The sequence below is a fragment of the Streptomyces sp. NPDC002513 genome (genome assembly GCF_053595355.1).
Window position 1 is genome coordinate 1 of sequence record NZ_JBSFXK010000031.1, and the last position, 55,718, is coordinate 55,718.

Annotated in this window: 54 protein-coding genes, 1 pseudogene and 1 riboswitch (1 of these 56 running past the window's edge); of the genes and pseudogenes, 33 read left to right on the plus strand and 22 right to left on the minus strand. The window is 71.7% G+C overall.

The window, feature by feature from the left end:
• Positions 1-394, plus strand: a 394-nt coding sequence (locus tag ACWD5Q_RS20660; RefSeq protein WP_451428472.1) for a transposase, incomplete at its 5' end; no start/stop codon positions are given.
• Positions 395-611: 217 nt separating this feature from the next.
• Here the strand turns inward: ACWD5Q_RS20660 and ACWD5Q_RS20665 are convergent.
• From ACWD5Q_RS20665 to ACWD5Q_RS20675, 3 genes are read right to left on the minus strand one after another with little or no spacing between them, the layout of a single operon-like run.
• A complete protein-coding gene (locus ACWD5Q_RS20665) occupies positions 612-1,871 on the minus strand; it encodes a tyrosine-type recombinase/integrase (protein WP_451428473.1) in 1,260 nt (419 codons plus the stop codon).
• Complete coding sequence (locus ACWD5Q_RS20670) at positions 1,871-2,062, minus strand: helix-turn-helix domain-containing protein (RefSeq protein WP_451428474.1); 192 nt, start codon at positions 2,060-2,062, stop codon at positions 1,871-1,873. The genes ACWD5Q_RS20665 and ACWD5Q_RS20670 overlap by 1 nt, the downstream gene beginning before the upstream one ends.
• Positions 2,059-3,768 carry a replication initiator gene (locus tag ACWD5Q_RS20675; protein ID WP_451428475.1) on the minus strand — a complete coding sequence of 570 codons (1,710 nt, stop codon included), beginning with the start codon at positions 3,766-3,768 and terminating at the stop codon, positions 2,059-2,061. The genes ACWD5Q_RS20670 and ACWD5Q_RS20675 overlap by 4 nt, the downstream gene beginning before the upstream one ends.
• A gap of 307 nt (positions 3,769-4,075) precedes the next feature.
• On the opposite strand from ACWD5Q_RS20675, the gene ACWD5Q_RS20680 reads away from it, so the two are divergent.
• Positions 4,076-4,504, plus strand: a complete 429-nt coding sequence (locus tag ACWD5Q_RS20680; protein WP_451428476.1) for a GntR family transcriptional regulator — start codon at positions 4,076-4,078, stop codon at positions 4,502-4,504.
• A 625-nt stretch (positions 4,505-5,129) separates the two neighbouring features.
• Here the strand turns inward: ACWD5Q_RS20680 and ACWD5Q_RS20685 are convergent.
• Positions 5,130-5,708: a hypothetical protein gene (locus tag ACWD5Q_RS20685; RefSeq protein WP_451428477.1), complete on the minus strand. Its 579-nt coding sequence runs from the start codon at positions 5,706-5,708 to the stop codon at positions 5,130-5,132.
• The gene (locus ACWD5Q_RS20690) at positions 5,705-6,184 is read right to left on the minus strand and encodes a hypothetical protein (RefSeq protein ID WP_451428478.1); all 480 of its coding nucleotides are present in this window, start codon (positions 6,182-6,184) and stop codon (positions 5,705-5,707) included. The genes ACWD5Q_RS20685 and ACWD5Q_RS20690 overlap by 4 nt, the downstream gene beginning before the upstream one ends.
• 439 nt (positions 6,185-6,623) lie before the next feature.
• On the opposite strand from ACWD5Q_RS20690, the gene ACWD5Q_RS20695 reads away from it, so the two are divergent.
• Positions 6,624-6,878: a hypothetical protein gene (locus ACWD5Q_RS20695; RefSeq protein ID WP_451428479.1), complete on the plus strand. Its 255-nt coding sequence runs from the start codon at positions 6,624-6,626 to the stop codon at positions 6,876-6,878.
• Between the two features lie 50 nt (positions 6,879-6,928).
• The gene (locus tag ACWD5Q_RS20700; protein WP_451428480.1) at positions 6,929-7,360 is read left to right on the plus strand and encodes a hypothetical protein; all 432 of its coding nucleotides are present in this window, start codon (positions 6,929-6,931) and stop codon (positions 7,358-7,360) included.
• Between the two features lie 175 nt (positions 7,361-7,535).
• Here ACWD5Q_RS20700 and ACWD5Q_RS20705 read toward each other — a convergent pair whose 3' ends face one another.
• The 3 genes and pseudogenes from ACWD5Q_RS20705 to ACWD5Q_RS20715 form a co-directional block, all read right to left on the minus strand.
• A complete protein-coding gene (locus ACWD5Q_RS20705; RefSeq protein ID WP_451428481.1) occupies positions 7,536-8,912 on the minus strand; it encodes an IS1380 family transposase in 1,377 nt (458 codons plus the stop codon).
• A 240-nt stretch (positions 8,913-9,152) separates the two neighbouring features.
• Positions 9,153-9,923, minus strand: a pseudogene (locus tag ACWD5Q_RS20710) (transposase); the annotation flags it as partial.
• A gap of 13 nt (positions 9,924-9,936) precedes the next feature.
• Complete coding sequence (locus ACWD5Q_RS20715; protein ID WP_451428482.1) at positions 9,937-10,110, minus strand: transposase domain-containing protein; 174 nt, start codon at positions 10,108-10,110, stop codon at positions 9,937-9,939.
• 216 nt (positions 10,111-10,326) lie between these two features.
• On the opposite strand from ACWD5Q_RS20715, the gene ACWD5Q_RS20720 reads away from it, so the two are divergent.
• Both ACWD5Q_RS20720 and ACWD5Q_RS20725 read left to right on the plus strand, forming a co-directional pair.
• Positions 10,327-11,601, plus strand: coding sequence for an alginate lyase family protein (locus ACWD5Q_RS20720; RefSeq protein ID WP_451428483.1), 1,275 nt, complete (start codon positions 10,327-10,329; stop codon positions 11,599-11,601).
• 132 nt (positions 11,602-11,733) lie between these two features.
• On the plus strand, positions 11,734-12,207 hold the full coding sequence (locus tag ACWD5Q_RS20725) for an acyl-CoA thioesterase (RefSeq protein ID WP_451428484.1): 474 nt from the start codon (positions 11,734-11,736) through the stop codon (positions 12,205-12,207).
• Here the strand turns inward: ACWD5Q_RS20725 and ACWD5Q_RS20730 are convergent.
• Positions 12,167-13,378 (minus strand): MFS transporter, encoded by a 1,212-nt coding sequence (locus ACWD5Q_RS20730; protein WP_451428485.1) that lies wholly within the window; start codon positions 13,376-13,378, stop codon positions 12,167-12,169. The genes ACWD5Q_RS20725 and ACWD5Q_RS20730 overlap by 41 nt on opposite strands.
• A gap of 134 nt (positions 13,379-13,512) precedes the next feature.
• On the opposite strand from ACWD5Q_RS20730, the gene ACWD5Q_RS20735 reads away from it, so the two are divergent.
• On the plus strand, positions 13,513-14,880 hold the full coding sequence (locus ACWD5Q_RS20735) for an ROK family transcriptional regulator (RefSeq protein ID WP_451428486.1): 1,368 nt from the start codon (positions 13,513-13,515) through the stop codon (positions 14,878-14,880).
• A gap of 32 nt (positions 14,881-14,912) precedes the next feature.
• Here the strand turns inward: ACWD5Q_RS20735 and ACWD5Q_RS20740 are convergent, their stop codons facing one another.
• Both ACWD5Q_RS20740 and ACWD5Q_RS20745 read right to left on the minus strand, forming a co-directional pair.
• Positions 14,913-15,671, minus strand: coding sequence for an SDR family oxidoreductase (locus ACWD5Q_RS20740; RefSeq protein ID WP_451428534.1), 759 nt, complete (start codon positions 15,669-15,671; stop codon positions 14,913-14,915).
• A gap of 88 nt (positions 15,672-15,759) precedes the next feature.
• On the minus strand, positions 15,760-16,644 hold the full coding sequence (locus ACWD5Q_RS20745) for an RNA polymerase sigma-70 factor (RefSeq protein ID WP_451428487.1): 885 nt from the start codon (positions 16,642-16,644) through the stop codon (positions 15,760-15,762).
• A gap of 335 nt (positions 16,645-16,979) precedes the next feature.
• Positions 16,980-17,110, plus strand: a riboswitch (FMN riboswitch).
• A 145-nt stretch (positions 17,111-17,255) separates the two neighbouring features.
• On the opposite strand from ACWD5Q_RS20745, the gene ACWD5Q_RS20750 reads away from it, so the two are divergent.
• The 9 genes from ACWD5Q_RS20750 (at position 17,256) to ACWD5Q_RS20790 (ending at position 24,612) form a co-directional block, all read left to right on the plus strand.
• A complete protein-coding gene (locus ACWD5Q_RS20750) occupies positions 17,256-17,855 on the plus strand; it encodes a riboflavin synthase (protein ID WP_451428488.1) in 600 nt (199 codons plus the stop codon).
• Positions 17,852-18,496: a nicotinamide riboside transporter PnuC gene (gene pnuC / locus ACWD5Q_RS20755; protein WP_451428489.1), complete on the plus strand. Its 645-nt coding sequence runs from the start codon at positions 17,852-17,854 to the stop codon at positions 18,494-18,496. Before ACWD5Q_RS20750 ends, pnuC begins: the two co-directional genes overlap by 4 nt.
• Positions 18,493-19,782, plus strand: coding sequence for a bifunctional 3,4-dihydroxy-2-butanone-4-phosphate synthase/GTP cyclohydrolase II (locus ACWD5Q_RS20760; RefSeq protein ID WP_451428490.1), 1,290 nt, complete (start codon positions 18,493-18,495; stop codon positions 19,780-19,782). Before pnuC ends, ACWD5Q_RS20760 begins: the two co-directional genes overlap by 4 nt.
• Positions 19,783-19,801: 19 nt before the next feature.
• Positions 19,802-20,287: a 6,7-dimethyl-8-ribityllumazine synthase gene (ribH, locus tag ACWD5Q_RS20765; protein WP_451428491.1), complete on the plus strand. Its 486-nt coding sequence runs from the start codon at positions 19,802-19,804 to the stop codon at positions 20,285-20,287.
• A 34-nt stretch (positions 20,288-20,321) separates the two neighbouring features.
• Entirely contained in the window at positions 20,322-20,594 is a 273-nt protein-coding gene (locus ACWD5Q_RS20770) for a phosphoribosyl-ATP diphosphatase (RefSeq protein ID WP_007491392.1), read from the plus strand.
• 51 nt (positions 20,595-20,645) lie between these two features.
• Positions 20,646-21,494, plus strand: coding sequence for an ATP phosphoribosyltransferase (gene hisG / locus ACWD5Q_RS20775; protein ID WP_451428492.1), 849 nt, complete (start codon positions 20,646-20,648; stop codon positions 21,492-21,494).
• 14 nt (positions 21,495-21,508) lie between these two features.
• Positions 21,509-21,973, plus strand: a complete 465-nt coding sequence (locus ACWD5Q_RS20780; protein WP_451428493.1) for a PH domain-containing protein — start codon at positions 21,509-21,511, stop codon at positions 21,971-21,973.
• A 234-nt stretch (positions 21,974-22,207) separates the two neighbouring features.
• On the plus strand, positions 22,208-23,545 hold the full coding sequence (locus ACWD5Q_RS20785) for a hemolysin family protein (RefSeq protein WP_451428494.1): 1,338 nt from the start codon (positions 22,208-22,210) through the stop codon (positions 23,543-23,545).
• Positions 23,542-24,612: a hemolysin family protein gene (locus tag ACWD5Q_RS20790; RefSeq protein WP_451428495.1), complete on the plus strand. Its 1,071-nt coding sequence runs from the start codon at positions 23,542-23,544 to the stop codon at positions 24,610-24,612. Before ACWD5Q_RS20785 ends, ACWD5Q_RS20790 begins: the two co-directional genes overlap by 4 nt.
• Before the next feature lie 85 nt (positions 24,613-24,697).
• Here the strand turns inward: ACWD5Q_RS20790 and ACWD5Q_RS20795 are convergent, their stop codons facing one another.
• Together ACWD5Q_RS20795 and ACWD5Q_RS20800 are read right to left on the minus strand one after the other, a co-directional pair.
• Positions 24,698-26,557 carry an AAA family ATPase gene (locus ACWD5Q_RS20795; RefSeq protein ID WP_451428496.1) on the minus strand — a complete coding sequence of 620 codons (1,860 nt, stop codon included), beginning with the start codon at positions 26,555-26,557 and terminating at the stop codon, positions 24,698-24,700.
• Positions 26,558-26,987: 430 nt separating this feature from the next.
• Entirely contained in the window at positions 26,988-27,608 is a 621-nt protein-coding gene (locus tag ACWD5Q_RS20800; RefSeq protein ID WP_451428535.1) for a uridine kinase family protein, read from the minus strand.
• 241 nt (positions 27,609-27,849) lie between these two features.
• Between ACWD5Q_RS20800 and ACWD5Q_RS20805 the strand changes: the two genes are divergently transcribed.
• The 5 genes from ACWD5Q_RS20805 to ACWD5Q_RS20825 all read left to right on the plus strand — a co-directional run bounded on the left by ACWD5Q_RS20805 (position 27,850) and on the right by ACWD5Q_RS20825 (position 33,203).
• Positions 27,850-28,806 carry a hypothetical protein gene (locus tag ACWD5Q_RS20805; protein WP_451428497.1) on the plus strand — a complete coding sequence of 319 codons (957 nt, stop codon included), beginning with the start codon at positions 27,850-27,852 and terminating at the stop codon, positions 28,804-28,806.
• A 56-nt stretch (positions 28,807-28,862) separates the two neighbouring features.
• The gene (locus ACWD5Q_RS20810) at positions 28,863-30,404 is read left to right on the plus strand and encodes an amino acid permease (protein ID WP_451428498.1); all 1,542 of its coding nucleotides are present in this window, start codon (positions 28,863-28,865) and stop codon (positions 30,402-30,404) included.
• A 289-nt stretch (positions 30,405-30,693) separates the two neighbouring features.
• Entirely contained in the window at positions 30,694-32,064 is a 1,371-nt protein-coding gene (locus ACWD5Q_RS20815; protein ID WP_451428499.1) for a peptidase C39 family protein, read from the plus strand.
• Between the two features lie 193 nt (positions 32,065-32,257).
• Positions 32,258-32,404 (plus strand): SCO1431 family membrane protein, encoded by a 147-nt coding sequence (locus ACWD5Q_RS20820; protein WP_451428500.1) that lies wholly within the window; start codon positions 32,258-32,260, stop codon positions 32,402-32,404.
• Between the two features lie 139 nt (positions 32,405-32,543).
• On the plus strand, positions 32,544-33,203 hold the full coding sequence (locus ACWD5Q_RS20825; protein ID WP_451428501.1) for a TetR/AcrR family transcriptional regulator: 660 nt from the start codon (positions 32,544-32,546) through the stop codon (positions 33,201-33,203).
• A 69-nt stretch (positions 33,204-33,272) separates the two neighbouring features.
• Here ACWD5Q_RS20825 and ACWD5Q_RS20830 read toward each other — a convergent pair whose 3' ends face one another.
• The gene (locus ACWD5Q_RS20830) at positions 33,273-34,538 is read right to left on the minus strand and encodes a glycoside hydrolase family 18 protein (RefSeq protein WP_451428502.1); all 1,266 of its coding nucleotides are present in this window, start codon (positions 34,536-34,538) and stop codon (positions 33,273-33,275) included.
• A 338-nt stretch (positions 34,539-34,876) separates the two neighbouring features.
• Here ACWD5Q_RS20830 and ACWD5Q_RS20835 point away from each other — a divergent pair, with 338 nt between their 5' ends.
• Positions 34,877-36,049 (plus strand): acyl-CoA dehydrogenase family protein, encoded by a 1,173-nt coding sequence (locus ACWD5Q_RS20835; protein WP_451428503.1) that lies wholly within the window; start codon positions 34,877-34,879, stop codon positions 36,047-36,049.
• Here the strand turns inward: ACWD5Q_RS20835 and ACWD5Q_RS20840 are convergent.
• Both ACWD5Q_RS20840 and ACWD5Q_RS20845 read right to left on the minus strand, forming a co-directional pair.
• Positions 36,012-36,278, minus strand: a complete 267-nt coding sequence (locus ACWD5Q_RS20840) for a hypothetical protein (protein WP_451428504.1) — start codon at positions 36,276-36,278, stop codon at positions 36,012-36,014. The genes ACWD5Q_RS20835 and ACWD5Q_RS20840 overlap by 38 nt on opposite strands.
• 267 nt (positions 36,279-36,545) lie before the next feature.
• Positions 36,546-36,974: a hypothetical protein gene (locus ACWD5Q_RS20845; protein WP_451428505.1), complete on the minus strand. Its 429-nt coding sequence runs from the start codon at positions 36,972-36,974 to the stop codon at positions 36,546-36,548.
• Positions 36,975-37,278: 304 nt separating this feature from the next.
• On the opposite strand from ACWD5Q_RS20845, the gene ACWD5Q_RS20850 reads away from it, so the two are divergent.
• The 4 genes from ACWD5Q_RS20850 (at position 37,279) to fxsA (ending at position 41,555) form a co-directional block, all read left to right on the plus strand.
• Complete coding sequence (locus ACWD5Q_RS20850) at positions 37,279-37,719, plus strand: Lrp/AsnC family transcriptional regulator (protein ID WP_037670872.1); 441 nt, start codon at positions 37,279-37,281, stop codon at positions 37,717-37,719.
• Positions 37,720-37,775: 56 nt separating this feature from the next.
• Positions 37,776-39,392, plus strand: coding sequence for an amidohydrolase (locus ACWD5Q_RS20855; protein ID WP_451428506.1), 1,617 nt, complete (start codon positions 37,776-37,778; stop codon positions 39,390-39,392).
• Positions 39,393-40,007: 615 nt separating this feature from the next.
• Positions 40,008-40,811: a polyprenol monophosphomannose synthase gene (locus ACWD5Q_RS20860; protein WP_451428507.1), complete on the plus strand. Its 804-nt coding sequence runs from the start codon at positions 40,008-40,010 to the stop codon at positions 40,809-40,811.
• 186 nt (positions 40,812-40,997) lie between these two features.
• A complete protein-coding gene (gene fxsA, locus ACWD5Q_RS20865) occupies positions 40,998-41,555 on the plus strand; it encodes an FxsA family membrane protein (protein WP_451428508.1) in 558 nt (185 codons plus the stop codon).
• Between the two features lie 240 nt (positions 41,556-41,795).
• Here fxsA and ACWD5Q_RS20870 read toward each other — a convergent pair whose 3' ends face one another.
• The 4 genes from ACWD5Q_RS20870 to yczE form a co-directional block, all read right to left on the minus strand.
• Complete coding sequence (locus ACWD5Q_RS20870; RefSeq protein ID WP_351492306.1) at positions 41,796-42,170, minus strand: RNA polymerase-binding protein RbpA; 375 nt, start codon at positions 42,168-42,170, stop codon at positions 41,796-41,798.
• Between the two features lie 267 nt (positions 42,171-42,437).
• Positions 42,438-43,799 carry an MFS transporter gene (locus ACWD5Q_RS20875; RefSeq protein ID WP_451428536.1) on the minus strand — a complete coding sequence of 454 codons (1,362 nt, stop codon included), beginning with the start codon at positions 43,797-43,799 and terminating at the stop codon, positions 42,438-42,440.
• Positions 43,800-43,866: 67 nt separating this feature from the next.
• Positions 43,867-44,634 carry a glycerophosphodiester phosphodiesterase gene (locus ACWD5Q_RS20880; protein WP_451428509.1) on the minus strand — a complete coding sequence of 256 codons (768 nt, stop codon included), beginning with the start codon at positions 44,632-44,634 and terminating at the stop codon, positions 43,867-43,869.
• Positions 44,631-45,278, minus strand: a complete 648-nt coding sequence (yczE, locus tag ACWD5Q_RS20885) for a membrane protein YczE (protein WP_451428510.1) — start codon at positions 45,276-45,278, stop codon at positions 44,631-44,633. The genes ACWD5Q_RS20880 and yczE overlap by 4 nt, the downstream gene beginning before the upstream one ends.
• 141 nt (positions 45,279-45,419) lie before the next feature.
• Here yczE and ACWD5Q_RS20890 point away from each other — a divergent pair, with 141 nt between their 5' ends.
• Positions 45,420-46,919, plus strand: coding sequence for an SCO1417 family MocR-like transcription factor (locus tag ACWD5Q_RS20890; protein WP_451428511.1), 1,500 nt, complete (start codon positions 45,420-45,422; stop codon positions 46,917-46,919).
• A 22-nt stretch (positions 46,920-46,941) separates the two neighbouring features.
• On the opposite strand, the gene ACWD5Q_RS20895 is transcribed toward ACWD5Q_RS20890, so the two are convergent.
• Together ACWD5Q_RS20895 and ACWD5Q_RS20900 are read right to left on the minus strand one after the other, a co-directional pair.
• Positions 46,942-48,495 carry an ATP-binding protein gene (locus ACWD5Q_RS20895; RefSeq protein ID WP_451428512.1) on the minus strand — a complete coding sequence of 518 codons (1,554 nt, stop codon included), beginning with the start codon at positions 48,493-48,495 and terminating at the stop codon, positions 46,942-46,944.
• Positions 48,496-48,533: 38 nt separating this feature from the next.
• Positions 48,534-48,728 carry a hypothetical protein gene (locus ACWD5Q_RS20900; protein WP_451428513.1) on the minus strand — a complete coding sequence of 65 codons (195 nt, stop codon included), beginning with the start codon at positions 48,726-48,728 and terminating at the stop codon, positions 48,534-48,536.
• A 334-nt stretch (positions 48,729-49,062) separates the two neighbouring features.
• On the opposite strand from ACWD5Q_RS20900, the gene ACWD5Q_RS20905 reads away from it, so the two are divergent.
• The 6 genes from ACWD5Q_RS20905 to ACWD5Q_RS20930 all read left to right on the plus strand — a co-directional run.
• The gene (locus ACWD5Q_RS20905) at positions 49,063-49,455 is read left to right on the plus strand and encodes an ankyrin repeat domain-containing protein (RefSeq protein WP_451428514.1); all 393 of its coding nucleotides are present in this window, start codon (positions 49,063-49,065) and stop codon (positions 49,453-49,455) included.
• A 301-nt stretch (positions 49,456-49,756) separates the two neighbouring features.
• On the plus strand, positions 49,757-51,175 hold the full coding sequence (locus tag ACWD5Q_RS20910; RefSeq protein ID WP_451428515.1) for a HEAT repeat domain-containing protein: 1,419 nt from the start codon (positions 49,757-49,759) through the stop codon (positions 51,173-51,175).
• 160 nt (positions 51,176-51,335) lie between these two features.
• Complete coding sequence (locus ACWD5Q_RS20915) at positions 51,336-52,502, plus strand: glycosyltransferase family 4 protein (RefSeq protein WP_451428516.1); 1,167 nt, start codon at positions 51,336-51,338, stop codon at positions 52,500-52,502.
• Positions 52,499-53,767 (plus strand): glycosyltransferase, encoded by a 1,269-nt coding sequence (locus ACWD5Q_RS20920; protein WP_451428517.1) that lies wholly within the window; start codon positions 52,499-52,501, stop codon positions 53,765-53,767. The genes ACWD5Q_RS20915 and ACWD5Q_RS20920 overlap by 4 nt, the downstream gene beginning before the upstream one ends.
• Complete coding sequence (locus ACWD5Q_RS20925; protein ID WP_451428518.1) at positions 53,764-54,621, plus strand: SGNH/GDSL hydrolase family protein; 858 nt, start codon at positions 53,764-53,766, stop codon at positions 54,619-54,621. Before ACWD5Q_RS20920 ends, ACWD5Q_RS20925 begins: the two co-directional genes overlap by 4 nt.
• A gap of 229 nt (positions 54,622-54,850) precedes the next feature.
• Positions 54,851-55,718, plus strand: the 5' portion of a protein-coding gene (locus ACWD5Q_RS20930; RefSeq protein ID WP_451428519.1) for a hypothetical protein. The gene runs 662 nt beyond the window's last position; the window shows 868 of its 1,530 coding nt (coding positions 1-868); it begins with the start codon at positions 54,851-54,853; its stop codon lies beyond the right edge, outside the window.

Below are 55,718 nucleotides of genomic sequence, written 5' to 3' on the forward strand. Positions count from 1 at the left end.
GCGCTACCAGACCTTCGCGACCAACCATCGCCGGGGGCAGATCGCCCACTTGGACGGCCGGCACCGCAAGCACGCCAGGGTCGAGCCCAAGATCCGCGATCAGAAGGCCTCCGGGATCGGCCTGCTGCCCTCGCGCGAGTTGAACGTCAACGCCGCCTGGCTCACCGCCGCCACCCTCGCCGCCGATCTCCGCTGCTGGTTCCAACTCCTCGCCCTGGACGGCGAGATGACAAGGGCCACTCCGAAGACGTTGCGCTACCGCGTCCTCCACGTGCCCGCCCGCCTCGTCCGCGGCCAACGGAAACGACGCCTGAAACTTCCCGACACCTGGCCCTGGGCCGACATCATCATCCGCGCCTTCCGGCGCATCCTCGCTCTGCCACACCCCACCTGACCAGTACGAACGATCACATCGAGCGCCGAGAGGAGGGCCACCAGCAGGCCCCGGGCCCGTGGAACCCGGCGTCATCCGGCACGTCAGCCGACGCGCACCCCTGACCGGCACCGTCCCCGGACAGGAATCAACGCGACATCACGGACGCAAGATCAACCGGCTACCGCCGTGAAACAACGAGGCGGGGTCGAGTTCTTCCGGATCGAGAAGGTGGCGGTCACCCGCTACACCTATCGGGGCAACAAGATCCCAACCCCCTGGCCCGCCACTGCCTGACGACAGACACCGTGGAGAGCCCGTTACCGAGAGATCGGTACGGCGGGTTCGGCGAGCGGCCCGGGGAAACGGACCGGGAGCAATCCCGGCACCGCGCCCCGGGCCGACTCAACAACCGGATCAGCCGCAGGTGGGCATCGCGGAGCAGGGTGTTGAAGTGCCGGGTGAGCGTGGCGGGCTCGATCGGGTGCCCGTCCGGGCGCGTGAAGACGTAGCCACTGGCCCGCCAGCCCGCACCAGCCTGCTCCGTCTCCTGCGGCTCCTGCTGGGCGTGGTGAGCACGCAGCGAGGTGACGCAGGAGGCCGGCAGGGCGATGCGGCGCTCGGAGCTGATGGTCTTGGTCGGCAGTCCTGCCAGGCCGCTGCTGCGGGTGCGCTGAAGGGTGCGGCGGATGCTGGCGGTGCCGCCGTCGAGGTCGAGATCTTCCCAGCGCAGCCCGAGGAGTTCGCCCTTGCGCAACCCGGTACGAAGCGCCAGCTCGAACAGCGCGGCGAGCCGGTGCCCTTGGGCGGCGGCGAGGAACTGCCGGGCTTCGTCGGCGGTGAGGGGGTTGAAGCGGCGGGGTCGGGGTGTGCCGGTGCGCACGTTGCGAGCGACGTTGCGCGGGATCTCTTCCTCGCGGACGGCGTGCTCCAAGGCGGATTTGAGCACGGAGTGGATGTAGGCGAGCGTGAGTGGGGAGAGCCGTTTGCGGCAGCACTGGCCGAGTGCGCAGCAGCGCGGGCGGCGGCTGGCTTGGGCGTTGGGGTCGCGTCGGGCGTCGGTGCCGCGTGCGCAGCACTGGCAGACGGTCCGCAGGTCGTTGAGCCAGGTGCGGACGTCCTTGGCGGTGAGCTTGGCGAGCTTCTTCCGGCCGAGGCCCGGTATGAGGTGCTGGTGCACGACGGCGGTGTAGCGGGTGTGGGTGGTCTCGCGGAGGTGGTGCACCGCGACGTTCTCCAGCCAGTACGTCAGAAAGGCCGCGACGCTGCCCTGGGCGGTGACGGCGGGTATGCCGCGGTTGCTGCTGGCGATTTTCTCGGTCAGTTTGGCCAGTGCCTCCGTGCGCGAGTTGCCGTAGACGCGGACGCGTTTGCGGGTGTTGCCGGGGGCGAGGACGTATCCGGCGGCTTCCCAGCGGCGGTCTTTTCGCTGGTAGACGGTTCCGTCGCCGTTGGCGCGGGTGCGGCGGGAGGCGGGGGTGTCGCGGGGCGTGGTCATCAGGCGGCGGCTTCCTGGTCGAGGCGGGTGCGGATGAAGTCGGTGAGGGCGTGGGCGGGGATGCGGCGGGCTCGGCCGAGGGTGAGGGAGGTGAGTTGGTGGGTGCGGATGAGGTCGTAGACGGCGGTGCGGCCGAGTTGGAGGCGTTCCATGACCTGGGGAACGGTGAGGAGTTCCGTGCCGACGGTCACGTGACGGCCCCCGCCCGGGCAGCGCTGGTCAGCCGATCAGTGGAGTGACCGGCGCGGTCACCAGAGTGTTCCGAGCGCCGGGTTCGGGTCGTTTGCTCGGGTCGGGGCTGTCGCGTCGCGGCCAGGAGGTTGGCGAGGTGTTCGAGTTCGGGCAGGAGGCCGGTTCCGGCGTACTGCCAGTGGGAGATGACCAGCGTCGTGTCCGAGCCCACGCGCTGACCGGCGATGTTGCGGTGACCGGGGGCCAGGTCAGTGGGGTGTCCGGCGCAGTCATCGACCGGACTGCCGTCCGTCTGGCCGGCCTGCGGCTCAGCCAACGTTGGGGCTGGGGTCTGGGGATCAGGTTGACCGGTTCGCCAGGCGGTACGTTCGGCTCGGAGGTGGGCGAGGGTGGTGGAGTAGTGGCGGGTGCGGGGGGAGAAGTGGCCTCGGAAGCCGAGCATGTGGGCCCATTGCCGCAGTCGGAGGTGGGCGTGCCGGCGGTTGGTGGCGAGGTGCCAGGCTGTGTGGATCATGCGGCGGGCGTGGTCGGTGATGTCGTGGGTGGCGAGTTCGGCGAGGAGGCGGAGGCGGCGGTCGAGGGTGCCGGTGGTGGTCTCGGCGCCCTTGGTGGCGTACTTGGCGATGTAGGCGGCGACGTGCCGCTCGGTGACCGGGCCGCCGCCGGTGAAGTCCGTACTGCGGATCGCGCGGACGTCGATCTGCCGCCCGAACCGGAACACCAGCCGCCCTGCCCGATCTGAGGCTTGCGGAGGGGAGACGGGGATGTGCCCGGCGGGCTGCGGTGGCCTCGGCGGTTCGCCCTCGTGGTGGACACGGGTGCGTGTGGCGGCGGCGCGGACGGCGTGGTCGAGGAGCTGGACGGTGGCCCAGGCGGGCGGGGTACTGCCGGGGCCGGTGGGTCCGTCGAGCCGGATGACGGCGTGGAAGTGGACCTGGCCCCGTTTCTGGTACTCGGCGACCTTGGCGTACGACAGGGTGGCGTGGTGCCGCAGGTCCCGCTGCGTCAGCCCCGCCGCCTTCGCGATCTCCCGCCGCAGGTGAGTGGTGAAGCGTGCCCACAGGGCCGGGGCGTGCGCGTTCCACAGCACCGCGCCCGCGTAGTCGTAGCGCTCGGGATCGAGCGGGGTGCCGAGGAGTGGGTCGTCGTCGGGGTGGATCTGGCCGCAGTGGCAGCGGCCGGTGTCGGGCTGGTTGTGGACGGGCCCGAAGCCCGGTGCGGTGAGGGTGGCGAACACGCGGGGGTGGGCGGAGACGCTGGTGGGGACGGTCTTGCCGCCGCGCAGTCCGGCGGCGATGAGTTGGTAGGTGTCGTAGCGGTAGACAGTGGAGCAGGCGGGGCAGCGGGTGACGCGGCGGTTGCCACAGCGGACCAGCAATTCGCCCGCCGGGAGCCGGCCGGAGTCGAAGCGGTCGAGGATCTCGCCGGTCGCGCTGTCGAGTCGGGTGCGGTGCCCGGTGAGGCGGATCGGGTGCGCGCAGCCGCCGAGTCCGGCTATCTGTCGTGCGAGGGATGCGAGTTGGCCGGTGGCGGCGAGCTTCGCCAGCTTGGCGGTGAGCCTGGCGCGCCGCTCCAGCGCCGACCGCCCTGCCGCCGCTGAGGCGGTGGCGTCCGCTGGGCGGGTCGGCGTCGTGAACGTCGACGACGAGGGACGTGAGGTGGCTGGAACGGACGCGGGGTACGGGAGTGGGAGCTGTGCGGGCATGCGGAAAGGAGCCTTTCGGCGGGAGCGCGGAAGCGGTACGGCGCGGGGCGGCGTGAGCAGGCCGAAGTGATCGGCTCACAGGGGAACGGGCGCCTCGGAGTTGGGCGCGGGGCCGGACCAAGGGGCTGGTCGGCAGGGCGCGGTGGTGATCACCGGCGGGTGCGTGACGTTAACATCGCCTCACGGGCGCATTCAAGTGCATCCCTCCTGATTCCTTTCTGGTAGGTGGTGGGGCGCAGGTAGTGTGGGGCCGGTTTCCTGGTTTGGACGGGCCGGATTTCGCTGGTAGAGGGCGTGGAAAGCGGGGGTGACCGGCGTGGTGGTGGCGAGGCGCGGGCGCAGGCCGGCGGGCGACGGGGTGCGGCTGACGTTCGAGGTCATCGCCGAGACCCTGCGCGAGCGGATCCGCTCCGGCGGACTGCGGCCGGGTGACGCGCTGCCGACGCAGGCCGTGCTGATGCGGGAGTTCGGGGCAGCGAGCCTGACCGTGCAGAAGGCCATGACCCTGCTGAAGCAGGACGGGTGGGCAGTCTCCCGCCCCGGCAAGGGCGCCTTCGTCGCCCACCCCGACGACGCCGATGACCTCGACAGCCCGGAGGCGACCGCCCCCGTCGGCGGGACGACTGCCCGCGTCGAGGCGTTGGAGCTGGCGCTGGCCGAGGCTGTCCAGCAGATTGCCGACCTTCGTGGCCGCGTAGAGGTTCTGGAGGTGGGCAGCGGCGGGCCGGGTCGCTGACCCGCCGTGCCGGGACGCAGGTCAGGGCTGTGCGTTCAGATTTTCTCTACGAGGTTCAAGGCGGGCCGCGCCCGCCGGAGCTGGCCGAACATTGCCGACTGACCCACCGTCGGGCAAGTAGCCGAGGTCTGCGCGAGGCGCCGGTAGACGGCCGGACCCAGGCGCGAGCTGGGCCCAATCTGGTGTCGCCAGACGCATGTTGTGGGCGTGGAGCCCTCGCGCGTCGCACAGCAAGTTGTCGCCTACGACCGTCCTACGGCCGGATCGCAGGCAAGGGCCGGCCAGGGAGCCGACCTTCCGCCCGTCACGTCAGCTCACCGGGGGCGGTGGCTGGCGTTTACCTCCGGCGGGGAGCGAAGCTCCCGGCCACCTGCTGAGCGGCGGACCCGTTCCCGTCCGGCGTCCGGACGTGCGACTCCTCTGCGGTGACCGCCGCCCGTCGAGGCCGGCCCACCGCCGGGCCGGCGGACGCATGTCAGTCCAGGCGGAAGCGGACTGAGCATCAGGCGACCGGCAGGGCGACCGGGCCGACCACAACCTGGCTGCTGGTGCGTCGGCAAGTTAGCCCGTTGGATATCCCAACGGGCTAACCAACGGGAAGAGGGCCGACCCAGGGGGTCGACCGTCAACGTGCCTCGCCGGGCTCACCATCGGGTGGGTGGATGGCGTCTCCTCCGGCAGGGGAGCGAAGCTCCCGGCCACTCGCCGTCGACCGGATCGCCTCCCGCCCCGGTCCCGCGCTGCCAGACTGACCGACGCACCAGCCCCGCCGCACGCCGGCCGAGGGCCGCCCCGGTAATCGAGCGCCCAGCCGCTGAAAGCCCCCGGACCGCCCACCTGCCCAGGTCGGGGCCCGGGATCGGGCAGGCCGCCGGCCCAAGGTCGCGCCAACAGCTGCGGTGCGGTCGGCGTCGTCGACCAGGTACCAGATGCGGCCGCCGCCGGTGACCTCGTACTGCCAGCGCTCCAGCGTCTGCCCCTTCCAGACCGTAGAGCCGAGCTTGCCCTTGAGGCGATGGTGGCGCTCGGGGTCGTCGGCGGCCCGCGGGGCGGATCGGATCTTGTCGAAGGCGCGACGGAGGTTGCCTGCGGCGTGGCGGGAGAGGTGGTCCCAGCCGTTGGCCGCCTCGGTGTTGGCGAAGCGTAGGTCGAATTCGTCGCCGATCGGGGGTGGGGCCGCGCGGTCACCGCGCTTGGGGCTCACTCGGTGGTCTCGCCTTCGGGTACGGGGACAGGGCCGAGGTCGCCGTCGGGCTCGCGGGTGAGGAAGTCGTGCAGGGCTGGGTCGGCGTAGATCTCGGCACTGTGCCGCCACTGGGCCAGCAGCAGCGCGATGGGAGCCAAGTTCTCCAGCGCAGCAGCCCCGCGGGCAGTGTCCACGAGCTCGCCCAGCATCGCCTCGACGTCGTCCTCCGGGAGGAAGACCGACCAGGGCAGAGCATCAGGCAGGGCCTGGCGCAGTGCGGCGGTGTTCTCGGTACGGACCAGCGCTGCGAGCAGGCGCGCGGTGAAGTCGACCACGGTGGAGTCCTGCTCCAGCTGGTCGGCCCGAATGAGCGCCAGGTCGCCCGCGTCGCGTCGGCGCAGGCGCAGTGCGCGGACCGCGTCCAGACGCCGGGCAGTGGCAGCGGGGTGGTGGAGCAGTTCGCTGAAGGGCACGTCCTCGTAGGCCGTCGTCATGACATCCACAGTAGCTCGGATGTCCTGGCTCGGGTAGCGGATCGCGGTCCGGGCGCTGCTCGACAAGGAAATGATCGCGATCACTGCCGTGCGATCCGAGCGGCAATAGGTCTACACCTCTGACGGCAACGCTGACGGCAACCGGACCCGACACCACCGCACTTCCACGGACGTCAGCGGACTGCCGAATCGCCGTTGACCTGCGAAAACGCAGGTGGGGAGGGTCGCGTAGCACACGTACTATGTGCTGGCGGGCGGCGTCCCGATCTTGGTTCATAATTCCTGTGGACCCGACGGCGAGAACGGCGAGGGGACTCCAGCAGGTGAAGCGACCGTCCATTTGGATCGGCCCGCGGCGCACGCGCTCATTACGATTAGGTCCGGGGACGAAGTTCTAAGCACTGAGCAATTTGGCGGAGTGGGAAATCCGGAGAATGGAGTGTCGACGTTCGATCCGGCGACGCTTTCTCCCACGACGATTAACGTCCGGATTCCGCTGCCTAATCCCGAAGCTGCCATGGCCTATGCCGAGGTTCAGATGGCAAAGACCGCTAGAGGCGTCTATCCAAGCTACGACCTAGAAGATCAGAGCTGCGTCACCTACTGCGCGCAGGTGCTGAGGGCTGGTGGTATTTCCGATATTCCCTTGGATACAAACAGTGCGCTCAGATGGCTAATCAGACGTCATGGGTAGTATTGTGCAGCCGCGGCTGTCACATAGGCCAAGGGTCAGGGAGGTTGGGCATGGCATGGCCGGAGGGATGGGACTGGCTCGATGAGCTGCCCATTTGGGATCCGCCCGAGGAATTGCGTGGGCCGGTGAGGCCCGTCGCGATTAACCTCGCGATCAAGATGCTGTCGTGCGACATTTTGAGCAACGAAGTCCGCGTACTTGTAGGCGGCTTCGTTGCCGAGTATTCGCTGTATAATCTATGGTTCCTTCGCGATGCGAAAGCGTCGGGAAAGGATGCGCGACAGCTGGCTCGGTTTTCTGGTCTTGCTCGCGAGCAAACTCGGCTCGTATATGAGTCTTGGCAGAGATTTCAGGATGCTACTTCGAGTCAGGGTGAACATTCGGAAGTCCGCAAGTCGATCCAGCTGCGAAGTCAAGAACTTTCTGAAGCCCTAAGCCGTGCTGTGGATGTCCTTCGGGACGCCAAGAGTTCGCCGCAGTAGGGTGCCCTGCTTAACCTCGATCTTTCGTGACAGTCCGTCAGGTTCTCTGGCAGGCCGTTTTGGTCATTCGGGCTGATCACGGGCAGGTCTGCGGCCCGGCTGTCGCGTCGGGTGGGCGCCGGGTTCCACGGCTCCGGCCGGGTGGTAACTGCTCGTAGGGACGGGAAGCTGCTGGTCAGCCAGGGTTCGGCAGGACCGTGAGCCGTTGCAAGGCTTCGGTGATTACGTCGGTCCAGGGCCAGCGCTTCGCGAGGCGGAGGATGCGGCGCCGGCCTGTGGTGGCGAGTTGGGCGGCAGCGGAGAACAGCCGCAGCCTCAGGCGCTTGGGTTCCCACAACCGGGCGGAGCCGGTCAGGGCGAGCATCGGCATCCAGGCCAGCAGGTCGAGAGCGATCTGGACGATCTCCAGCCATATGCGGTTCTGCGCGGTGTCGTGGAGAGGCAGGTTGGTAAGGCCGGTGGCGCGGGCGGCGCGGATGCGGTCCTCGGCGCGGGCCCGCTGGCGGTGCCGCAGTTCCAGCGCCGCGATCGCGGCGTCCTGGGTGTTGGTGGCGAACGCCGTCAGGCGCATGCCGTCGGCATCGGTGAAACGCAACTGGGCGCCGGGATGCGGGCGTTTCTTGCGGACGATCAGCCGCATGCCCTGCGGCCAGCCGTCCAGTACATCTCCGGCGAGTTCGGCGACCCAGGCACCGTCACGGATCTCGCCGCCGGGTTCGACGGCCGGCGTCCACACAGAGGCGGGGATCTTCAGCACTGCCTGATGGATCTGCTCGGTGATGGTCATGCCGACCGAGTACGACAGCCACCGGCCGCGCGCGGTGAGCCAGTCGAGGAACGTGTGGGTGCCGCCGGCTGAGTCGGTGCGGATCAGGGTGCGCCGACCGCGCCGGAACTTCTTCGGTAGTTGGGCCAGCGCCATGCGGGTGGTCTCGATGTGGTCGGCGGCGGTGTTGCTGCCTGCCCTGCCCGGCCGCAGCAGCCCGGCGACCGGCTCTCCGGTGCCGCCGCGTCCATGGTCGACGAATGCCATGAGCGGATGATGCCCATAGGTCTTCTTCCAGGTCCGTGTGGCGTCCTCCTTGTCGGAGTGGGCCAGCACCAGCACGCCGTCGATGTCCACGATCACCTGCCCGTCGGCGTTCGGAGCATCGGGCCCGGCCAACTGCCAGATATGGTCGCGGACTTCGGCCCGTGCGGTGCGGACGGCGGCCAGCGCCCCAGAGCCCGCTGCGGCAAGCGTGTCGACCAGGCGGGAGACAGTCGGGTCGGAGGCCACCGGCCCGAAGAGGGCCGGTTCGGCCCGCAGCATCGTGATATCGGCCAGGCAGTCCCCGCCCAGGGCGGTCACGAGCGCAAGGTCCAGCAGGATCTTGCCTGGGTCGTGCACCGCCCGCGGCTTGCACCACGGCGCCAGCGCCGCCGACAACGCAGCATCCACACCGCTCTTGCGGACCGTCTCCACCAGCAGGACCGCACCGGCCTGCGAGACCACCGCACGGCCGTTGCCCTCGACTCGGACAGGCGGGTACGACCCGCTACGCTTCTTCACCCGGGGAGTGCTTCTCTCTTGACGACGACCAGGACCTTCGACAAGCCCTATCGTCCCAGGTCAGAGGCACTCTTCGCTTATTTGATCAACCCTCGGACGGCCCCTACGTGAAAGCCCGAGGTTAATGCTTTTTTGTCTGCGTGCCTCTTGGTTTGGCGACCTGGGGCGTTTCCTCAAGAAAGGCTGTGGCCCCGCCGGTGGGGCCACAGGCATGTCTGACGGCAGTAGTTGACGGCAACGTCAGCGGACGGGTGCTGCACAAGGCGGCGGATCGTCTCCGGCGTCGCCCTCGGCCCGGTCGCCGAGTGCGTGTCCGAGGAGGTCGATGGCCTGGCGTTGGAGGCGGAGGTGGACGTGGGCATAGATGGTGGCGGTTACACCGATGCGAGCTTGGCGGCCTGTTTCCGAGGGGGGAAAGTCCGTCCCGACGGTGCGTCGGACGGCGGCGAGGGCGTTCTTGAAGCTGATGTGCGTCACGGGCAGGCCGGCGCGGTGGGCGGTGTCGGCGGTCAGGTGGTGCAGGGCCTGGTAGACGCAGAGCATGGCCCACAGTTCCTGCTCGATGAGGGCGGGGCTGTTCGAGCGCAGGGTTGCGCTCCGCCCGCCGCGCCGCTCGATCTTGATGTTCTTGTAGATCGTTTCGCTGGTCCACCGGGCGGCGTACAGCTCGGCGAGTTCGTCGGCCGGCGCCTGGGCGGGGTCGAGCAGTGTGGTGATCAGGCAGAACAGCTCGGAGGTCTGTTCGGTGGCGCCGTCCTCGCCGAGGGTGGTCGTGGTGACCGTGTACTCGATGACCCGTACCGGCATCCGCTCGCTCTTGCGCCTGCCGCGCAGTTCGCTCAGATAGGTGCTGTCGGGAAGGACCTCGACCAGCGGGAGGCGGTAGGACTCCGAGACACGCCACAGGAGTTGGGTTCCCGTTGCCGCCGCGGCGGTGCACAGGCCGTACGCCGGGAAGCCCCGGTCGGCCATCAGCAGCATCCCCGGGGCCAAGTGGGGCAGCAGCCTCCGGGCGAGGGTGCGCTCACCGGCCGCGAAGGAGTCGAATCAGCGTCGAAGGCAGCGACCGTGTCCGCTCCTCCCGCGCCCCCGCCTCCTCGACCGCCAGGTCCACCAACTCGGGCGTGAAGGTACGCGTGAGCAGCCCCAACCGCAGCCGCTCCGGGTGGCTCCCGCCAGCAACATGATCACTTGGCACGAGTCCCAGGCTCTACCTGATCAAGATCAACTAATCGAACGAGGTTGGACGCACGCCCGTCACCGTGCAGCTTCCAGCGCACGCCAAGGTCCACGGTGAAGCTTCTCTTTCTCTGTACGTGAAGAACTGTCCGAACCATTGTCAGGGGGACCAGGCGGTCCTACGCTCACACGGTCCCACTCATGAACTGCGTTCACATAGATGATCGGAGCCTTGATGAGTGCACGATCCCGCCTGGCCGCCCTGCTGGCAGCGGCGACCGCCTTCGCGGCCGTCGCGGTCGCCGGCGTACCGGCCGCCTCCGCCCACGCGGCCCCGAACGTCCCCGCGACCGCCGTCCTCGACGGAGCCCGGTTGCAGCAGACCAGACTCCGCCTCGACGATGGGGACCCCGGGCTGCGGAGTGCGCTCAGGAGCCTGACCGCGCGCGCCGACGCCTGGCTGGGCCAGGGGCCGTGGACGGTGGTCGACAAACCGAAGCCCGCGCCCGGCGGGGACGTCCACGACTACCTCAGCCAGGCCCCCTACTGGTGGCCCACGCAGCCGAAGACCGCGGACAACCCCTGGGGCTGCCCCTATGTGCAGCGCGACGGGCAGCGCAACCCCGAGGTCGACAGCGGAACGGACCGCCAGGACGTGGAGAAGGTCTTCGACTCGTCCTACGACCTTTCGCTCGCGTGGTACTACACCGGCAAAAAGCAGTACGCCCAGAAGGCCGCCCAGGTCCTGCGCACCTGGTTCCTCGACCCGGCGACACGGATGAACCCCAACCTGGACCACGGGCAGTTCATCCCGTGCAAGTACGACGGCCGCGCCATCGGCATCATCGACTTCTCGCAGTCCTACACCAGCGTCCTCGACGCGATCGCCCTTCTGAACACCGGCGCTCCGGGCTGGTCCACGGCGGACCGGACCGCGATGCAGCAATGGAACGTCGCCTTCCGTACCTGGCTGACGGACAGCGCCTTCGGCAAGGAGGAGGGCGCCGCCAAGAACAACCACGGCACCTTCTACGACATGCAGCTCGCCGCCCTCGCCTACGCGACCGGCGACAAGGACCTCGCCCGGCGGACCGTCCTCGCCGCGCGCGCCGCGCGCATCGACCCGCAGATCGCGGGGGACGGCAGTCAGCCGCAGGAACTGGCCCGGACGCGCAGCTGGCACTATTCGACCTTCGACCTGGTGGCGTACACCCGGCTCGCGGCCATCGGACGGCATGTCGGCGTGGATCTGTGGTCCTACCAGGGTCCGGACGGGCAGAGCCTGTTCAAGGCCGTCGACTATCTGCTGCCCGCCGCCACCGGTGCCGCGTCCTGGAGCCATCCGGAGCTGGAGTTCTACCGCTACGCGGCGACGGACGTCGTGCACGCGGCCGCGGACGCGGGCGACGCCCGGGCCGCGCAGGCCGTCCACCTGCTTCAGGCCCCGCCCGGCGGTGATCTGTGGGCCCTGCGTCCCGCCGCCGAGCAACTGGATTCCATCGCGGGCTGAGACCGCCGGGGGAGAGGCGCGTCGCGGGCGGGCTCCTGGAGAGTAGGCGGCTGAGCAACCGCTTACCATGGGTCTGTTCCAGCGCCGCACTGTCGCGAGCGCCTCTCCAGACCCTGTCGAGGAGCCCCGCCCGTGACCGCCGAAGTCCAGCCCGCGCCGGTCGAGTCCGCGCCCGTACCGTCGTACGGCCGGCTGATCCCCGTCACCGTCCACTTCGACGACCTGGACGCACTCGGGCTGCTCCACAACGCCCGCTATCCGGTCCTGGTCGAGCGGGCCTGGGCGGCGCTGTGGCACGAGCGGGGCTTCGGCTTCGAGGGCGACTGGCAGGCGGCGGGCGACTTCTGTAACGCCGTCAAGGAGCTGCGGATCAGTTACGAGACCCCGGTGAGCAAGCCGGGCGCGTACGCCGTGCACCTGTGGCTGGAGCGGCTCGGGACCACCGGCCTCACCTACGGGTTCCGGTTCTGCTCGGCCGACGGAGCGGTGACGTACGCGCACGGCACCCGGGTCCTCGTCCGGCTCGACGCGGCGACGCTGCGCCCCACGTCGTGGAGCGAGCGGTTCAGGGCCGTGGGCCGGGAACTGCTGCGTCCGGCCGGCTGATCCTCGGACGGTCCCGGTCGCCCGCGCGCAGCACCCCCGCGAACGCGGCGAGTCCGCAGGCCAGCACCGTCACCAGGCCGAACGACACCACGAGGCTGGTCGCCTGGGCCAGTCCGCCGATCGCGCTCGGCGCCACCAGCCCCGAGGTGTAGGTGATGGTCGCGACGCCGGCGATCGCCTGGCTGGGGTTCGGTCCGCTGCGCCCCGCCGCCGCGAAGCACAGGGGGACGACCACCGCGATGCCGAGGCCCATCAGCGCGAACCCGGCCATCGCCACCGCCGGATGGCGCGCGCTCACGATCAGCAGGCCCCCGAGGACGGCCAGGACGCCGCTCGCCCGCACCGTGCGCACCGAGCCGAAACGGTCCACCACCTTGTCACCCGCGATCCGGGCGACGGCCATGGTGAGGGTGAAGCCCGTCGTGCACGCGGCGGCGAGCCCGGCGGAGGTGTCCAGCTGGTGCCGTAGATACACGGCGGACCAGTCCAGGCTCGCGCCCTCCGCGAACACCGCGCAGAACCCGATGGCACCGATCAGCAGCGCCGACTTCGGCGGCAGCGCGAACCGGGGCGGCGGCTCCTCGTCCTCCGTGGGCCGAAGGTCGAGCACCCAGGTGCAGGCGACCAGCCCCAGCACAGTCAGTACGGCGGACGCCAGGGCGTGATGCACCCGGGCGTCCGAGCCGAGGTGCGCGGCGAGCGTGCCGGCCGCCGAGCCCAACAGGGCGCCCGCGCTCCACATGCCGTGCAGTCCGGACATGATCGACCGGCCCAGCCGGTTCTCGACCTCCACGCCGAGGGCGTTCATCGCGACGTCCGATGTGCCCGCCGCGGCGCCGTAGACGAACAGCGCCGGGCACAGGGTGAGCAGGTTCGGGGCGAGGGACGGCAGGACCAGGGAGAGCGTCCACAGGGCGAGCAGGCCGCGCAGGGCCGTGCGGGCGCCGAAGCGATGGGTGATGCCCCCCGCGAGCGGCATGGCGACGGACGCGCCGAGCGCGGGGAACGCCAGCGCCAGTCCCAGCTGGCCGGCGCTGACCGAGGCGTGGTCCTGGATCCATGGCACCCGGGTCGCGAACGAGCCGGTGACGGCGCCGTGCACGGCGAACACGGCGGCCACGGCATACCGGGCGCGCCTCACCTCGCGCTGCGTGGAACCCCTGTCGGTCATCACGCTCATTCTCGGGCCCCTCCCAAGGTGTCCGCCCCGCTGCGGGCGTAAACTATCAGGAACCCTGCCTGATAGATAGGGCGGGGAAAGGAGCCGCCCCTCGAACGGCCCCGTCGACCTGGAAGGATCCCGGCATGCCCGCATCCCCGAGCACCGCCCGGGCCATCAACGACCGGCTCGCCCTGCGTCTGCTGCAACAGGAAGGCCCCTTGACGGCCGGGCAGTTGAAGCAGCTCACCGGACTGTCCCGGCCCACGGTCGCCGACCTCGTCGAACGGCTGGCCGCGGCGGGACTGATCACGGTGGTGGGGGAGTCGGGCGAGCAGCGGCGCGGTCCGAACGCGCGGCTGTACGGGATCGTCGCCGACCGTGCCCATCTCGCGGCCCTCGACGTGCGCACCGGCGGCGTCTCCGTCCTCGTGTCCGATCTGCTCGGCGGAGTCCTCGCCGAGGCGTCGGCGCCCATCGGCGGCGACACCGGGACGGGGCCCGCGGTCGAACAGGCCGTGGCGCTGGTGGAACGCGCCGTGAAGGAGGCCGGTGCCGCATCGCTGCACACGATCGGGATCGGGGCACCCGGACTGATCGACCCCGCCACCGGGGAACTGCGTGATTCCACCGGGCTGCCCGAATGGCACCGCCGTCTGGTCACCGCGCTCCAGGAGCGGCTGCCCGCGCGCGTGCTCGTGGAGAACGAGACCAACCTCGCCGCGCTGGCCGAGCAGTGTGAGGGCGCCGCGCGGGACCGTGACACCTTCGTGCTGCTGTGGCTGGGGCACGGCACCGGTGCGGCCGTGGTGCTGGACGGCGCCCTGCGCCGCGGCGCCTCGGGCGGCACCGGCGAGATCGGCTTCCTGCCGGTGCCGGGCACCGCGACGCTGCCGTCGGCGTCGGGCTGCGAGGGGGGCTTCCACTCCCTGGTGGGAGCGGCGGCCATCGCTGAACTGGCTGGTCTCCACGGGATGGTGACGCAGGGTCAGGCGGACGGCCCGGCTGCGGCCGCACTGGTCGGCTGGGCCGTACGGGCGGTGGAGGGCCGGGAAGCCGGGGCCGGTCGGGGTGCCGGTGACAGCCACGGTGCCGGGGGCGGCCGGGGTGCCGGGGCCGGTCAGGGTGTCGGGGCAGGCCAGGACGCCGGTCCCGGCCGGGCCGCCGCCGCCGCGGGCGAGGCTGCCGGAGCAGGCCCGCACGCCGCCCCGCACGCCACCCCGGACGAGCACTCCGCGTCCGGCTTCCTCGACGCCCTCGCCGACCGTCTCGCCATCGGCGCCGCGTCCGTCACCGCCGTCCTCGACCCCGGCTGTGTGGTGCTCGGCGGCGAGGTCGGACAGGCGGGCGGGCAGGCGCTCGCCGGGCGGGTGCAGGAGCGGCTCGCCCGCATGTCGCCGCTGCCGACCGAGGTGCGGGCGAGTGTGCTGGGCGGCGGCGCGGTCCTGCGCGGTGCGCTGCTGACCGCGCGGGACGGCGCGCAGGACGACCTCTTCGCGCCCCCGGCGCGCTGACCGGAGCCGCGGCGCCGCGACCGCCCCGCCGGTCAGCGCGCCGTCGACCCGCCCCCGTACCGCGCCGCCAGGTGTTCCTCGAACGTGCCCTTGCCCACCGCGTTCCCGGGGGTCAGCTGGCCACCGGCGCGCAGTGCGCGGAGGGCCTGGCCCGGGACCGGCACGGTCACGACCGGGCGACGGCGGCCCGTCGCCCGCAGCCAGGCACGGGCGAGGTCCGGGAGCGTCCGCACCTCGGGGCCGCCCATGTCCTCGACCCGCCCGGCCGGCCCGTTCGCCGCCAGCTCCGCCAGCCGGTCCGCCACCTCCGCCACCGCGATGGGCTGGTCGCTCACCCCCGCCGGAAGCATCAGCACCGGCAGCCTGCCCATGGCCTCGAGCAGCCGTACGAGCAGATCATGGAACTGGGTCGCGCGCAGGATCGTCCAGCCCAGGCCCGACTCCTGGATCTGCCGCTCGACGGCGTGCTTGGCCTTGTAGTAGCCGATCGGCACCGCGTCCACCCCCACGATCGAGATGTACACGAGATGGGCCACGCCCGCCCGGCGCGCGGCCTCGATCAGATGGGCGGCGGCCCGTTCGTCGCCCCCGCGGGGCGTGCTCGCGCAGTGCACCACGGTGTCGACGCCCGTGACGGCCGCCTCCAGACCGCTGCCACCCCGGATCAGATCGACGGCGTAGGGCTGCGTGTGCCGGGCGAGCACCCGCACCTCGTGGCCGTCCGCCCGCAGCCGTTCGGTGACGAGCCGGCCGAGGGTTCCGGTACCGCCGGTCACCAGGATCGTGGTCATGCCGTTGCGTCCCTTCACGCGGGGGCGCTCCCTCCTGGAACGCCCCTTCGCCGCTATGACCGGACGGCACCCGCCGAATGTGACAGCCTCACAGGCGGCCGAGCTGCCGCTCCACGAACGCCAGTTTGTCCGGGTTCACCACCGCCCGCACCCGGGCGACCAGCCCGCCGCGGACCTCGATCGCGACGACCCCGACGATCCGGTCGCCGTCCCGGGCCACCAGCCCCGCCGCACCGTTGACCTCCTCGACCGTGAACCCGACGTGTGCGAAGAAGCGCCGGAATCCGCCCGCCAGGAACCGGACGACCTTCTCGCGCCCCTCGATCGGCCGCCGGGCCGCGCTGACCTTGCCGCCTCCGTCGCCCCACCAGGTCACGTCCGCCGCGAGCAGCGTCTCCAGACCGGCCAGATCACCGTCCCGGGCCGCCGTCAGGAACGACTCCACGAGCCGATCCCGGCGCTCGGGTTCCGCCTCGAACCGCGTGTCGTCGGCGGTCAGCCGAAGCGCCGCCCTGCGGTACAGCTGGCGGCAGTTGGCCTCCCCGAGGTCCAGCACCTCCGCGATCTGCCGGTAGCCGTACGCGAACGCCTCGCGCAGGACGTACACCGCCCGCTCGGCGGGGGTGAGCCGCTCCAGGAGGACCAGGAGGGCGTACGAGACGGCATCGCGCTGTTCGGCCGACTCCAGCGGTCCGAGTGTGCCGTCCGAGGTGACCACGGGCTCCGGCAGCCAGGGCCCGGGGTACACCTCGCGCCGGGCGCGGGCCGAGGTGAGCCGGGTGAGACAGAGGTTCGTGACGACCTTGGCGAGCCAGGCTCCGGGCCGTTCCACGGCCTCCCGGTCGGTCGCGCTCCAGCGCAGATACGCGTCCTGCACCGTGTCCTCCGCCTCCTGGGCGGACCCCAGCATCCGGTAGGCGAGGCCGAACAGGCGTGGGCGGTGGCTCTCGAACTCGTCGGCGTGCGGCGTCACGCCGACAGCCTCCCAGACGCCCGGGTGGGAGCCCGGCGGCGGGGCAAGGGCCTCCGTCACCGCCGCCGGGCCGTTCAGGGACGGCGCGCCGCGCCGGGACCGCCGACACTAAAAGGACTAGACCAGGACCGTCAATAGGTATGGACCACTTGTCAAGTGCCGTTGACCGAACGGGTGTTGTCCGGGATGCGAGAGAGCCGGTGCGGCCCCGTCGTGCGAGGTGGGGCCCGCTCGGCGGATCCCGGAAGTCCAGCATGTGAACATGTGAGACACTGCACAACGGTTCACCCGCATGGCCGCGCATCGGGCGTGGCACACTGGGCCTGTACCAAAAGCAGCGCACTCCGGGGTCGGTGAAAGTCCGAACCGGCGGTTACAGTCCGCGACCCGGTCGCTTCCAGCGATCGGTTGACCAGGTGAAATTCCTGGACCGACGGTTAAAGTCCGGATGGGAGGCAGTGCGCGGCGGGCGGGCAGCCATGCCGCCGCCGTACCGGCTCGTCCTCAGGGCGGGTTCTGTCCGGCGTCGTCCCGGTGTCCTCGCCCGTATCTGCTGTCGTCATCGACAGGCCCCGGAGTCCGTGCCCTACTGAGGCAGGAGGACCCGGGAAGTGTTCACCGGAATCGTCGAAGAGCTGGGTGAGGTCACCGCCGTAGAGAATCTCGGCGACTCCTCCCGCTTCCGGCTCCGCGGACCCGTCGTCACCGAGGGAGCCAGGCACGGCGACTCCATCGCCGTCAACGGTGTCTGTCTCACCGTCGTGGAGCACGAGGGCGACGAGTTCACCGCCGACGTCATGGCGGAGACCCTGAACCGCTCCAGCCTCGGCGCCCTCACGGTCGGCTCCCGGGTCAACCTCGAACGCCCCACCGCCGTCGGCGCGCGCCTCGGCGGGCACATCGTGCAGGGCCACGTCGACGGCACCGGTACGGTGCTGGAGCGCAAGCCCTCCGAGAACTGGGAGATCGTCAAGGTCGCGCTGCCCGCGGAGCTTTCGCGCTACGTCGTCGAGAAGGGCTCCGTCACCGTCGACGGCATCAGCCTCACCGTCGTCGACGCGGGGCCCGACCACTTCACCGTCAGCCTCATCCCCACCACCCTCGCCCTGACCACGCTCGGCCACAAGCAGCCCGGCGACCCGGTCAACCTGGAGGTCGACGTCGTCGCCAAGTACGTCGAGCGGCTGCTGGAGAACGGGGCCACCCGGTGAACTGGCTCAACTCCGAGGCCTTCGTCCTCTTCGGCCAGCACATCAAGTGGTCGGACATGATCGGCAACGTCGTCGGTCTGGTCGCCCTGGTGTTCGGCTGGCGGCGCTCGATATGGAGCTGGCCGACCCAGTTCCTGTCCGGACTCATCCTCTTCGCGGCCTTCGCGACCGCCCATCTGTCCGGCAGCGCCGGCAAGCAGATCGTGGTCATGGTCGTCGCCGTCTACGGCTGGTGGCGGTGGAACCGCGGCAAGGGCCAGGCGGACGACGGCCACATCACCGTACGGTTCGCCACCTGGCGGGAGCGCGCCGCCCTGGCCGGCGCCGCGGCCGTGGGCACGCTCGCCGTGGCGGGCCTGTTCACCGCCGTCCCGTCGCTGTCGTGGGACCCCTGGCCCGACGCCTACATCTTCGTCGGCACCGTCGTCGCCATGTACGCCCAGGCGCGCGGCATGGTCGAGTTCTGGTTCGCCTGGCTGCTCGTCGACGCCGTCGGCGTCCCGCTCAACTTCGCGAACGGCTTCGCCTTCTCCGGATTCGTCTACGTCCTCTACGGCGCGCTCGTCCTGTGGGGCATGCGCGACTGGTGGCAGCGCTCCCGCAAGGCCGCGCGGCCCGTGCTGGAAGGAGCCCACACATGACGACCGCGCCGGTCCTGTACCGCATGGATGACATCGAGGACTTCGCGCTCGACCCCGTCGAGCAGGCCATCGCCGACATCGCGGCCGGCCGCCCGGTCGTGGTCATCGACGACGAGGACCGGGAGAACGAGGGCGACCTCGTCATCGCCGCCGAGAAGGCCACCCCCGAGATCGTCGCCTTCATGATGAGCGAGTGCCGCGGCCTGATCTGCGCCCCCATGGAGGGCGACGAACTGGACCGCCTCGAACTCCCCCAGATGGTGGACCACAACACCGAGTCGATGCGCACCGCGTTCACCGTGTCCGTCGACGCGACCGGCGCTCACGGCGTGACCACCGGGATCTCCGCCGCGGACCGCGCCACCACCCTGCGGCTGCTCGCCGGGGGAGAGGCGGGCCCCGGCGACTTCGTCCGCCCCGGCCATGTCTTCCCGCTGCGCGCCAGGCCCGGCGGTGTCCTCGTCCGCAACGGCCACACGGAGGCCGCCGTCGACCTCGCCCGGCTCGCGGGGCTGCGCCCCGCCGGTGTGATCGTGGAGATCGCCGGTGAGGACGGCCACATGCTGCGCCTGCCGGAACTCGTCCCGTTCGCCCGCAAGCACGGCCTGACGATCATCTCCATCGAGGACCTGATCACCTACCGCCGTGCCGCCGAGCCCACCGTCCGCCGCGAGGCCGAGGTCAGCCTGCCGACCGCCTTCGGCACCTTCACGGCGTTCGGCTACCGGTCGACCGCCGACGGCGTCGAGCACGTGGCCCTCGTCCACGGCGAGCTCGGCGACGGCGAGGACGTGCTGGTCCGCGTGCACTCCGAGTGCCTCACCGGCGACGTCTTCCGCTCCCTGCGCTGCGACTGCGGCCCCCAGTTGGAGGCATCCCTGGAACGTATCCAGGCCGAGGGCCGGGGCGTGGTGGTCTATCTGCGCGGCCACGAGGGACGCGGCATCGGGCTGATGTCCAAGCTGCGCGCCTACGAACTCCAGGAGCGCGGCCGCGACACGCTGGACGCCAACCTGGAACTGGGCCTGCCCGCCGACGCCCGTGACTACGCCGCCGGCGCCCAGATCCTGGCGGACCTCGGCGTGCGCAGCCTGCGGCTGATGACCAACAACCCCGACAAGACCGAGGCGTTGGCCCGGCACGGCCTCAAGGTCATCGAGCGGGAGCCGATGCCCGTGCAGGCAGGCGAACACAACCTCCGTTACCTGCGCACCAAGCGGGACCGGATGGGGCACGACCTGCCCTGGCTGGACACGACCGCCGTGTCCGCCTGCGGCAACCAGTAAGAGAGCACTGAGGAGAGACGTGAGCGGCAAGGGTGCACCGGAGCTGTCCGTACGCAACGTGAGCGACCTGCGGGTCGGCGTGATCGCGGCACAGTGGCACGACAAGGTGATGGACGGTCTGGTCGACGGGGCCCTGCGCGCCCTGCGCGACCTGGGGATCGACGAGCCGACACTGCTGCGGGTCCCCGGCAGCTTCGAGCTGCCGGTCGCCGCCAAGGTGCTCGCGGACCGGGGCTACGACGCCATCGTCGCCCTCGGGGTCGTCATCCGTGGCGGCACGCCCCACTTCGACTACGTGTGTCAGGGCGTCACCCAGGGCCTCACCCAGGTGTCCGTGGAGAGCGGTGTCCCGGTCGGCTTCGGTGTGCTGACCTGTGACACCGAGGAGCAGGCCCTGGACCGCGCCGGTCTGGAGGGTTCCCGCGAGGACAAGGGCCACGAGGCCGTGACGGCGGCGGTGGCGACCGCCGCGACGCTCCGCTCGGTGTCCGAGCCCTGGCGCTGAGACAGCGCCCGGAGCGCGTAGGGTTAGCACCACCATGTCCAAGAAGACGTTCGAGGAGCTCTTCACCGAGCTCCAGCACAAGGCCGCCCACGGCGATCCCGCCACCTCCCGCACCGCCGAGCTGGTCGGCAAGGGCGTCCATGCCATCGGCAAGAAGGTCGTCGAGGAGGCCGCCGAGGTCTGGATGGCCGCCGAGTACGAGGGCAAGGAGGCGGCCGCCGAGGAGATCTCCCAGTTGCTGTACCACGTCCAGGTGATGATGGTGGCGCGCGGAATCTCCCTGGACGACGTCTACGCCCACCTCTGACCAGCCCGCACACAGTTCCGTACGAACGAACGAGCAAAGGAAGCCGACCTCATGCTGCGCATCGCCGTCCCCAACAAGGGTTCACTGTCCGGCCCTGCGGCGGAGATGCTGCATGAGGCCGGCTACCAGCAGCGCCGGGAGTCCAAGGAACTGAGGATCGTCGACCCGGAGAACGAGGTCGAGTTCTTCTACCTCCGCCCCCGCGACATCGCGATCTACGTCTCCTCCGGCCGTCTCGACATCGGCATCACCGGGCGGGACCTGCTCATCGACTCCGGCGCCAACGCCGAGGAGATCCTTCCGCTCGGCTTCGCCCGCTCGACCTTCCGCTTCGCCACCAAGCCCGGCACCGCGAACGGCGTCGAGGACCTCACGGGCATGACGGTCGCCACCTCCTACGAGGGCATCGTCGCCAAGCACCTCGCGGACAAGGGCATCGACGCCTCCGTCGTCCACCTGGACGGTGCCGTCGAGACCGCCATCGAGCTCGGTGTCGCCGAGGTCATCGCGGACGTCGTCGAGACCGGTACCTCGCTGCGCAACGCGGGCCTGGAGGTCGTCGGCGAGCCGATCATGAAGTCCGAGGCGGTCGTCGTCCGCCGTACCGGCGCCGACGGCGAGGAACCCAAGGTCCAGCAGTTCCTGCGCCGCCTCCAGGGCGTCCTGGTGGCCCGGACGTACGTGATGATGGACTACGACTGCCGGGTCGAGCAGTTGGAGAAGGCCGTCGCCCTGACTCCGGGCCTGGAGTCCCCGACCGTCTCCCCGCTGCACAACGAGGGATGGGTCGCCGTCCGCGCCATGGTCCCGGCCAAGGAGGCCCAGCGGATCATGGACGATCTGTACGCGATCGGCGCCCGGGCCATCCTGACCACGGCGATCCACGCCTGCCGTCTGTGAGGGATCGCACAGCCATGTCGGACCTGCCGCACCCGCCCGCCCTCCCCGTGACCTTCCGGCCCTCCCGCACCCGGGCCGTGCTGCTCACGGCGGGGATCGCCCTGTTCGTCGTCATCACCACCGTCGCCCTGCTGCTGGAGACGCTCACCGCCGGGGAACGGCTCAGCTTCGTCCTCACCGCGGCCCTGCTCGGCGGCGTCCTGCTGCTGCTCTCCCGGCCCAAGGTCGTCGCCGACGAATCCGGGGTCACCGTCGTCAACATCGCCAGCCGGCGCCGTCTGGCCTGGGCGGAGATCCTCCAGGTCAACCTCCGTCCGGGTGACCCCTGGGTGTTCCTCAACCTGAGCGACGGCACCAGCCTGCCCGCTCTCGGCATCCAGCCGGGCATCGCCAAGCAGCGGGCGATCGAGGACGCGCGCACGCTGCGCGCGCTCGCCGAGGCCCGTTCCTCGGCCGGTGCCGAGCGACATCAGAGCTGACTCCGAGCCGCCCTCCGCGACACATGCGACGGAATCTTTACTAATCTGGTGGCGGAGGCGTTTGTGTTGCGTCTTCGCCCCTGAGGTTCCGCCCGGTGCTCAGGGGCTCCTGCTACCCGAGGAGTGACTCCCTCCGGCGATGGACGGATCGTCCTGTAGTACCTGCGCCGCCCCCTGCCGACATAGCGCGGACCGAACCCATGCGGTCCGCGTCGACATGGAGGCGGCCGCCTCATGACCCTCACGCTGCTGCTCCTCGGGGCGGCATTTCTGCTCATCCTGGCCAACGGATTCTTCGTCGCGGCCGAGTTCGGACTGGTCACGGTCGAACGGGCCGACGCCGAGAAGGCCGCGAACGCGGGTGACCGACGGGCCCGTACGGTCGTCGAGTCGCTCAGGGAGCTGTCCTTCCAGCTCTCCGGCACCCAGCTCGGCATCACCATCACCTCGCTCCTTGTCGGCATGCTCGCCGAACCGGCGCTCAGCCAGGTGCTGCGCGGCCCCCTCCGTCTGATCCACCTCCCCGAGGGCGCGACGGACGGCATCGCCGTGGTCGTCGGCATGCTGCTCGCGTCCGCCGCCCAGATGGTGATCGGCGAGCTGGTACCCAAGAACTGGGCGGTGTCCCGGCCGCTTCAGGTCGCCCGCTTCGTCGCGGCCCCGCAACACCTGTTCTCCCGGCTGTTCCGGCCCGTCATCGCGGCCCTCAACGCGGTCGCCAACCGGCTGGTGCGCGCGCTCGGCGTCGAGCCCGCCGTGGAGCTGGCCTCCGCCCGCACGCCCGGCGAGCTGGTGTCCCTGGCCCGGCACTCGGCGCAGGCCGGAGCGCTGGAACAGGACACGGCCGACCTGTTCGTGCGGACGCTGTCCCTCGGCGAGCTGACCGCGCAGCACGTGATGACCCCCCGGGTCAAGGTGAGCGCGCTGCAGTCGACCGCCACGGCGGGTGACGTGGTCAATCTGACCCGGGCCACCGGACTGTCCCGTTTCCCCGTCTACCGAGAGAAGATCGACGAGGTCGTCGGCATGGTGCACCTCAAGGACGCCCTCGCGGTGCCGTCACACGACCGGCTGCGCACGCCCGTGGTCAGCATCGCCCAGACGCCGCTGCTCGTCCCCGAGACACTGCCCGTACAGCCCCTGCTGGAGCTGTTGCGCAGCCAGCAGCCGATCGCGGTCGTCGTCGACGAGTACGGCGGCACGGCGGGTGTCGTCACCCTGGAGGACATCGTCGAGGAACTCGTCGGCGAGGTGCGCGACGAGCACGACGTACAGGACCTGCCCGAACTCGCCGCCGTGCCGCCCGAGGACGGGCGCCCGGCCTGGGATGCCGACGGCAGCTGCCGGGTGGACACTCTCCAGCGGATAGGCCTGGACGTGCCGGAGGGACCCTACGAGACCGTCGCCGGGCTCGTCGCCGATCTGCTCGGCCGGATCCCGGCACCCGGGGACCGGGCCGAGCTGCCCGGCTGGCGGCTCACGGTGCGCGAGGTGGAGCACTACCGCGCCGAGCGGGTCAGGCTCGTGAAGCTCGCGGACGCCCCCGCACCGGCCGCGGAGGCGGTGCGATGAGCCTGCTCCAGCTCCTGTTCGCCGCGCTGCTGGTGTTCGTGAACGGGTTCTTCGTCGGCGCCGAGTTCGCGCTCGTGTCCGTGCGGCGCAGCCAGATCGAGCCGCTCGGCACCGCACGGTCCCGGCAGGTGCTCTACGGTCTCGAACGGCTCCCGCAGATGATGGCCGCGGCCCAGTTCGGCATCACCGTCTGCTCGCTGACGCTGGGCGCGGTCGCCGAGCCGACGGTGGCCCATCTGCTTGAACCGGTGTTCGAGGCCGCGCATCTGCCCGACGGGATGGTCCATCCGCTCGGCTATGTGCTCGCGCTCGCCGCCGTCGTCTTCTTCCACCTGGTGATCGGCGAGATGGTGCCGAAGAACCTGGCGATGGCGGCGCCCGAGAAGGCCGCGCTGTGGCTGAGCCCGGGACTGGTGGCGTTCGCACGGCTGTGCCGGCCGGTGACGGTCGCGCTGAGCGCCTGCGCCCGGATGATCCTGAAGCTGTTCCGGGTCGAGCCGAAGGACGAGGTCGAGGCCGTCTTCACCAGCGAGCAGCTCAACCAGCTCGTGGAGGACTCCGGCCAGGCGGGACTGCTCGACCCCGAGGAGCAGGAGCGGCTGGAGGACGCGCTGGAGCTGGGCTCCCGCCCGGTGACCGACGTGCTCCTCGATCCGGCGCTGCTGGTGACGGTGGAGCCCACGGTGACCCCGGGCGAGGTGGTGGCGCTCACGGCGCGCACCGGGTACTCCCGGTTCCCGGTGGTCGCCCGGAACGGTGGCTTCATGGGCTATCTGCACGTCAAGGACGTCCTCGACCTGGAGGAGTCCGAGCGGGCGGTGCCGCAGCAGCTGTGGCGCCCGATGATCACGCTCGCGGCGGAGCTGCCGCTCGACGACGCGCTCACGGTGATGCGGCGGGCCGCCACCCACCTCGCGGCGGTGGCCGACGGCTCCGGCCGGGTGCTCGGCCTGGTCGCCCTGGAGGACGTCCTGGAGCTCCTGGTGGGCGAGGTCCGGGATCCGGCCCACCGGGAGGCCCCGCCCCAGCCGCGCATGCCGGAGGAGAGGGAAGCGGTGGCCGGCTGACGCGGCGGTACCCAGCCGCAGCCGGTATGGTTCCCCGCGCCCCGACCGGGGCGCGGGGAACCGCGTGGTCAACCGCGGACGCCGTTCACAGACCCGGGGGATCGTGCGGCCCGCGCCCGGACAGGACCTCCCCGTACGCCTGCATCAGATCCGGCAGCCGCAATGTCGACAGGTCGTCCCGCGTGGGAATCCCGGGATACCCGCTCAGCCGGAGGTCCCGGTACGCGCAGCTCTTCTCGTACAGCGTGCGCAGGAACCGCCCGTTGCCGAGTTCGTCGATCCACCCCTGGTCCACGACATGACCGGCGATGGAGCGCAGCTCGTCCAGGGCCTCCTCGTCCCAGACGTCGCCGTTCTCGGCGGCCAGGACCTCGCCGATCGCGGTCAGCTCCAGGGGCCGGTAGGAGGGGAAGTCGACGCGAGTGGTGAAGCGGGAGGACAGGCCGGGGTTGGCGGCCAGCAGGCGGTCCATGCCCTCGGGGTAACCGGCGAGGATCACCACCAGGTGGTCGCGGTTGTCCTCCGCGCGCTTCAGCAGCACCTGCAGGGCCTCGTCGCCGTACGCGTCGCCCTTGCCGTAGCCCGAGTTGGACAGCGAGTACGCCTCGTCCACGAACAGCACGCCGCCGATCGCCGAGTCGATCAGCTCGTTGGCCTTCACCGCGGTCTGGCCCAGGTACTCGCCGACCAGGTCCGCCCGCTGGGCCTCCACGAGGTGGTCGCCGCCGAGCAGGCCGAGTGCGTAGAAGACCCGGCCGAGGATGCGCGCCACCGTGGTCTTGCCGGTGCCCGAGGGACCCGAGAAGACGAAGTGGCGCTTGGGCGGCTGTACGGGTAAGCCCTGGCCCGCCCGCAGCCGCGCCATGTTGAGCTGCGCCGAGAGGGCCTTCACCTGGCGCTTGACCGGCTCCAGACCGACCATCCGCTCCAGCTCGGCCAGTGCCTCCTCCAGCAGCGCCGGATCCGTCGGGCCCGTCGGCAGCGGCGGCGCCGCCGGCGTGGCCTTCTCCCGCACGAGGTCGTTCTGCGCCGGCAGCGCGCCCGTCGGCGGGGGGTCCGGCTCGGACAGCTTCACCTCCCGGCTCTCGGTACCGAAGAGCGGATCGAGACCGTCCGGCCCGTCCAGCACATCGCCGCCCCCGGCGAGTGCCACCGTCGTGAGGTCGGCCGACTCGTCGTACCCGTCGCCCTCGGCGATCGCGGCGAGCCGCGCGGAGGTGTCCATGAACGCCGGGTCGACCCGGTGCACCGCCCGGTACAGGGGCAGGGCGGCCGCCGAACGGCCCGTGCCCTCGTGCGCCCGGGCCAGCCAGTACCGCAGCTCCTTGCGCTGCGGCTGCTCGCTGCGGCAGCGCATCAGCGCGGCGGACAGCAGCGGCTCGGCCTGTCCGTACATCTCCAGGCGGACCCGGGCCATCCCGCCGAACAGTCCGGCCTCGATCCCCAGCATCGGGTCGTCGATCAGCGGATCGGTGTGCCGGACGAGCTGCTCCCAGTCCTTGACGAGGTAGGCGCGGCAGGCGTGCAGAAAGCGGACCTGGGCGTCGGTGTCGACGGGCGGCAGCCCGGCCAGCGCCCGGTCCAGCTCCGGGACATGGCGGCCGTCCAGCCAGTGCGAGGCGTGCGCGAGCAGCAGGTCCCGCGGGCTCTCCAGCACCGGCTGCACCCACCAGCCGAGCCAGTACCAGGAGTTGAGGTTCCGCCGGTGCCGCGCCCGCTGTTCCCCGAAGCGGTCGCGATGGCGGAACATCCGCAGCAGCGCGGTCGTCGTGTCCACACGCAGCGCGTGCAGCCCGAGCCAGCCGTCGGCCATCCCGGGATCCATCCGGACCGCCGTGCGGAACTCCTCCTCCGCCTGCGGATAGGCGCCCATGGTGTAGGCGTCGACACCTCGCAGCCAGGCGAGGTCGGCCGGAGCCTCGGGGCCCCGCGTGCCGAAGTCCATCACGTCCCCCACAAACCGTGCCCCCGTTGGTTCACCGCCGGGCCCGTGCCCGCCGGCCGCCGTGCTCGAACCGCTGTGCCGCGCACCGGAGTTGGAACGGTGCGCGAAGCGGCAGTCCGAAGGTCGCACCGAGAGGCATCGTACCTGCGGGGGAGCGGCGCACCGAAGGGTGCCGCACGAGGCGCTTGGCGAGGTGGAGACACAGGGGTGCACCGCGGATGGTGACCGAGGGTGAGCAGATCGTTCCTCGCGGCGCACCACAAGGGTGTTCAGGGCAGAACGAAGCCCCCGGTCACGGGGGAACAACCGGGGGCTTCGCGTACAGGGGCGGCTTCGAAACCGCACATTGAGAACGTAAGTCCTGTCCCGCCCCCGGGTCAAGCCGACCTGAAGCACTCAAGGAAGTTCGTCCGCAAGGGTCTTCACAAGTTCAGCACAACGACGTGGGTCCGTCACTGTGGGTGATCTCGTGGTCCGGACCAGGGGTCCCGGCGGGCCCGCGCACCACCTGATAGCCCATCGGCCTCTGGTGCACCAGGAGATCGGCGAACGGCCGCGACGGATCCTCGGCGAAGTGCCGCCGCTCCGCGGCCACCCATGCGGCCCAGAACGCGCTCTGCTCCTCGCCGTCCCGGGACCGCCCGCGTTCCCACGCCTCCTCGCGCGGCATCTCCATCCACAGCAGCCGCGCCAGATACGGGCGCAGGGCGCGGCGTCCCGCGCCGACCCCCTCGACGAGGACCACCGGGGCGGGTGGCAGCGGGCGGGCGGGGGCGAAGCCGCGGGTGCGCCACTCGTAGGGCCGGTAGTGCGCGGTCTCGCCGCGGCCGAGCGGGGTGATCACCTCGCGCAGCAGCCGGTCCGTCCAGGCGAACAGCTCCTCGTGGGTGGCGATGTCGTCGAGGTGCAGCACCGGCGCCCCGTCGAGCGCAGCCGCCAACTGCCCGGTGAACGTGGACTTCCCGGAGCCGGCGTGCCCGTCGACGCCGATGAGGCGGACGGGGCCGCAGGACGGCGGCAGCCGTCGCAGACGGGAGGCGAGCGTGTGAATGGCGGTTCCTGGAGGGGCAGGGGCAGGGCCCTGGAAGGGCGCGGGCGGGGCATTTTCGAGGGGTCATCCTACGCGACCGTGCCAGGGTCCCATGCCAGGGGAATCGGTGCCGCATCGAACTGTTCATTGATCAATCACCGGTGCGGTCCGGGGGCAGGAATGGGCATTCCAGATGTGCCACGCGGTGAGTAAGGTGCTGGTGCGCAACCGCCGGTGTCGGTACGGGGACGGACAGGGGAGCATGGCCGCGGGCTTATTCGCAGGGCAGTACGTGTGGCATCCGGCGGCCGACGACCGCGAGCTGGCGAGCGTATGCGTGGAAGTACGGGCCGGCCGCTATCTGAGCGCCCACGGACTGCTCGCCGAGACCCGTGACGACCCCGGGCTGCGCGCCCACCGCTCCCTGGTCCTCGCCTCCGAGGCCGCCGACTCCGACCTGGCCGAACGCTGGCTCGCCGAGGAGCCCGGCCCCGAGGCCGCGTTGTTATGGGCGCGCGTGGCCGTCCTGCGGGCGCTGCGCGCCGCGGACGCCCGCGACGAGCGGACCCGCGCGCTGGAACGCATCGCGCTGAAGGCCTGCGCACGCGCCACCGTCATGGCGCCGCACGACCCCACTCCCTGGGTGGCCAGGCTGTCGCTCGCGCGTCTGCACGACATCCGCGAACGCGCCCCGCAGGGGTTGCTCACCGCGCCACCGGGCCCCTGGGAGCTGTTCTCGCACATTCTGCGGCTCGACCCCTTCCACCGCGAGGGCCACCACCGTTTCCTCACCTACTTCTTCACCCGCCACCGGGGCTCGGCGAACGCCGCCTGGGACGTCGCCGCCTTCCTCGGTCAGCGGGCGCCCGTCACCTCCCCGCTGCGGCTGCTGCCCCTGGTCGCGCTCGTGGAGAGCTACAACCCGGCGCAGTCACTCGCGGACCGCGTCTGGGAGCAGCCCCAGTGGCGCTCCACCGCGCTCGCGGTCTACCAGAACTGGCTGCCGGAGGTCGCCGGATACCGCTTCACACCCGTGCTCGACCAGGCCTACCTCGCGCACGCGCTGGTCATGGCCCAGTGCGTGTTCGAGGCACGCGCCGTCCTGACGGCCATGGGGCCCTACGCCTCCCGTATGCCGTGGAGCGTCTTCGGGGACCCCGAGGACCAGCTCTCGCGCGCCCGCCGCGCCTGCGGACTGCCCGTGCCGGGAGGCGCCTGACCTCCCTTTGTCCAACGGTCAACCCTCCATGTCCCCCACACAGAAAGGGTCCGGTTGTGTCAGAACGGACGTCGATGCCCCGTACGAGACGCCGTGCGGGCCGGGATCCCGTCGCGATCGACGACGACGCGACGCTGCACGCGATGGGCTATCCACGCAAGCTCACCCGGAGGTTCCAGGCCTTCGACAATTTCGCCATATCCTTCACCATCATCAACATCCTCTCCGGCATTTTCTCCTCGTTCGGTTTCGGTATGAACGCGGGCGGCCCCCGCATTCTCGTCTTCGGCTGGATCGGGGTCTCCGTCATGGTGCTGTTCATCGGCGCCGCGATGGCGGAAGTGGCATCCGCCTATCCGACCAGCGGGGCCCTGTACTTCTCCGCCGCGAAACTCGCCCGACGGCATCGGGGCGCCTGGTCCTGGTACACCGGCTGGCTGAATTTCGTGGGCCAGGTGGGCGGCACCGCGGCCACCGGATACGCGGCCGCCACGTTCATCCAGGCGTTCCTCGCCCTGCAGTGGACCTCCTACCGGCCGACCGCACACCAGACCGTGCTGATCACGGCGCTGATCATCGTGCTCCAGGGGCTGGCCAACACCTACACCGTGCGTCTGGTCGCGGTCCTCAACCGGATCTCCGTGTGGTGGCTGCTGGTCGGGCTCGTGGTGATCGTGGGCGCCCTGGTCGCCGGCCCCGAGGAACACCGGCCGGCCTCGTTCGTGACGCACTTCGTGAACAACACCGGCTTCACCAACGGGCTCTACGGCGGCATGCTCGGCCTGCTCGTCACGAGCTGGACGTTCACCGGCTTCGACGGCAGCTTCCACATGTCCGAGGAGACGGTCCGGGCGACGGTCAACGCGCCCCGGGGCATCACCCGCTCCATCGCCTGGTCGGCGGTCACCGGACTCGTCCTCGTGCTGGCCCTGGTGTACAGCATCGGCGACTACGCCAAGGTGGCAGGCTCCTCGGCACCGCCCGTACAGATCCTCATCGACGGGCTGGGCACGGGGGCGGCGAAGGCGCTGCTGCTGATCGTCATCGGCGCGATGCTCTTCTGCGGCCTGGCCAACCTGACCAGCAACACCCGGCAGATCTTCGCCTTCTCCCGGGACGGCGCGATGCCCGGTTCCCGCTGGTGGCACTCGGTCTCGCCGCGCACCCGTACTCCGGTCAAGGCGGTGTGGCTCGCCGTCGTCTGCTCGCTCGCCCTGGTGCTGCCCGGCTGGTGGTCCCACACCGCCTTCACCGCGATCGTCAGCGTCAACGTCGTGGGGCTCTTCCTGGCCTACGCCGTGCCGATCTTCCTGCGGCTCCGGCTCGGCGCGGACTTCCGTCCCGGGCCCTGGCACCTCGGACGCTGGAGCCGGCCGGTGGGAGTGGTCGCCGTCGCCTGGGTCCTGCTGAGCAGCGTGCTGTTCATGCTGCCCCAGGCATCGCCGATCACCATCGACTCCTTCAACTACGCACCGATCGCCCTCGCGGTCGTGCTGGTCGTCGCCACGGTGTGGTGGTTCGCCACCGCGCGCCGCCGCTTCCGGGGACCGGTCAGCTACGGCCGCCCGGACGAGGTGGCGGCGATGGACCTCGTCTGAGGCGCGCCGCGGCCCCGGCGCCGCGTCCGGCGGGGAGCGCGACGCCCGGGCTCACTCGCCGGTGCGGCGAGGTGTGCGGTGCGCGCGTTCGCCGGCCGGGCGCGGCGGGTGTGCGGCGAGCGCGTGCGTCCGCCGCGCCCGGCGGTTCCCGGTCCTGTCAGTGGTCGGGACCAATAGTGGTGGACACGCCGAGGGCCGATGCGGTGGCGGACTCCCCGGACGCCCGCCATAGTTGGCGCACACCGTGCGTCTGAACCACCGCTTCAGAACACCTGGGGGTCACCCACCGATGAGCACAGCTTCAGAGCCGTCCCGCAGATGGGTCCTCGCCGCAGCGGTCGCGGTGGCCGCGGCGACCGGGGCGGCCACGGGCCCGGCGGCCGTGGCCGCCCCGGCCGGTCCGGCCGCCGGACCGGCGAAGGAATCCCCTCGCCCCGTGGACTACCGCGCCTGGACCACGTACGCCGACTGGCGCAGCGGCGGCAGCCAGGGCGTCCGAGCCCTGGCCGGCACCCGCCCCGGGGTGGCGATCGCCACCCCGACCGGGCGCACCGACTACACCGACCCGCACACCGGGAAGACCGCGAGCTGGGAGTACGCCACCTGGACCTCGCCGGTGCACCGGCTGTCCGTCCCGGCCACCGAGGCCGTCGCCTCCTGGAACGCGCACACGCCCGCGGGCACCTGGCTTCAGGTCGAGCTGCGGGGCACCTACTCCGACGGCACGGACACCCCCTGGTATGTGATGGGCCGCTGGGCGGCCGGCGACCAGGACATCCGGCGGACCTCCGTCGACGGCCAGACCGACGGCAGGAGCAGCATCGGAACCGACACCTTCGCCCTCGCGGACCCGGCCTCGGGCCTGCGTCTGGTGTCGTACCGCCTGCGGCTGACCCTCTACCGCGCGCCGGGCACCCGGCTCACCCCGACCGTGTGGCGGCTCGGCGCCATGGGCTCCGACATCCCGGACCGCTTCACCGTCCCGGCCTCCGCCCCCGGCCTCACCCGGGAGCTGGCGGTCCCGCGCTACTCGCAGGAGATCCACCAGGGCCAGTACCCCGAGTACGACAACGGCGGCGAGGCGTGGTGCAGCCCCACCTCCTCGCAGATGATCATCGAGTACTGGGGCCGGCGGCCCACCCCCGAGCAGGTGTCCTGGGTCGACCCCTCGTACGCCGACCCGCAGGTCTGCCACGCGGCCCGCTTCACCTACGACTTCCAGTACCGGGGCTGTGGCAACTGGCCGTTCAACGCGGCCTACGCGGCCACGTTCAAGGACCTTCAGGGTGTGGTCACCCGACTCTCCTCGCTCACCGACCTGGAGCGGCTGATCGCGGCGGGGATCCCCGCGATCACCTCCCAGTCGTTCCTCAAGGAGGAGCTGACGGGCGCCGGGTACGGCACCTCGGGTCATCTGATGACGGTGATCGGCTTCACCGCCGCCGGGGACGTGATCGCCCATGACCCGGCCTCGCCCGACGACGAGGCGGTGCGGCGCGTCTACCGGCGGCGGGAGTTCGAGAACATCTGGCTCAGGACCAGGCGGTACAACGCGTCCGGCAAGGTCGTCTCCGGCACCGGCGGCGTCTGCTACCTGTACTTCCCGGCGCACCCGACCGCCCAGCAGCGCAAGGCGCTGGCGGCGGTGGGCGTGCGCTGACCCGGGAGCGCCCGCGCCACCGCCCCCGAGGCCCTGGCCACGGCGGGGGCCTTCTCGCGCTTCGCGACGGCCTGACCCCGCCCGATCCGGGGTCCTGGCATGTGACCAAGGTCTCCGCCGCGGCGGCACATTCCGGTGGCAAGGTGGACAGACGGGGGGAGTCCACCGCACGCCCCAAGACCAGCGAGCAGCCATGACCGCCTTCTCAGCCACCGCCGCCCGACTCCGCGTCCGCGCGGGCGGCCCCCGGGACGACGACCCGAAGACCGTCGAGCACGTCGTGGGCTGGGCCCTCGTGGTGGTCCTCGCGATGCTCGTCACCCAGCTCGGCTGGCTGTGACCCGGGCGCCACGCCCTTCCTGAATCGGCTCGCGAATTCCGAACAGCGTCCCACCAAGTCGATCAGAGTCGAACATGCTGGTGATGTCGTTCTGAAATACTGCGGATATCCCGCCGGCAGTCGGAGGCTTGGGTCGAAATTGAATATCAGTCAACAGCGAGGCGTCGCGCGCCCGCAGGCGCGTGGCACCGCTCGCTCTCTGGCACGCCGCGCCGAACTCATCGCCATCGGGCGGAAGTTATTCTCCGATACCTCGTACGACGCGTTGTCGATGGACGACATCGCACGCCACGCCCATGTGGCCAAAGGGTTGATCTACTACTACTTCACCTCGAAGCGCGGCTATTACCTCGCGATTGTCGAGGATTCGGTGGCCAGCCTCGTCTCCCTGGCGGCCGGCGGCCTCGCCCTGCCACCGGCGGAGCGGGTGCACCGCACCATCGACAGCTATCTGCGCTACGCCGAGCACAACCAGGCCGCCTATCGCACGATCGTGAGCGGCGGGGTGGGCTTCGACACCCAGGTGCAGGCCATCCGGGAGGGGGTGCGCGAGGCGATCGTCGCCACCGTCGCGGAAGGGGCGTACGGCCTACGGGAGATCGCTCCGCTGGCACGCATGGGTCTGCTCGGCTGGGTGTGCGGCGTGGAGGGCGCGACCCTCGACTGGATCGACCGCCCGGTGCTGTCCCGCGACACCATGCGCGAACTGCTCGTGAAGACGCTCTTCGGCACCCTGCGCGCCATCGGGGAACTGGAACCCGCCTACGCCGCCCCGCCTGGCTCCCGCCGGGACGTCTGACGACCCACCCGGATGACCCACGTGGGCGGGAGCCGCCGAGGCTCCCGCCCACGTTCCTTGCCGAACGGGTCAGTTGATCGCCTTGATCAGCTCCCCGCTCGCGGTGTCACCGCTCAGGTCCCAGAAGAAGGTGCCGCCCAGGCCCTGCTGGTTCTTGTACGTCATCTTCGTCGCGATGGTCGACGGGGTGTCGTAACTCCACCAGTTGGTGCCGCATTTGGCGTACGCGGTGCCGCCGACCGTGCCGGTCGCCGGGCACGTGGTCTTGAGCACCTTGTAGTCGTCGATGCCCTGCTCGTACGTGCCCGCCGCCGGGCCGGTGGCCGTCCCGCCCGGCGCCGCCTGGGTGACACCGGTCCAGCCGCGCCCGTAGAAGCCGATGCCCAGCAGCAGCTTCGAGGCCGGGACGCCGAGGCCCTTGAGCTTGGCGATGGTGTCGGATGTGGAGTAGCCGGCCTTCGGGATGCCGGAGTAGGAGTTCAGCGGCGAGTGCGGGGCCGTGGGGCCGGTGGCGTCCCAGGCGCCGAAGTAGTCGTACGTCATCGGGTTGTACCAGTCGACGTACGACGCCGCTCCCGCGTAGTCCGCCGCGTCGATCTTGCCGCCGCTGGTGCCGTCGGCGGTGATCGCCGCCGTGACCAGCGAGCCGGAGCCGAACTTCGACCGCAGGGCCGCCATCAGATTCCTGAACGCCGCCCGGCCGCTGGTGTCGCAGGTGTTGCCGCAGGCGTTCGGGTACTCCCAGTCGATGTCGATGCCGTCGAAGACACCGGCCCACTTGGAGTTCTTCACCAGGTCGTAGCAGGACTGGGCGAAGGCGGCGGGGTTCTTCGAGGCCTCGCCGAAGCCGCTCGACCAGGTCCAGCCGCCGAAGGACCAGAGGATCTTGAGGTTGGGGTGCTTCTTCTTCAGCTTCAGCAACTGGTTGAAGTTGCCGCGCAACGGCTGGTCCCAGGTGTCGGCGACGCCGTCCACCGATTCGGCCGCGGTGTAGGCGCGGTCGGTGGCGGCGTAGGCGTCGCCCATCGCGCACTTGCCGCCGGTGACGTTGCCGAAGGCGTAGTTGATGTGCGTGAGCTTCGCCGCCGACCCGGAGGTCTCGATGTTCTTGACGAAGTACTTGCGGTCGTAGGTGCCCCATTCGGTGAAGTAGCCGACGACCTTGGAGCCCGCCGCGGCCGCCGTGTCGGCCGAGGCCGCCTGCGCGGGCGGTCGGGCCTCGGTGGCGGTCGCGGTGCCGGCGCCCGCGAGCAGTCCCGCCCCGAGGACGGCGCTGCACGCGGCGGACAGGAGTACCCGAAGGGGGCGGGCGCGGAAGGGGTGCGGTGTGAGCATCGTGTCTCCTCCGTGGGGGTGAGGGGAACGCGCGCTGACTGAACGCGTGCCGATTGGCATGAACGCGATGAAGTGATCGGTCCGCAACCCTAGGAGGACTAGACCAGTGCGTCAATGGTTCGGACCAATTTCGGGTGGGGAATCTTTCTTCGGGTAAGCGGTCGTTAACTGGTGACTCCATGCCTCCGATCGGGCATACTCCAAGCGCCACAACCGCTGGTCAGCCGCCTCCGAGACCCGGAACGGCGAGCATCGGCCAGGCCCGTTAAGAACCGGCGGAGCCGCCCCACCCACGGCCGCATCCGTCGATGTCCCCGAAAAGGGAGGAGAGCGTCGCCATGCCCGACCGCGCCCCGCAGCCGGTGGATCGTCAACTGCCCACGGACGAGGCCCGGGATCTGATCTCGCTCGTCCGTGACATCGCGCAGCGCGAGATCGCCCCGAAGGCGGCCGAGGAGGAGTACGCCGGACACTTCCCGCGCGAGGTCTTCCGCCTGCTCTCCGCATCCGGACTCCTCGGCCTGCCCTACGCCTCCGAGTACGGCGGCGGTGACCAGCCGTACGAGGTCTACCTCCAGGTCCTCGAGGAACTGGCGGCGGCCCGCCTCACCGTCGGCCTCGGCGTCAGCGTCCACACCCTCGCCTGCCACGGCCTGGCGTACTACGGCACCAAGGAGCAGCAGGTCGAGCATCTGCCGGCCATGCTCGGCGGCGGTCTGCTGGGCGCCTACTGCCTCTCCGAGCCGTCCTCCGGGTCGGACGCGGCGTCCCTGCGGACCAGGGCCCGCCGCGACGGCGACCACTGGGTGATCGACGGCACGAAGGCGTGGATCACACACGGGGGCATCGCCGACTTCTACACCGTGATGGCGCGCACCGGAGCGGAGGGGCCGCGCGGCATCACCGCCTTTCTCGTCTCCGGCGATGCCGAGGGGCTGAGCGGGGTGACGCCCGAGAAGAAGATGGGCATGACGGGCTCGCCCACCGCGCAGGTCCACCTCGACGGGGTGCGGGTGCCCGACGGGCGGCGCCTCGGCGAGGAGGGCCAGGGCTTCGCCATCGCCCTGTCGGCGCTCGACTCCGGGCGGCTCGGCATCTCCGCCTGCGCGATCGGCCTGGCCCAGGCGGCCCTGGACGAGGCCGTCGGGTACGCGACGGAGCGCCTGCAGTTCGGACGGCCGATCTCGGACTTCGAGGGACTGCGTTTCATGCTCGCCGACATGGCGACGCAGATCGAGGCCGGCCGGGCACTGTACCTGGCGGCGGCGCGACTGCGCGACGCCGGCCGGCCGTTCGCCAAGGAGGCGGCCATGGCGAAACTGCACTGCACGGACACGGCGATGAAGGTCACCACCGACGCCGTCCAGGTGCTCGGCGGGTACGGCTACACCGCCGACTTCCCGGTCGAGCGCTATATGCGCGAGGCCAAGGCGCTGCAGATCGTCGAGGGGACCAATCAGATCCAGCGGATGGTCATCGCCCGTCACCTCGTGGGTCCCGAGACGCGCTGACCGGGTCCCGGTCCGCCGCACGCCGGCCCGAGTCGGCCGGGGGTGCGGCGAGCCGCACCCACTCCGGGTCGTGACGCCCCGGCAGCGTACGCCCGCGGTCGGCCCAGGTCCGCATCAGCGCGCGGTAGATGGGCGGGTCCTGGGGCTGGGGCGGCGGCGGAAGCAGTGCTGCCGACGCCGGAACGAACACCCGTCGCCGACGGCCGGTCGCCGATTGTGTGCCGGTCATGCACGGGGAACGCCGGGCCGTGTGCCCAGGTCACCGGCCCCGGTAATCGAGCGTGAGTTCCCGGAGGGCTCGTACGGGGGCACGGTGCGCCTTCCTCGGGCGCGTCGCCCCGCGACGCGGTATCCGGCGGTCAGGGGCCGGTGAGCGACCTGACGCGCGGTCGGCTTCCGTAGCCCCGACGGGCACTTCGCTGTGCCGGGCAACCGGTGGCGCAGACGCCGGAGAGCTGCCCCGGGCCGTAGGACGACGGTCGAACGACGTACCCGGTCAGGCCGCCTGACGGGGCAGCACCGGCATCCGCATCGGGCGCGAGCCCGGGCCGCCGACGTGCGAGAACGGCTGCGTCCGCCAGTCGAGTCCCTGAGGGAGCGTCAACAGCAGGGCGGTGTCCTGCTCCTGGGGTGCCGCGGACTCGTCCGCGGGCCGGGCCTCGGCCGCCGCACGGCCCGTACCGGCGCAGACCGTGAGCCCGAACGGATTCCACGGTGAGGCGCACAGTGCGTGCTCAGGCAGGACCTCCTCGTCCGCCAGGAGCGCGATGGGCTGGGCGCAGTCCGGGCAGATCACCCGGTACATCTCGAAGGTGTCGTACGCGTCGAATTCGTCGTCGTCGGGTTCGACGCCCTCCGGCTCGGGCTCGACGACCGGCTGCTGCCGCTTGGCCGCGCTACGACCAAGGCGCTTCAGACTCTGCATGGGATTCTCCCCCTCGGGCTGGGCCGACAAGGCGCTGCGGCCTCGACCACAGCAAGCACTTCCCGTCCGGTCTCGGCGGTAATCACGAGCACATCACGAAGCCTGTTCACGTACTGTGGCGTTCGTCACATGCCGCCCGCAGATGCCGCGTGCGCCCGCCCTCTCCCGCGGCACACGGCACCCACGCGGGCGGCGGCCGGCTGCCGCGGAGGGCTCCCGGGCGGCTCCCGCCAACGTCACAAACCGGGTATGACCTGCGCCTGAGGTATCCGCGGAGATCGAACGCACGGTAGGTTCTAGCGCCATGGAGGAGCTGGACCGACAGATCGTGCAGCTGCTCGTCAAGGACGGGCGGATGAGCTACACCGACCTGGGCAAGGCCACGGGCCTGTCCACGTCGGCCGTGCACCAGCGGGTGCGCCGGCTGGAGCAGCGTGGCGTCATCCGGGGGTACGCCGCGGTCGTCGACCCGGAGGCCGTCGGTCTGCCGATGACCGCCTTCATCTCGGTGAAGCCGTTCGACCCCAGCGCCCCCGACGACATCGCGGACCGTCTGGCCGGCGTTCCCGAGATCGAGGCGTGTCACAGCGTCGCGGGCGACGAGAACTACATCCTCAAGGTCCGCGTGTCCACGCCCCACGAGCTGGAGGAGCTGCTCGCGCGGCTGCGCACGCTCGCGGGGGTGTCGACGCGCACGACGGTGGTCCTCTCCACCCCGTACGAGGCGCGGCCGCCCCGGATCTGACGCGTCCGGCCGGACCTGCGTACGGGGCCGCTTCGGCGAAGCGCGAGACTGTCCCCATGAATGAGCGCACCGCCCCGCCGCAGACCGTCCTGCTGCGCCGAGGAGAAGTCCACAGCCCCGCCGACCCCTTCGCCACGGCCATGGTGGTCGAGCGCGGGCAGATCGCCTGGGTCGGCTCCGAAGGCGCGGCCGACGCCTTCGCGGACGGGGTGGACGAGGTCGTGGACCTGGACGGCGCGCTCGTCACCCCGGCCTTCACCGACGCCCATGTGCACACCACCTCCACCGGTCTCGCGCTCACCGGTCTCGACCTGTCCGGCGCGCCCTCCCTGGCGGCCGCTCTCGCCCTCGTCCACGACTTCGCCGCCGCCCGCCCGCAGGACCGGGTTCTGCTCGGCCACGGCTGGGACGCCGCCCGCTGGCCCGAGCGGCGGGCGCCGCGCCGGGACGAACTCGACGAGGCCGCCGGCGGCCGTCCGCTCTACCTCACCCGCATCGACGTCCACTCCGCCGTCGTCACCACCGCCCTGCTGGAGCTGACGCCCGGCGTCCGTGACCGGGACGGCTTCAGTGACGGGGAACCGCTCACCCGGGACGCCCACCACGCCGTGCGCGCCGCCGCGTTCGCGGCGGTGACCCCCGCCCAGCGCACCGCTGCCCAGCGGGCCGCCCTCGCGCACGCCGCCTCCCTCGGCATCGGCTCGGTCCACGAGTGCGCCGGCCCGGAGATCTCCTCCGAGGAGGACTTCACCGGGCTGCTCCGCCTGGCCGCCGGGGAACCGGGACCCCGGGTCCTCGGTTACTGGGCCGAGCAGGACGTCGACAAGGCGCGGGAGCTGGGCGCCCTCGGTGCCGCGGGCGATCTGTTCGTCGACGGATCCCTCGGCTCGCACACGGCGTGCCTGCACGAGCCGTACGCCGACGCGAGCCACACCGGCACCGCCTACCTGGACGCCGCCGCCGTCGCCGCGCACGTCGTCGCCTGCGCCGAGAGCGGGCTCCAGGCGGGCTTCCACGCCATCGGTGACGCCGCCGTCACCGCCGTGGTCGAGGGCGTGCGCGCCGCCGCCGAGAAGGTCGGACTCGCCCGTGTCCGGGCCGGCCGCCACCGGATCGAGCACGCCGAGATGCTCACCCCCGAGACCGTCGCGGCCTTCGCCGAACTCGGTCTCACCGCCTCCGTGCAGCCCGCCTTCGACGCCCTGTGGGGCGGTGCGGACGGCATGTACGCGGCGCGCCTCGGCGCCGAGCGGGCCCGGACACTGAACCCGTTCGCGGCCCTGCTGCGCTCCGGCGTCCCCCTGGCCTTCGGCTCCGACAGCCCCGTCACGCCCCTGGACCCGTGGGGCACGGTGCGGGCGGCGGCCTTCCACCGCACCCCCGAGCACCGGATCTCCGTACGCGCCGCGTTCACGGCGCACACCCGCGGCGGCTGGCGGGCGATCGGACGCGACGACGCCGGGGTGCTGGTACCGGGAGCACCCGCCGACTACGCCGTCTGGCACACGAACGCCCTCGTCGTCCAGGCGCCGGACGACCGGGTGGCCCGCTGGTCCACCGACCCCCGTTCCGGCACTCCGGGACTGCCCGATCTGACGCCCGGCTCCGACCTCCCCGTCTGCCTGCGCACCGTGGTGGGCGGCCGGACGGTGTTCGTACGGCCGGGCGAGTGATCTGCCGGGGTGGCGGGCTCGTCCCCGCGCCCCAAGACCCCGTCGCGCGACCTGCGCATCCTCCCCTTCTGCCGGGGAACGGGTGAAGAAACCGCAGGTCGCACGGCTGTTGACAGTGAGGCGCAGGGGGCCGGTAGGTTCGGCCGCGTCCACCGTCGGACGTCCGACCGGGGGAACCTCCGCGCAGTCGCCGGAGCGCCGCTGGGTCAGGGATGGTGTGCCACCGGCACATCACCACTGGGAGCCAGGCTCAGCGCCCGCGCCAGGGCACGGGAACGTTCCGGCCGGTCGGCAGGGTGTGACCCGGGTGGGGCCCGGACGTCCAGTAGACAACGGCTCTCGGTCGACCCGCAGCCAGCGGGTCCCAGGTCGGCCCGAAGGGCGCCGGGCCCCCATCCGCAGCCCGTCCCCGCCGGGGCGCAGCGGATCCGGGCCCACGGACCGCTCGCCACCCGGCGGGGGCGCCGGGTGGCGCCGTCAATCCGCGCAGAACGCCCAAACCCACCCTCTTACCCGACTCTTGTGGAATCGACACCCCCATACGAACGTGCCATCACGTCGGCGCAGGCGACGGCCACTATGGTGGTCCCTGTTTACGGACATGAAGGGGCAGCAGTGAACGACGGCGACGGGACCCTTGCGGCAGAGGCCCAGGGGAGGCAGTTCGGTCCGCTCGGCACCGCCTTGGTGATCATCCCGACCTATAACGAGGCGGAGAACATCAAGACGATCGTCAGCCGGGTGCGGTCGGCCGTGCCCGAGGCGCATGTCCTCGTGGCCGACGACAACAGCCCCGACGGGACGGGCAAGCTCGCGGACGAACTGGCGGCCGAGGACGACCACGTCCACGTCCTGCACCGCGCGGGCAAGCAGGGACTGGGCGCCGCGTATCTCGCCGGCTTCCAGTGGGGCCTGGAGCGCGACTACGGCGTCCTGGTCGAGATGGACGCCGACGGCTCCCACCAGCCCGAGGAACTGCCCCGTCTGCTGACCGCGCTCAAGGGCGCCGACCTCGTGCTCGGCTCCCGCTGGGTGCCCGGCGGGCGGGTCGTGAACTGGCCCAAGAGCCGGGAGTTCATCTCCCGCGGCGGCAGCCTCTACTCGCGCCTCGCCCTCGATCTGCCGCTGCGCGACATCACCGGCGGTTACCGAGCCTTCCGCCGCGAGACCCTGGAGGGCCTGGGCCTCGACGAGGTCGCCTCGCAGGGCTACTGCTTCCAGGTCGATCTGGCCCGCCGCGCCGTCAAGGCCGGCTACCACGTGGTCGAGGTGCCCATCACCTTCGTCGAGCGGGAGCTGGGCGACTCCAAGATGAGCCGGGACATCCTCGTCGAGGCGCTGTGGCGCGTCACGACCTGGGGCGTCGGGGACCGCGTGGCCAAGGTCAAGGGCCGCGGCACCGGCTCCAGCGCGTCCTGAGCCCCGTGCCCGGTCCGTGCGGGCCTCACGTCAACTGCGAGCCGCTTTCGGTGGTCGCCCGTACGGGGCCCCGATCCGGCTCCGGAGCCGCGACGAAGGACGGCTGATCGTCCCCGTGCCGATCGTCCGACTGCCCCTGTGATCCCGCTTATCCCCTGCTGAGCATGGTCCAGGCACACTGGGAGCATGACTGGCGCACCGACTTCCTCGTACCCGGCCCGACCGCGGCGCTCCCGGACGCGCAGGTTCCTGCCGCTGGGCGTCGCCGCCTGGCTGGTCCTGGAGATCTGGCTGCTCACACTGGTGGCGGACGCGGCCGGAGGGCTGACCGTGTTCCTGCTGCTGGTCGCCGGTTTCGTGCTCGGCTCCGTGGTCGTCAAGCGGGCCGGGCGCCGCGCCTTCCGCACTCTCAGTGAGACGCTGGGGGCCCGCTCCTCGGAGCCCGAGCCGAGGAGCGGCGGCAACGGTCTGATGATGCTGGGCGGTCTGCTCCTGATACTGCCGGGTCTGATCTCCGACGCGGTGGGCCTGCTGCTCCTGCTCCCGCCGGTCCAGCGGACGGTGGGCCGGCGTGCGGAGCGCACCTTCGACCGCAAGCTCAGCGAGGCACCGTACGGCAGCCTCGGTGATGCCTTCCGGCAGGCCCGCATTCATCGTCCCGACGGGAAGATCGTCCAGGGTGAGGTCATCACGGACGAATCGGGGGACACCCCGCGCGAGCCGCGCCCACCGCTGACCCGCTGACCTGCTGAGGCCGGGGCCCGCGAGCGCGCGGAGCCGGAGCGCCGAACCCGACGAGCCGGGGCGCCGCACCCGCTGCGGCCGGAGCCCGTCGAGTCCTCCGGGTCCGGACGGGTGCCCCGGAACGGCCGACTCGGTGCCGTCGGCGCACCCGCGGACACGGCAACGGGCGCCGCACGTCCTGCTGACGTACGGCGCCCGCTGAACCGCGTGCGCTGTGATGCCGCCCGGTCCCCGTGGGGACTACGCGGACTTGCGGCTGTCCCGCGGATGAATCGCGATGTTCATCGCGCCGGAACGGAGAACGGCCAGACGCTCCTCGAGGACCTCTTCGAGTTCCTCACGGGTGCGCCGCTCCATCAGCATGTCCCAGTGCGTACGCGCGGGCTTGGCCTTCTTCTCTTCCGGGCCGTCGCCGTCCACCAGGAGTGCCGGGGCCCCGCAGACCTTGCACTCCCACTCCGGCGGGATCTCCGCCTCGACCGAGAAGGGCATCTCGAACCGGTGCCCCTTCTCGCATGCGTACTCCACGGCCTGGCGCGGAGCCAAGTCGATGCCGCGGTCCGTCTCGTAGCTGGTCACCACGAGGCGCGTGCCGCGAAGAGCTCGCTCACTCATGAATCGTGCCTCCCGGGCTTGTCGCCCACAGGACAGGTGTCGCTGTCGTCGTCATCCGGTCAACGTCCGGTCGGCGGTAAAGATTCCCGTTCCGAGTCCCGTACCGGGTCGTGCGTCGCCGTCGTAGCCGCCCTTTGTTGTACCCACCGGCGCCCGGTTTGTCACATCTGCTAGCAGATGTCACCCAGCGATTCGGCTCCTTTGACGCGCAGTAACGGTACGCCTGGCAGGCCAAACGCGTACACTACCGCCCTTTGCCTTGAGGTACTAAATCCTTTCGGGTACCGGATTTCCCGCGTCGCGCACCGCCTGCCGCACCGGGACGCGTGCCAGCAGGACGAAGCCGAGGGCGAAGAAGACCACCAGCGAGATGATCGCGTCCCGGTAGCTTCCGGTCACCTGGTAGGTGATCCCGAACAGCAGCGGGCCCAGCCAGCTCATGCCGCGGTCGCTCAGCTCGTACGCCGAGAAGTACTCGGCCTCCTTGCCGGGCGGCACGAGATGCGAGAACAGGGAGCGGGAGAGCGCCTGGCTGCCACCGAGCACCAGCCCGATGCAGGCCGCGAGGAGGAAGAAGCCCACCGGTGCGCCCGCGGGAAGGAAGTAGCCGGCGCCGAGCGTCAGCGTCCAGGCGACGAGCGAGCCGAGGATGGTCCGTTTGGCGCCGTGCGTGCGGGCCAGCCGTCCCATGCCGAGGGCGCCGCCGATCGCCAGCACCTGCACCAGCAGCACGGCGGTGATCAGCGTGGACTGGCTCAGTCCCAGTTCCTCGGAGCCGTACACCGATGCCTGCGAGATCACCGTCTGGATGCCGTCGTTGTAGATGAGGTAGGCGAGCAGGAAGGCCAGGGTGAGCGGTGTGTTCCGCATGTCCCGGACGGTGGCCGCCAGTTGCCGCCAGCCGTGCACCGCGGGTGTGGTGGATGCCGTACGGCGGTCGCGCAGCCGTCGGAGCGGTACGAGCGTGAAGGCGCCCCACCACAGGCCCGCCGAGGCCAGACAGACACGGACAGCCGTGGACTCCGACAAGCCGAAGGAGTCGTGCGCCGTGAACAGGACCAGGTTCGCGATCAGGACCAGGGAGCCGGCCGCGTAGCCGAAGGCCCAGCCGCGCGAGGAGACCGCGTCGCGCTCCTCGGGCCGGGCGATCTGCGGCAGATAGGAGTTGTAGACGACCATCGAGACGGCCATCGACGCGTTCGCGACGATCAGCAGGAGGCCGCCGAGCAGATAGCGGTGGCCGTCGAGGAAGAACAGGCCCGTGGTGGCCGCGGCGCCCAGGTACGCGCAGAGAGCGAGCAGGGGCTTCTTGCGGCCGGTGCGGTCGGCCGCCGCACCCGCGAGCGGCATCACCACGATCGCCAGGACGACGGAGGCGGAGACCGCGTACGCGAAGAACGAGCCCGCCCGCACCGGGATGCCCAGCGGGTGCACATAACCGTCCGCGTCCGCCGCCGCCTTGGCCACCGCGGTGAGGTAGGGCCCGAGGAACACGGTCAGCACGCTCGTCGAATAGACCGAGCACGCCCAGTCGTAGAAATACCAGCCGCGCTGTTCACGCCGGCGCCGGGCGGCCTCGCCGGTCTCTCCCGGGGACGGCGGCACGCTCTGACCGGGGGGCACCCCCATCGCCCGCTCGGTGTCGCTGTCCACCCCGTGCCCTCGCTTCCCCGCGGTGCGTGGTCGTGCGCGGGCGTCAGACCCAGGTGCCCCGGTCCTCGAGAACCTCGCGCAGCGTGTCGATGTGATCGGTCATGATGCCATCCACGCCCAGGTCCAGGAGCCGGTGCATGTCCCCGGGTTCGTTGATCGTCCACACGTGCACCTGGAGCCCGAGCGCATGCGCGGTGCGTACGAAACGGCGGTCGACCACGGGCACGCCCGACTGGGCCCGGGGAACCTGGGCGGCGAGCGCCGAGCCGCGCACCGGCGCGGGTATCCCCCACGAGCGCAGCCGAAGGCCCAGCACACCGCGGGTGCCGTACGACGTCGCCAGGCGCGGCCCGGCCAGCCGCTGGGCGCGCGCCACACGTGCCTCGGAGAACGAGCCGACGCAGATCCGGTCCCAGGAGTTCGTGCGCCCGATCAGATCGAGCAGGGGGAGCAGGCCGGGCTCCGCCTTGACGTCCACGTTCCAGCGCACCTCGGGGAACTCCTCGAGCAGTTCCTCGAACAGGGGCACCGGCTCGGTGCCCGCCACCCGGGCCTGGTGCACCTCGGTCCAGGGCAGGTCGGCGATCCGGCCCGACCCGTCGGTCACCCGGTCCAGGGTCGGGTCGTGGAACGCCACCAGCTTCCCGTCGGCCGTGGTGTGCACATCCGTCTCGATGTAGCGGTAGCCCGCCGCGACCGCGCGCCGGAACTGGGCCGCGGTGTTCTCCAGACCCGCCGCCGCCCCGCCCCGGTGGGCGAAGGCGATCGGGCCGGGGTGGTCGAGATAGGGATGGCGTATGCGGGTGGTCACCGAGGCAGTATCGCCCGTCCCGGTTGCCCGGTGGCAACGACCGCGCTGCCGCCCGATGCCCGGGGGGCGGCGAACACGCGCAGGAAGAACTGGGCGAGCGGGCCGATGGCCAGCGCGTACAGGACGGTGCCCACTCCCACGGTGCCACCGAGGGCGAAGCCGGTCGCGACGACGGCGACCTCGACGGCCGTACGGATCAGCCGGATCGACCGGCCCGTGCGCCGGTGCAGTCCGGTCATCAGGCCGTCGCGCGGTCCGGGCCCGAAGTCCGCGGTGATGTACAGGCCGGTCGCGACGCCGTTCAGCACGACGCCCCCGAGGAGAAGGGGTACCCGCAGGGCCAGGGAGCGGACCTCGGGGAGCACGGCGAGGGTGGCGTCCATGGCGAGACCGATGACGAGCACGTTGGAGACGGTGCCGAGACCGGGACGCTGGCGCAGCGGGATCCACAGCAGCAGCACGACGGCGCCGACGATCGTGAGCACCACGCCCATGCTGAGTCCGGTGAGTTGCGCCAGGCCCTGGTGGAGGACGTTCCAGGGCTCCAGGCCGAGGCCCGCCTGCACCAGGAGGGCGGAACTCGCACCGTAGAGCGCCAGGCCCGCGTACAGCCGGAAGAGCCGGCGTCCGAGCCGGCCCTTCATGCGCGTGTCAAGGGACGGATCGAGAGACGGGTCGGCGGACAAAAGGTACCCCCCTGTGGTGGTGTTGGCCTGGTGCATGTCACTCTGTGGCTTGGAAAGAGAAGCCATCCATGGCCAATTCAGGGAAGGTGGACTGGGAACATGGCACAGTGGACCTCGGCGGTGGGTGCGGCACAGCTCGCCCGGCTGCTCACCTCCCAGCAGGACCGTCCCGTGGGCCCCGGCACCCGCCGCCCGCCCGCCTACCGCGCGCTCGCCGACGGCGTCCGGCTGCTCGTCCTGGAGGGCCGGGTGCCCGTCGCGGCCCGGCTGCCCGCCGAGCGGGAACTGGCGCTCGCCCTGTCCGTCAGCCGGACCACGGTCGCCGCCGCCTACGAGGCGCTGCGCACCGAAGGCTTCCTGGAGTCCCGCCGGGGAGCGGGCAGCTGGACCGCCGTACCGGCCGGGAACCCGCTGCCGGCCCGCGGCCTCGAGCCCCTCCCGCCGGAGGCTCTGGGCTCCATGATCGACCTGGGCTGCGCCGCGCTGCCCGCGCCCGAACCCTGGCTCACCCGCGCCGTGCGGGGCGCCCTGGAGGAACTGCCGCCCTACGCGCACACCCACGGCGACTACCCGGCGGGGCTGCCCGCACTGCGCGCCATGCTCGCCGAGCGCTACACGGCACGCGGCATCCCCACCATGCCCGAGCAGATCATGGTGACCACGGGAGCCATGGGTGCGATGGACGCGATCTGCCACCTCTTCGCCGGGCGCGGCGAACGCATCGCCGTCGAGTCGCCGTCGTACGCCAACATCCTCCAGCTGATGCGGGAGGCAGGCGCCCGGCTGGTGCCGGTGGCCATGGCCGAGGGGCTCGGCGGCTGGGACCTGGACCGCTGGCGCCAGGTGCTGCGGGAGGCCGCGCCACGGCTGGCCTACGTCGTCGCGGACTTCCACAATCCGACGGGCGCGCTGGCCGACGAGGACCAGCGCCGCCGTCTGGTGGAGGCGGCCCGGTCGGCCGGGACGGTCCTGGTCGTCGACGAGACCATGAGCGAGCTGTACCTGGAGGACGGCCTGGAGATGCCGCGCCCGGTGAGCGGCTTCGACCCGGCCGGCTCCACCGTCATCACCGTGGGATCGGCGAGCAAGGCGTTCTGGGCGGGGATGCGCATCGGCTGGGTGCGGGCCGCCCCCGAGGTGATCCGCAGCCTGGTCGCCGCCCGCGCCTACGCGGACCTCGGCACGCCGGTGCTGGAGCAACTGGCCGTGAACTGGCTCCTCAGTGCCGACGGCTGGGAGCAGGCGGTGAGCCTGCGGCGCGCGCAGGCCCGGGAGAACCGGGACGCCCTCGTCGCCGCGGTGCGCAGGGAGCTGCCGTCCTGGGAGTTCTCGGTGCCGCGAGGCGGTCTGACCTTGTGGGTGCGCACCGGCGGCCTGTCGGGCTCCCGGCTCGCGGAGGCCGGGGAGCGGGTCGGCGTCCGGGTGCCCTCCGGGCCCCGCTTCGGAGTGGACGGCGCCTTCGAGGGGTATGTCCGGCTTCCGTTCACGGTGGGCGGCGCGGTGGCCGAGGAGGCGGCGGTCCGTCTGGCCGCCGCCGCGCGCCTGGTGGAGACCGGGGTCCCCGGGCCCGCGGAGCCGCCGCGCACCTTCGTCGCCTGACGCGGGGCTCGGCCGGTCAGGTTCAGCCCTCCGTGGCCAGTGCCTCGACCGCCACCGGCGCGACCGTCGCACTGTGCCGCGGCAGCAGTCCCAGCACCGCCTGCCGGTGGCTCTCGCTGGTCGCGTCGTCGTACGGGTCCGGGGTGGCCGGTACCTGCAGACGGTGGACCGGACCCGAGCCCAGGCGGGCGTAGCCCCGGCCCGGCGGGACGTCACGGACGGGCGTGGTGTGCGGGGGCACACCGAGCACCGTCTCCAGCTCGTCCGGGGTCGCGGGGCCGAGCACCACGCGCGCGCGGGTGTACTGCCGCACCGCGTCGGACAGTCCGTCCAGCGCGTCGAACTGCTCGGCCGCCACGACCGTGACGTTCGCCGCGCGCCCGTGCCGCAGGGGCACCTGGAGCAGGCTCTGGGGATCCGCGCGGCCGTCGGCGGCGGCGAGGTGACCGAGAGCACCGGGCCGGTCCAGCAGGATCCACAGCGGGCGCCTGAGGTCGTCCGGCGAGGGGTGCCCGGCCTGCCGGGCGCGGTTCGCCGCGATCAGCCGCCGCTCCGTCTCATGGGTCGCCCACTCCAGGCTCGACACCGCGCCGACGAGGCCCGACTCCACGGACAGCACGCCGTCCCGGCCCGTCAGGCACGCGTACTCACCGCTGTCCCCGCCCTCGACGATCAGGACGTCGCCGTGCTGCAGTGCCTGGAGGGCGATGGACCGCACCAGCGTCGTCGTCCCGCTGCCGGGCGCGCCGGCGATCAGCAGGTGTGGTTCGGTGGAGCGCGGACCCGTGCGCCACACCACCGGGGGTACGTCGCGCTGCTCGTCGCCGTGGGTGAGCGGGAGGGTGCGCTGGACGCCGGTCTGGTCGGTGAAGCCGAGGACCGTCTCGCCCGGGGCGGTCACGAAGCGCTGCGCGGCGATGTCGGTGGGCAGGGGCGGCAGCACGGTCACCGTCAGCTCGTTGGCCTCCTCGTCCCAGGCGAAGTGGTACTCGCGGCCCCGGCCGGACTTGGCGTGCAGCAGATGCTCGATCCGGGCCCGTGACGCGGCCTCGCCGTCGGTGAAGTAGGCGGGGTAGCGCAGGCGCAGCCGTGAGACCCGGCCGGTGTCGTCGAAGTCGTACGAGGAGAAGGCCCGAGTCCAGTCCCCGCCGTGCGCGTAGAGCGGATCGGGGTCCTGGGCGGCCGAGAAGTAGGGCACCAGCGCCTCGTACAGGGTCCGCAGGCGCTGGGTCTGCGCGTCGTCCGGCCCCGAGGTCCGCGGCGGTCTGCGGTCGCGGCCCTTCCAGGCCGCGGCCGCCATGAGCGAGAGGCCGGCGAGCAGCGGTCCGTACGGCACGAGGGCCACCACCAGGATCACCGAGGTGAACAGGAAGAGGAGCGGTCCCCGCCGGTCCTTCGGTGTGGCCGCCCACCTGCGCCGCCCGGCACCCGCCAGCCGGCGCAGGCCGCGGGTGAGGAGGAACAGCGGCTTGAGGACGTCGCCCGCGCCGCCGGCCGCCGTCCGGGCCAGCTGCCGGCTGCGGGCGATCGGGGTGCTGCCGTTGCGCAGGATGCGGGGGAGCGGGCGCCGGGCCACGTCGTTCTCCTGGGGGTGCGTGCGGGGCGGGGGCGGGGTCAGAAATTGATCCCGCCGAGCAGGCTCGCGAGGCTCTGGCCCCCGGCCTTGATCCCCGGGGCGATGCCGGTACTGGCGAGGTAGAAGCCGAAGAGGGAGCAGATTGTGGCGTGTGAGCCCTTGAGGCCGTCCTTCCGGGAAAAGAGGAAGACGCAGGTGCCGAGCAGCAGCACACCGGAGACGTTGAGGACCATGTGCTCTCCTGGATCGCGGGGACTGTCACCATGAGTACTTCCAAGCTCACAGGATGTATCCATACGATAAAAGGTGCAAACGGGTGAAATCGTCGGAATTTCCCCCGGTCGGCGGAGCCGCCCCGCACCGACGGAGCCGGTCCGGGCGCCTCGCCGGACGCTGTGGTGATCTTCGCCAGGTGCGGTGCCGGTCATGTGCCGAGGAAGCCAGTACGCTGGCGATTCACCCGTACGGCGGCCCCGCTCGCCGTCGTGCGCGCTGTGTACGACGGCCCCGCTCGCTGTCGTACGCTCCCGCAGTCCCCAGCAGTCGTAGTGAGAGGCGGTCCGGCCGATGAGTGATGCCCCCGACCCCGAGGTCGTGGAGCTGGCGACCAAGATCTTCGATCTGGCGCGCCGAGGCGAGACCGAGGCGCTCGCGGCGTACGTCGACGCGGGCGTTCCGGCCAACCTCACCAACGACCGCGGCGACTCCTTGGTGATGCTCGCCGCCTACCACGGCCACGCCGACGCCGTCCGGGCCCTGCTGGCGCGGGGCGCGGAGGCGGACCGCGTCAACGACCGAGGCCAGACCCCGCTCGCCGGGGCGGTCTTCAAGGGTGAGACGGAGGTCATCCGGGCGCTCCTGGACGGCGGCGCCGACCCGGCCGCGGGGACGCCCTCGGCCGTCGACACCGCCCGCATGTTCGGCAAGAACGATCTGCTCGAACTGTTCGGCGCACACTGATCCGAGTGCACTGACCAGCGAAGACAACGAAAACGGGGGAGGCGGTACGGGGCCGCCCGAAATAAGGTCGCGGCAGCGTGAGACACCGAGTCATCATGACGTCGTGATTCACGGACGCGATGGCTGGGCAGGTGTTGCCGCACCGCGCGGGCCGTGATGCGGTCCGCACGGGCCACCGACGAGAGGCAGAGGAAGATGGTCTACAGCAAGCAAGAGACGGCGGGCGCTCCGACGTGTTGTCACGTGGCCAGGTAGTGCGTGTTCCCCGGTTGCGTCGACGCTTGATGTGAGGCTGTTTCCCATGTTCGAACCGGTCATAGCGCCCAGCGGAACGCTGCTCGGCCTCCTGCAGAGGGGCCGCGGCGACGGCACGCTGCACGCGCTCACCGCACCGCGAGCCGAGGCGCTCGCGGCTCTCAACCACTGTGTGCTGCACGATCCCCGCCACGACTGGCAGGTGGAGAACCGCTCCCTGTACTACGCCCGGCTCTACCTCGATCTGAACGGCGAGCTGGACGGGATCGAGGCCCATCTCCTCGGCGCCGAGGACGTCCTCGACAACGAGGAGTGCCGCACCGGGCTCGCCCTCGCGGTCCTCGGGCACCTCGCCTCGTACGGCAGGCGCGACGCACTCGAACTGCTGCGCAGGTACGCGTCCTCGGGCACCAACTGGGCCTGGGCGCTGGACGAGCTGGCGCTGCGCGACGACGACGCGGGGCTGCGTGCCCTCGCCGCTCCCGTGCTGGCCCGCTTCCCGGCCGACGCCGAGGGCGAGGCCGAACTCGCCGCCGCCGTCCGCGACGCCTTCGAGCCCCGGCCCTGGCGGCTGTGGGCCGACGACCCCCGCGCCGGTGTCGCCACGCGTGTGCGTGCCGCGCAGGAGGCCGGCTGTTTCGACCGGTGGCAGCGGCAACTGCGGCCCCAGGGCCCCCGGCCGGGCTGGAGCGTCCAGGCGGTCTTCGACTGGGCCCAGCAGGGCATCGAGCGCGGCGCCGCCCTCCACGTGCCCGCCGCCCGCTGTCTCACCGCGGTCGCGGGCCCCGAGGACCGGCCCGAGATCGTCCGGGCCGCCCGCTCCGGGAGCGACGGCGCACGCTGTACCGCCCTGCGCTACCTCGCCGCCGGTCACGACCCCGACGCACTCGACCTGATCGAGGACGCCGTGGCCACCGGGTCCGCGCTCGTCGTGGACGCGGCCGTGGACGCCTTCGAACGCATGCGCAGTGTGGCCGCCGTCGACCGGGCGCGCGGCTGGGCCTGCCGGCCCGACGCCCTGGGGGCCGCCGCCGGCCGCGTGCTCGCCTGCCGGGGCGGCGGGCAGGACCGCGACCTGGTCCTCGCGGCGCTGCGGGAGGCGGTGCGGGGCGAGGGCCCCGACGCACCGACCCTGTGGACCCTCGTCGACGGCGCCGGACGGCTCGGCATCGCCTGCGCCGCACCGGTGCTGCGCCACATCTACCGAGAGACCGCCTCGTCCCACCTCCGGGGCCGCGCCGCCCGCGCGCTGGCCGCCACCGACCCCTCCTTCCCCGCCGGATTCGCCGTCGAGTGCCTGTGGGACTGCGAGGAGTCCACGCGCGAGATCGCCGCACGGCACGCCGAGACCGGGGACATCCGCGTCGTCGAGCAGTTGCGCAGGCTCGCCGCGGATCCGGCCGAGGAGGACGAGGTCCAGACGGCCGTACGCAGCAGGATCGGGCCCGACATGCCCACCGCGTGAGGGTGCGTGCCCACGGTGTGAACGTTCGGTGACCCGGGGGTCAGGAGCGGGTGGACAGAGTCTGCCCTGCTTGGCTGCGCAGCCCAACGCTCATAGGACGTTCCCCGGCCGGAAAGATCGACGTTGACGTGGCCACGTCCGGCGCGGCGAGAACACGGGTATGCGTGTCGTCATCGTGACCGAATCCTTTCCCCCCGATGTGAACGGCGTGGCCCACTGCGCGCTCCAGACCGTCCGGCACCTCGTCGATCGCGGTCACGCTCCCCTCGTCGTCGCTCCCACCGCCTCCCTGAAGTCCTCGACTTCCTTCGAGGAGGGAGGCGCTCCCGCCGGGAGCGGGGCCGACGCTCTCGCGCCGTGCCCCGTCGTCCGTGTCCCCTCCCTTCCGCTCCCCGGCTATCCCCAGGTGCGCGTGGCACTCCCCAGCCGACGTGTCGCCGCGGCGATCACCGCGCACGGCGCCGACATCGTGCACCTGGCCAGCCCCTTCGTTCTCGGCGTCCGAGGCATGGCGGCCGCCGCCCGGCTCGGCATCCCCGCCGTGGCCATCTACCAGACCGACCTGGCCGGATACGCCCGCACCTACATGGGTGCCGGTGAGGCCGCGGCCTGGCGGCGCATCCGCACCGTGCACGCCGCCGCCGACCGCACCCTCGCGCCCTCCAGCGCGGCCCGGAACGATCTGGAGGCGCACGGCGTACCCCGGGTGCAGCTCTGGCCGCGCGGCGTCGACACCATCCGTTTCCGGCCGGATCTGCGCGATGAGACGATCCGGCGGGAACTCGCCCCGGGCGGCGAGCTGATCGTCGGCTACGTCGGCCGGCTCGCCCCCGAGAAGCACGTCGAACTGCTCTCCGGGGTCTGCGGCCTCAAGGGGGTCCGCGTGGTTGTGGTGGGCGACGGACCCAGCGAGACGACCCTCCAGGGCGCCCTGCCCGGCGCCGTGTTCCTGGGCCGGCGCACGGGCGACGAACTCGCCCGGATCTTCGCCTCCCTGGACGTGTTCGCGCACACCGGCCCGTTCGAGACGTTCTGCCAGACCGTGCAGGAGGCCATGGCGAGCGGTGTGCCGGTCGTCGCGCCCGCCGCGGGGGGACCGCTCGACCTGGTGGCCCACGGGCGCACCGGGCTGCTCGTCCCACCCGGCGACGCCGCCGCCATGCGGGACGCCGTGGCCGCCCTGGCGGCCGATCCGGCGCTGCGGACCGGTTACGGCGCCGCCGGGCGCGCCACCGTCGAGGGCCGCACCTGGGCAGCCGTCGGTGACCAGCTCATCGGGCACTACGAGGACGTCCTCGCCGCCCGCGCAACGGTGGTGGCGGCATGAGCTTCGCCACCGAGCGCTTCGGCGACGGTCTGCGGATCGTGCGGCTCGCCAACTTCGTCGCGCCCTCCTCCGGCGGACTGCGCACCGCCCTGCGCGAACTGGGCAAGGGCTTCAAGGAGGCCGGACACGAGCCGGTGCTCATCGTGCCGGGCGAAGACCACACCGACCGCATGACCGAGCAGGGCCGGGTCATCACCCTGCCCGGGCCGCTGCTGCCCGGCACCGGCGGCTACCGGGTCCTCACCGACAAGCGGCGCGTCGCCGCCCTGCTGGAGGACCTGGTCCCCGACCGCCTGGAGGTCTCCGACCGCACGACGCTGCGCTGGACCGGGAAGTGGGCGCGGCGGGCCCGGATCCCCGCCGTGATGGTCTCCCACGAGACCGCCGACGGAGTCCTGCGCACCTGGGGCCTGTCCGAGAACCTCTCCCGGCGCGCCGCCGACGCCCTGAACACCCGTACGGCCCACACGTACGCGCGCGTGGTGTGCACCACCGAGTTCGCCGAACGGGAGTTCGTGCGGATCGGCGCCCGCAACGTCGTACGGGCCCCCCTGGGCGTCGACCTGGAGCAACGCCACCCCGCGCTGCGGGAGGCAGGGCTGCGCGACCGCTACGCGCGCCGGGACGAGACGCTCCTCGTCATGTGCTCCCGCCTCTCCGTGGAGAAGCGGCCCGGTACCGCCCTGGACGCGCTGGAGGCGCTGCTGCGGCGCGGGCGGCGCGTGGTGCTGGTGGTCGCCGGGGACGGGCCGCTGCGCGCGCGGCTGGAACAGCGGGCGCGGGAGCGGCGGTTGCCGGTGACCTTCCTGGGCCACGTTCGCGACCGGGACCTGCTCGGGTCGCTCCAGGCCACGGCGGACGTCTGCCTGGCCCCGGGGCCCGCCGAGACCTTCGGACTGGCCGCCCTGGAGGCGATGGCCTGCGGCACGCCCGTGGTGGCCAGCTCCTTCTCCGCGCTGCCCGAGGTGATCGGCTCCGCCGGGGCCACCGCCGTGAACAGCGGGGACGCCTTCGCGGACGCGGTCGACCTGCTCATGGAGCGGCCTGAGTGCGAGCGCCGGGAGACGGCACGCGCGCGTGCCGAGTGCTTCGGGTGGAAGACCGCGGTGGACGCGTTCCTCGCCGCGCACGACGCGCAGCCGGAGGACGCACCGGCGCACGGGACGCCGTCGCCGGACGCGCCGTCGCACGACGCGCGGTCGCGTGTCACTCCCTCGTCGGCCGAGCCCCGGGTGCGGGACGCCGCTCGGGAGGGCGTGGCATGAGACCCCTGCGGTTCGTGGCACTCGGTGACTCGCTGACGGAGGGCGTGGGTGACCGCGTAGGGGACACCTGGCGGGGGTGGGCTCCCCTGCTCGCCGAGGGGCTCGCCCCGGCGGACGGGGCCGCGGAGTTCACCAACCTGGCCGTCAGCGGCGCCCAGACGCGGGACGTCCTGGAACTGCAGACCCCGCAGGGGCTCGCCCTGCGCCCGGACGTCGTCTCCGTCGTCATCGGCGTCAACGACACCCTGCGCTACACCTTCGACATCCACGCCGTCGCTGCCCGGCTCGACCAGGTGTACGCGGCCTTCCGGGCCCAGCGCGCCGTGCTGCTCACGGCCTGTCTGCCCGACCCGGGGTCGATGCTGCGGCTGCCCGGGGCCCTGGCGCGTCCGCTCGCCAGGCGGCAGCGGGCCGTGAACACGGTCGTGCACGCGCTGTCCGAGCGGTACGGGGCCGTTCATCTGCACGCGGCGGAAGGGGACTGGATCAGCGACCGCGCGATGTGGAGCGCGGACCGGCTGCACCCGGGGGAGCGCGGGCACCGGCAGCTCGCCCGGCAGTTCCACGCCCTGCTCGCCGAGGCGGGCGTCGCGACCGGCCCCGCGCCCTCGCCCGAACCCGAGTTCCCCGCGCCCTCCCGCTCGGCCAACCTCTGGTGGCTCGCCACCGCCGGGACGGGCTGGGTGGCCCGGCGGTGCACGGATCTGCTGCCCCAACTGCTCAGCCTGGCCGCGGCCGAGGTGCGCCACAAGGCCAGGGGGACCAGCGCCCGGCTGGACCTGAGCGCCTCGCACGCGGTGACGTCCGCGCTGGCCGCGCTGTCGGTGGCCGACCAGCAGCCGGACGCCGCCTGACCGGGCTGCCCAACGGCGTGGCCCACGAGCGCGAACCGCAGGGGGTGTCCGGAGCCGCCTGGGCGGCCGCAGCGAGGCCGGCGGGTGGCGGACGGGGGCCGGGCCGACGGCTGAGCGGAGTGCGGCGGTGCCGCCAGACCATCCGCGGGCCGGAGCGCCCCGCCTGTCCCCGCGGTGCGGGCCCGCGCCGTTTGGGCTGTTGTCAGACCGAGGACCTAATCTGTGCACCGTGACTTCGCCTGCATCGACGGACCGTGTTCCGCACCAGCTCAGTGCGGGGCCGCGGCCTGCTCCGGGCCCGGCCGCCGACGAAGGGCTGGCGCGGCGGCTGCGCGCGCTCGCCTGCACCGCGCCGCTGCACGACCTGGACGCGCGCAAGGCCAACCTCGCGGGTGAGTACTCGGTCTACGGGATGGCGGAGATCGCCCTCGCCGCCATCGACCTGGTCACTCTGAACATGGACTTCGACACGGGCGCCGACCACGACCAGATAGTCACCCGGCTCATCCCGCGCATCGCCGCCCAGGCCCCGGAGCGCCCGGCCGCCGAGCACGAGCGCGTGGCCCGCTGGGTGCTGGAGAACCTGATCAACGTCGGCAGCGTCGACCGGGGCTTCCGCGCCGTCTACGGGATATTCGACCCGGATGGCACTTATGTCCGCCGTGACTACGACTTCAAGCTGATCGAAGAGGTGCCCGGATACGGGGGCAGCGTCTACCTCCGGACGACGGACGAGGCGGTCAACGTCCTCGTCGGCGCCCTCGACACGGATGTCACCAGCGCCCAGATCGCCGCCGAGGTCAAGCTCGAGGTGCTGATCAGCCGCGGGCGCCTCGCCGACGCCCAGCTCGCCGCCGAGCAGGCGCGCTACCGCACCGTGCAGTACTCGGAGTCGCTGCGCAGGGCCCTGGAGGCCACCCGGCGCAACGTCCGCGCGGTGGACTGGCTCAACGCGGTGCCGGACATGATCGCCGAGGCCCTCGACCACGTCACCGACCGCTACCGCCACGAGAACGCGATCCTCACCAACATCCGCAAGGCCCGCGACGAGTCCGAGGACTCCGAGCAGAAGCGACGCGCCGCCGAACTCGTCGACA

Bases quoted from the DNA above. Each gene is read 5' to 3' on its own strand.
- ACWD5Q_RS20915 (WP_451428516.1), top strand. From the start codon at position 51,336: ATGCGTGTCGTCATCGTGACCGAATCCTTTCCCCCCGATGTGAACGGC.
- ACWD5Q_RS20840 (WP_451428504.1), bottom strand. From the start codon at position 36,278: ATGACCGGCACACAATCGGCGACCGGCCGTCGGCGACGGGTGTTCGTT.
- ACWD5Q_RS20920 (WP_451428517.1), top strand. From the start codon at position 52,499: ATGAGCTTCGCCACCGAGCGCTTCGGCGACGGTCTGCGGATCGTGCGG.
- ACWD5Q_RS20820 (WP_451428500.1), top strand. From the start codon at position 32,258: ATGACCGCCTTCTCAGCCACCGCCGCCCGACTCCGCGTCCGCGCGGGC.
- ACWD5Q_RS20665 (WP_451428473.1), bottom strand. From the start codon at position 1,871: ATGACCACGCCCCGCGACACCCCCGCCTCCCGCCGCACCCGCGCCAAC.
- ACWD5Q_RS20835 (WP_451428503.1), top strand. From the start codon at position 34,877: ATGCCCGACCGCGCCCCGCAGCCGGTGGATCGTCAACTGCCCACGGAC.
- ACWD5Q_RS20795 (WP_451428496.1), bottom strand. From the start codon at position 26,557: ATGGACTTCGGCACGCGGGGCCCCGAGGCTCCGGCCGACCTCGCCTGG.
- ACWD5Q_RS20790 (WP_451428495.1), top strand. From the start codon at position 23,542: ATGAGCCTGCTCCAGCTCCTGTTCGCCGCGCTGCTGGTGTTCGTGAAC.
- ACWD5Q_RS20830 (WP_451428502.1), bottom strand. From the start codon at position 34,538: ATGCTCACACCGCACCCCTTCCGCGCCCGCCCCCTTCGGGTACTCCTG.
- ACWD5Q_RS20770 (WP_007491392.1), top strand. From the start codon at position 20,322: ATGTCCAAGAAGACGTTCGAGGAGCTCTTCACCGAGCTCCAGCACAAG.
- ACWD5Q_RS20900 (WP_451428513.1), bottom strand. From the start codon at position 48,728: ATGGTCCTCAACGTCTCCGGTGTGCTGCTGCTCGGCACCTGCGTCTTC.
- ACWD5Q_RS20735 (WP_451428486.1), top strand. From the start codon at position 13,513: ATGCCCGCATCCCCGAGCACCGCCCGGGCCATCAACGACCGGCTCGCC.
- ACWD5Q_RS20910 (WP_451428515.1), top strand. From the start codon at position 49,757: ATGTTCGAACCGGTCATAGCGCCCAGCGGAACGCTGCTCGGCCTCCTG.
- fxsA (WP_451428508.1), top strand. From the start codon at position 40,998: ATGACTGGCGCACCGACTTCCTCGTACCCGGCCCGACCGCGGCGCTCC.
- hisG (WP_451428492.1), top strand. From the start codon at position 20,646: ATGCTGCGCATCGCCGTCCCCAACAAGGGTTCACTGTCCGGCCCTGCG.
- ACWD5Q_RS20925 (WP_451428518.1), top strand. From the start codon at position 53,764: ATGAGACCCCTGCGGTTCGTGGCACTCGGTGACTCGCTGACGGAGGGC.
- ACWD5Q_RS20815 (WP_451428499.1), top strand. From the start codon at position 30,694: ATGAGCACAGCTTCAGAGCCGTCCCGCAGATGGGTCCTCGCCGCAGCG.
- ACWD5Q_RS20855 (WP_451428506.1), top strand. From the start codon at position 37,776: ATGAATGAGCGCACCGCCCCGCCGCAGACCGTCCTGCTGCGCCGAGGA.
- ACWD5Q_RS20850 (WP_037670872.1), top strand. From the start codon at position 37,279: ATGGAGGAGCTGGACCGACAGATCGTGCAGCTGCTCGTCAAGGACGGG.
- ACWD5Q_RS20740 (WP_451428534.1), bottom strand. From the start codon at position 15,671: ATGACCACGATCCTGGTGACCGGCGGTACCGGAACCCTCGGCCGGCTC.
- ACWD5Q_RS20760 (WP_451428490.1), top strand. From the start codon at position 18,493: ATGACGACCGCGCCGGTCCTGTACCGCATGGATGACATCGAGGACTTC.
- ACWD5Q_RS20780 (WP_451428493.1), top strand. From the start codon at position 21,509: ATGTCGGACCTGCCGCACCCGCCCGCCCTCCCCGTGACCTTCCGGCCC.
- ACWD5Q_RS20720 (WP_451428483.1), top strand. From the start codon at position 10,327: ATGAGTGCACGATCCCGCCTGGCCGCCCTGCTGGCAGCGGCGACCGCC.
- ACWD5Q_RS20690 (WP_451428478.1), bottom strand. From the start codon at position 6,184: ATGACGACGGCCTACGAGGACGTGCCCTTCAGCGAACTGCTCCACCAC.
- ACWD5Q_RS20905 (WP_451428514.1), top strand. From the start codon at position 49,063: ATGAGTGATGCCCCCGACCCCGAGGTCGTGGAGCTGGCGACCAAGATC.
- ACWD5Q_RS20730 (WP_451428485.1), bottom strand. From the start codon at position 13,378: ATGACCGACAGGGGTTCCACGCAGCGCGAGGTGAGGCGCGCCCGGTAT.
- ACWD5Q_RS20875 (WP_451428536.1), bottom strand. From the start codon at position 43,799: ATGGGGGTGCCCCCCGGTCAGAGCGTGCCGCCGTCCCCGGGAGAGACC.
- ACWD5Q_RS20805 (WP_451428497.1), top strand. From the start codon at position 27,850: ATGGCCGCGGGCTTATTCGCAGGGCAGTACGTGTGGCATCCGGCGGCC.
- ACWD5Q_RS20890 (WP_451428511.1), top strand. From the start codon at position 45,420: ATGGCACAGTGGACCTCGGCGGTGGGTGCGGCACAGCTCGCCCGGCTG.
- yczE (WP_451428510.1), bottom strand. From the start codon at position 45,278: ATGAAGGGCCGGCTCGGACGCCGGCTCTTCCGGCTGTACGCGGGCCTG.
- ACWD5Q_RS20675 (WP_451428475.1), bottom strand. From the start codon at position 3,768: ATGCCCGCACAGCTCCCACTCCCGTACCCCGCGTCCGTTCCAGCCACC.
- ACWD5Q_RS20845 (WP_451428505.1), bottom strand. From the start codon at position 36,974: ATGCAGAGTCTGAAGCGCCTTGGTCGTAGCGCGGCCAAGCGGCAGCAG.
- ACWD5Q_RS20785 (WP_451428494.1), top strand. From the start codon at position 22,208: ATGACCCTCACGCTGCTGCTCCTCGGGGCGGCATTTCTGCTCATCCTG.
- ACWD5Q_RS20870 (WP_351492306.1), bottom strand. From the start codon at position 42,170: ATGAGTGAGCGAGCTCTTCGCGGCACGCGCCTCGTGGTGACCAGCTAC.
- ACWD5Q_RS20700 (WP_451428480.1), top strand. From the start codon at position 6,929: ATGGCATGGCCGGAGGGATGGGACTGGCTCGATGAGCTGCCCATTTGG.